Origin of the sequence: Pseudodesulfovibrio pelocollis (assembly GCF_030282845.1) — a bacterium.
In the GTDB taxonomy this organism is placed as follows: Bacteria; Desulfobacterota; Desulfovibrionia; order Desulfovibrionales; family Desulfovibrionaceae; genus Pseudodesulfovibrio; species Pseudodesulfovibrio pelocollis.
On record NZ_JASTWE010000032.1, the window covers coordinates 1 to 44,592 of the forward strand.

Annotated in this window: 48 protein-coding genes, 2 tRNA genes and 1 riboswitch; of the genes, 15 read left to right on the plus strand and 35 right to left on the minus strand. The window is 66.1% G+C overall.

Annotation, left to right across the window (positions count from 1 at the left end; all coding sequences use genetic code 11):
• Positions 1–574: 574 nt before the first annotated feature.
• From QQS14_RS11545 to QQS14_RS11565, 5 genes are all read right to left on the minus strand, one after another.
• Positions 575–1,435: an Mrp/NBP35 family ATP-binding protein gene (locus QQS14_RS11545; protein WP_285907152.1), complete on the minus strand. Its 861-nt coding sequence runs from the start codon at positions 1,433–1,435 to the stop codon at positions 575–577.
• 125 nt (positions 1,436–1,560) lie between these two features.
• A complete protein-coding gene (locus QQS14_RS11550; protein ID WP_285907153.1) occupies positions 1,561–1,764 on the minus strand; it encodes a NifB/NifX family molybdenum-iron cluster-binding protein in 204 nt (67 codons plus the stop codon).
• 311 nt (positions 1,765–2,075) lie between these two features.
• Positions 2,076–3,401, minus strand: coding sequence for a sigma-54 interaction domain-containing protein (locus tag QQS14_RS11555; protein WP_285907154.1), 1,326 nt, complete (start codon positions 3,399–3,401; stop codon positions 2,076–2,078).
• Between the two features lie 149 nt (positions 3,402–3,550).
• Positions 3,551–4,210, minus strand: a complete 660-nt coding sequence (gene hypB, locus QQS14_RS11560; protein WP_285907155.1) for a hydrogenase nickel incorporation protein HypB — start codon at positions 4,208–4,210, stop codon at positions 3,551–3,553.
• A 53-nt stretch (positions 4,211–4,263) separates the two neighbouring features.
• A complete protein-coding gene (locus QQS14_RS11565; RefSeq protein WP_285907156.1) occupies positions 4,264–4,617 on the minus strand; it encodes a hydrogenase maturation nickel metallochaperone HypA/HybF in 354 nt (117 codons plus the stop codon).
• Positions 4,618–4,825: 208 nt separating this feature from the next.
• Between QQS14_RS11565 and QQS14_RS11570 the strand changes: the two genes are divergently transcribed.
• Both QQS14_RS11570 and ribB read left to right on the plus strand, forming a co-directional pair.
• Positions 4,826–6,718 (plus strand): sensor histidine kinase, encoded by a 1,893-nt coding sequence (locus QQS14_RS11570; RefSeq protein WP_285907157.1) that lies wholly within the window; start codon positions 4,826–4,828, stop codon positions 6,716–6,718.
• 135 nt (positions 6,719–6,853) lie between these two features.
• A riboswitch (FMN riboswitch) is annotated at positions 6,854–7,002 on the plus strand.
• Between the two features lie 118 nt (positions 7,003–7,120).
• A complete protein-coding gene (ribB, locus tag QQS14_RS11575) occupies positions 7,121–7,774 on the plus strand; it encodes a 3,4-dihydroxy-2-butanone-4-phosphate synthase (RefSeq protein ID WP_285907158.1) in 654 nt (217 codons plus the stop codon).
• A gap of 86 nt (positions 7,775–7,860) precedes the next feature.
• Here ribB and QQS14_RS11580 read toward each other — a convergent pair whose 3' ends face one another.
• From QQS14_RS11580 to QQS14_RS11635, 12 genes are all read right to left on the minus strand, one after another.
• Positions 7,861–8,004, minus strand: coding sequence for a hypothetical protein (locus QQS14_RS11580; protein WP_285907159.1), 144 nt, complete (start codon positions 8,002–8,004; stop codon positions 7,861–7,863).
• A gap of 166 nt (positions 8,005–8,170) precedes the next feature.
• On the minus strand, positions 8,171–9,121 hold the full coding sequence (locus tag QQS14_RS11585) for an Lcl C-terminal domain-containing protein (protein ID WP_285907160.1): 951 nt from the start codon (positions 9,119–9,121) through the stop codon (positions 8,171–8,173).
• Between the two features lie 9 nt (positions 9,122–9,130).
• A complete protein-coding gene (locus QQS14_RS11590) occupies positions 9,131–10,288 on the minus strand; it encodes an MFS transporter (RefSeq protein WP_285907161.1) in 1,158 nt (385 codons plus the stop codon).
• A gap of 11 nt (positions 10,289–10,299) precedes the next feature.
• Positions 10,300–11,463: a glutamate 5-kinase gene (proB, locus tag QQS14_RS11595; RefSeq protein WP_285907162.1), complete on the minus strand. Its 1,164-nt coding sequence runs from the start codon at positions 11,461–11,463 to the stop codon at positions 10,300–10,302.
• A 90-nt stretch (positions 11,464–11,553) separates the two neighbouring features.
• A complete protein-coding gene (gene obgE / locus QQS14_RS11600) occupies positions 11,554–12,630 on the minus strand; it encodes a GTPase ObgE (protein ID WP_285907163.1) in 1,077 nt (358 codons plus the stop codon).
• Positions 12,631–12,739: 109 nt separating this feature from the next.
• Positions 12,740–13,009 (minus strand): 50S ribosomal protein L27, encoded by a 270-nt coding sequence (gene rpmA / locus QQS14_RS11605; protein ID WP_013515775.1) that lies wholly within the window; start codon positions 13,007–13,009, stop codon positions 12,740–12,742.
• Positions 13,010–13,028: 19 nt separating this feature from the next.
• Positions 13,029–13,340: a 50S ribosomal protein L21 gene (gene rplU, locus QQS14_RS11610; RefSeq protein WP_285907164.1), complete on the minus strand. Its 312-nt coding sequence runs from the start codon at positions 13,338–13,340 to the stop codon at positions 13,029–13,031.
• Positions 13,341–13,481: 141 nt separating this feature from the next.
• The gene (locus QQS14_RS11615) at positions 13,482–14,288 is read right to left on the minus strand and encodes a ComFC family protein (protein WP_285907165.1); all 807 of its coding nucleotides are present in this window, start codon (positions 14,286–14,288) and stop codon (positions 13,482–13,484) included.
• A gap of 6 nt (positions 14,289–14,294) precedes the next feature.
• Positions 14,295–14,900 (minus strand): flavodoxin family protein, encoded by a 606-nt coding sequence (locus QQS14_RS11620; RefSeq protein ID WP_285907166.1) that lies wholly within the window; start codon positions 14,898–14,900, stop codon positions 14,295–14,297.
• Positions 14,897–15,121 (minus strand): hypothetical protein, encoded by a 225-nt coding sequence (locus QQS14_RS11625; protein ID WP_285907167.1) that lies wholly within the window; start codon positions 15,119–15,121, stop codon positions 14,897–14,899. The genes QQS14_RS11620 and QQS14_RS11625 overlap by 4 nt, the downstream gene beginning before the upstream one ends.
• A 46-nt stretch (positions 15,122–15,167) precedes the next feature.
• Positions 15,168–15,791 carry an MBL fold metallo-hydrolase gene (locus QQS14_RS11630; RefSeq protein WP_285907168.1) on the minus strand — a complete coding sequence of 208 codons (624 nt, stop codon included), beginning with the start codon at positions 15,789–15,791 and terminating at the stop codon, positions 15,168–15,170.
• The gene (locus tag QQS14_RS11635) at positions 15,788–16,309 is read right to left on the minus strand and encodes a nitroreductase family protein (protein WP_285907169.1); all 522 of its coding nucleotides are present in this window, start codon (positions 16,307–16,309) and stop codon (positions 15,788–15,790) included. The genes QQS14_RS11630 and QQS14_RS11635 overlap by 4 nt, the downstream gene beginning before the upstream one ends.
• A 297-nt stretch (positions 16,310–16,606) precedes the next feature.
• Between QQS14_RS11635 and QQS14_RS11640 the strand changes: the two genes are divergently transcribed.
• From QQS14_RS11640 to QQS14_RS11665, 6 genes are all read left to right on the plus strand, one after another.
• Positions 16,607–17,173: an RNA polymerase sigma factor gene (locus tag QQS14_RS11640; protein WP_285907170.1), complete on the plus strand. Its 567-nt coding sequence runs from the start codon at positions 16,607–16,609 to the stop codon at positions 17,171–17,173.
• Positions 17,163–17,768 carry a glycogen-binding domain-containing protein gene (locus QQS14_RS11645; RefSeq protein WP_285907171.1) on the plus strand — a complete coding sequence of 202 codons (606 nt, stop codon included), beginning with the start codon at positions 17,163–17,165 and terminating at the stop codon, positions 17,766–17,768. The genes QQS14_RS11640 and QQS14_RS11645 overlap by 11 nt, the downstream gene beginning before the upstream one ends.
• On the plus strand, positions 17,752–18,477 hold the full coding sequence (locus QQS14_RS11650; protein WP_285907172.1) for a hypothetical protein: 726 nt from the start codon (positions 17,752–17,754) through the stop codon (positions 18,475–18,477). The genes QQS14_RS11645 and QQS14_RS11650 overlap by 17 nt, the downstream gene beginning before the upstream one ends.
• A gap of 173 nt (positions 18,478–18,650) precedes the next feature.
• Positions 18,651–19,607 carry a tetratricopeptide repeat protein gene (locus QQS14_RS11655; protein ID WP_285907173.1) on the plus strand — a complete coding sequence of 319 codons (957 nt, stop codon included), beginning with the start codon at positions 18,651–18,653 and terminating at the stop codon, positions 19,605–19,607.
• A gap of 21 nt (positions 19,608–19,628) precedes the next feature.
• Entirely contained in the window at positions 19,629–20,576 is a 948-nt protein-coding gene (locus QQS14_RS11660; protein WP_285907174.1) for a hypothetical protein, read from the plus strand.
• Between the two features lie 127 nt (positions 20,577–20,703).
• The gene (locus QQS14_RS11665) at positions 20,704–21,783 is read left to right on the plus strand and encodes an HD-GYP domain-containing protein (protein ID WP_285907175.1); all 1,080 of its coding nucleotides are present in this window, start codon (positions 20,704–20,706) and stop codon (positions 21,781–21,783) included.
• Between the two features lie 77 nt (positions 21,784–21,860).
• Here QQS14_RS11665 and QQS14_RS11670 read toward each other — a convergent pair whose 3' ends face one another.
• The 10 genes from QQS14_RS11670 to QQS14_RS11715 all read right to left on the minus strand — a co-directional run bounded on the left by QQS14_RS11670 (position 21,861) and on the right by QQS14_RS11715 (position 31,353).
• The gene (locus QQS14_RS11670; protein ID WP_285907176.1) at positions 21,861–22,715 is read right to left on the minus strand and encodes a transporter substrate-binding domain-containing protein; all 855 of its coding nucleotides are present in this window, start codon (positions 22,713–22,715) and stop codon (positions 21,861–21,863) included.
• 79 nt (positions 22,716–22,794) lie between these two features.
• Positions 22,795–23,580, minus strand: coding sequence for an acyl-[acyl-carrier-protein] thioesterase (locus QQS14_RS11675; RefSeq protein ID WP_285907177.1), 786 nt, complete (start codon positions 23,578–23,580; stop codon positions 22,795–22,797).
• Between the two features lie 53 nt (positions 23,581–23,633).
• Entirely contained in the window at positions 23,634–24,413 is a 780-nt protein-coding gene (locus tag QQS14_RS11680; protein WP_285907178.1) for a substrate-binding periplasmic protein, read from the minus strand.
• A gap of 92 nt (positions 24,414–24,505) precedes the next feature.
• Positions 24,506–25,099, minus strand: a complete 594-nt coding sequence (locus QQS14_RS11685; protein ID WP_285907179.1) for a MarC family protein — start codon at positions 25,097–25,099, stop codon at positions 24,506–24,508.
• Positions 25,100–25,201: 102 nt separating this feature from the next.
• Positions 25,202–25,963, minus strand: a complete 762-nt coding sequence (locus tag QQS14_RS11690; RefSeq protein WP_285907180.1) for a substrate-binding periplasmic protein — start codon at positions 25,961–25,963, stop codon at positions 25,202–25,204.
• A gap of 139 nt (positions 25,964–26,102) precedes the next feature.
• On the minus strand, positions 26,103–27,719 hold the full coding sequence (locus tag QQS14_RS11695; RefSeq protein WP_285907181.1) for a DNA repair protein RecN: 1,617 nt from the start codon (positions 27,717–27,719) through the stop codon (positions 26,103–26,105).
• Positions 27,720–27,879: 160 nt separating this feature from the next.
• Positions 27,880–29,004 (minus strand): alginate lyase family protein, encoded by a 1,125-nt coding sequence (locus tag QQS14_RS11700; RefSeq protein WP_285907182.1) that lies wholly within the window; start codon positions 29,002–29,004, stop codon positions 27,880–27,882.
• A 2-nt stretch (positions 29,005–29,006) separates the two neighbouring features.
• On the minus strand, positions 29,007–29,498 hold the full coding sequence (locus QQS14_RS11705; RefSeq protein WP_285907183.1) for a GNAT family N-acetyltransferase: 492 nt from the start codon (positions 29,496–29,498) through the stop codon (positions 29,007–29,009).
• Positions 29,495–30,358: an ABC transporter permease gene (locus QQS14_RS11710; protein WP_285907184.1), complete on the minus strand. Its 864-nt coding sequence runs from the start codon at positions 30,356–30,358 to the stop codon at positions 29,495–29,497. Before QQS14_RS11710 ends, QQS14_RS11705 begins: the two co-directional genes overlap by 4 nt.
• On the minus strand, positions 30,355–31,353 hold the full coding sequence (locus QQS14_RS11715) for an ABC transporter permease (RefSeq protein WP_285907185.1): 999 nt from the start codon (positions 31,351–31,353) through the stop codon (positions 30,355–30,357). The genes QQS14_RS11710 and QQS14_RS11715 overlap by 4 nt, the downstream gene beginning before the upstream one ends.
• 150 nt (positions 31,354–31,503) lie before the next feature.
• On the opposite strand from QQS14_RS11715, the gene QQS14_RS11720 reads away from it, so the two are divergent.
• A tRNA-Ala gene (locus QQS14_RS11720) sits at positions 31,504–31,579 on the plus strand.
• A 330-nt stretch (positions 31,580–31,909) separates the two neighbouring features.
• Here QQS14_RS11720 and QQS14_RS11725 read toward each other — a convergent pair.
• The 3 genes from QQS14_RS11725 to ruvA all read right to left on the minus strand — a co-directional run bounded on the left by QQS14_RS11725 (position 31,910) and on the right by ruvA (position 33,759).
• Positions 31,910–32,065 carry a rubredoxin gene (locus tag QQS14_RS11725; protein ID WP_285907186.1) on the minus strand — a complete coding sequence of 52 codons (156 nt, stop codon included), beginning with the start codon at positions 32,063–32,065 and terminating at the stop codon, positions 31,910–31,912.
• 93 nt (positions 32,066–32,158) lie between these two features.
• Positions 32,159–33,142, minus strand: a complete 984-nt coding sequence (gene ruvB / locus QQS14_RS11730) for a Holliday junction branch migration DNA helicase RuvB (protein WP_285907187.1) — start codon at positions 33,140–33,142, stop codon at positions 32,159–32,161.
• Positions 33,139–33,759, minus strand: a complete 621-nt coding sequence (gene ruvA, locus QQS14_RS11735; RefSeq protein ID WP_285907188.1) for a Holliday junction branch migration protein RuvA — start codon at positions 33,757–33,759, stop codon at positions 33,139–33,141. Before ruvA ends, ruvB begins: the two co-directional genes overlap by 4 nt.
• A gap of 208 nt (positions 33,760–33,967) precedes the next feature.
• Here ruvA and QQS14_RS11740 point away from each other — a divergent pair, with 208 nt between their 5' ends.
• Complete coding sequence (locus QQS14_RS11740) at positions 33,968–34,501, plus strand: hypothetical protein (protein ID WP_285907189.1); 534 nt, start codon at positions 33,968–33,970, stop codon at positions 34,499–34,501.
• Positions 34,502–34,579: 78 nt separating this feature from the next.
• On the opposite strand, the gene ruvC is transcribed toward QQS14_RS11740, so the two are convergent.
• Genes ruvC through QQS14_RS11755 form a run of 3 tightly spaced genes read right to left on the minus strand, consistent with a single transcriptional unit; the run spans position 34,580 to position 36,491 of the window.
• Positions 34,580–35,086: a crossover junction endodeoxyribonuclease RuvC gene (gene ruvC, locus QQS14_RS11745; protein WP_285907190.1), complete on the minus strand. Its 507-nt coding sequence runs from the start codon at positions 35,084–35,086 to the stop codon at positions 34,580–34,582.
• 6 nt (positions 35,087–35,092) lie between these two features.
• Positions 35,093–35,836 carry a YebC/PmpR family DNA-binding transcriptional regulator gene (locus tag QQS14_RS11750; RefSeq protein WP_285907191.1) on the minus strand — a complete coding sequence of 248 codons (744 nt, stop codon included), beginning with the start codon at positions 35,834–35,836 and terminating at the stop codon, positions 35,093–35,095.
• Between the two features lie 55 nt (positions 35,837–35,891).
• On the minus strand, positions 35,892–36,491 hold the full coding sequence (locus QQS14_RS11755; RefSeq protein WP_285907192.1) for an RlmE family RNA methyltransferase: 600 nt from the start codon (positions 36,489–36,491) through the stop codon (positions 35,892–35,894).
• A 20-nt stretch (positions 36,492–36,511) separates the two neighbouring features.
• Between QQS14_RS11755 and QQS14_RS11760 the strand changes: the two genes are divergently transcribed.
• The 5 genes from QQS14_RS11760 to QQS14_RS11780 all read left to right on the plus strand — a co-directional run bounded on the left by QQS14_RS11760 (position 36,512) and on the right by QQS14_RS11780 (position 42,712).
• Complete coding sequence (locus QQS14_RS11760) at positions 36,512–38,080, plus strand: glycosyltransferase family protein (RefSeq protein WP_285907193.1); 1,569 nt, start codon at positions 36,512–36,514, stop codon at positions 38,078–38,080.
• A gap of 85 nt (positions 38,081–38,165) precedes the next feature.
• Positions 38,166–38,241, plus strand: a tRNA-Ala gene (locus tag QQS14_RS11765).
• A gap of 225 nt (positions 38,242–38,466) precedes the next feature.
• Complete coding sequence (locus QQS14_RS11770; RefSeq protein ID WP_285907194.1) at positions 38,467–39,117, plus strand: CDP-alcohol phosphatidyltransferase family protein; 651 nt, start codon at positions 38,467–38,469, stop codon at positions 39,115–39,117.
• Between the two features lie 201 nt (positions 39,118–39,318).
• Positions 39,319–41,574, plus strand: coding sequence for a PAS domain S-box protein (locus QQS14_RS11775; protein WP_285907195.1), 2,256 nt, complete (start codon positions 39,319–39,321; stop codon positions 41,572–41,574).
• A gap of 1 nt (position 41,575) precedes the next feature.
• Entirely contained in the window at positions 41,576–42,712 is a 1,137-nt protein-coding gene (locus tag QQS14_RS11780) for a sensor histidine kinase (protein WP_285907196.1), read from the plus strand.
• Between the two features lie 579 nt (positions 42,713–43,291).
• On the opposite strand, the gene QQS14_RS11785 is transcribed toward QQS14_RS11780, so the two are convergent.
• Positions 43,292–43,615: a hypothetical protein gene (locus QQS14_RS11785; RefSeq protein ID WP_285907197.1), complete on the minus strand. Its 324-nt coding sequence runs from the start codon at positions 43,613–43,615 to the stop codon at positions 43,292–43,294.
• A 15-nt stretch (positions 43,616–43,630) separates the two neighbouring features.
• Positions 43,631–44,356: a DUF4198 domain-containing protein gene (locus QQS14_RS11790; RefSeq protein WP_285907198.1), complete on the minus strand. Its 726-nt coding sequence runs from the start codon at positions 44,354–44,356 to the stop codon at positions 43,631–43,633.
• Between the last annotated feature and the right edge of the window lie 236 nt (positions 44,357–44,592).

Here is a 44,592-nt window from a genome sequence, read left to right on the forward strand (position 1 = left end):
CCTTGTGCTTCGGGCGTATCCTTAGAGCCCTTGATATTGGATATGAGTAACCGTTGCCGCGCCTGTGCCTCATTTTGTATTTCTTCACCACTGATTTTGGAATCCTTTGCCAGCGGATGCCTTTTGCGCATCTTTGCGATATAGTGCTTCCATGAACAAACCAAATATTGAAAATAACCGTTGGCAAATAGTCAAAAATTGGTGCCGCAATTGGCTGGTCAGCCCCTTTATTCTGTTGCAGCAATGGGCGACCTCAAAAACGTGGATGAGGTGGGGCCAATTCACAAAGGGCGGGTGGCTTCGGCATGAATGGTTACCCAATCTCCTGAGGCATCCGTTTTTTGTGACTATGTGCGGAGTTATAGGGACCGGTATAATGGCGATCATTGTATGGAACTGTACTGCAGGTGAGAAATAGCGATTCATTTTGTGCTACATACTATCAATAATACGACGTCTCGAAGAAGCACAACGAAAAGGCTCCCAAAAATTGGGAGCCTTTTTTTCAACATTTATGGGAAACGCCTTGGGGCGAACCCGGCCTTTTTCATTATCTGCGAGACAAGACGGCGGTCTAGTCCGGGAAGGCGAGCAGGGGTTCGATGACCTGCTGCATGGCCTTGCCCGTGGCCGTGTCGCGGTGGACCTTCATGAAGGGGTAGCCCTCGTCGCCCGAGGCAGTCACCGCGGGGTCCAGGGGGATGCGGCCCAGGAAGCGGACGCCGGATTCCTTGGCCAGTTCCTCGCCGCCGCCGGTGTTGAAGATGTTGTGGACCGCGCCGCAGTCCGGGCAGGCAAAGCCGGACATGTTCTCGACGATGCCGAGGACGCGGTTGCCCAGCTCGCCCACAAAGGAGACCGAGCGGCGCACATCGTCCACGGCCACGCCCTGAGGGGTGGTGACGATGACGGCGATGGCCGTGGGGCCGAGGGTCTGGAGGGTGGAGAGGGGCTCATCGCCCGTGCCGGGGGGACAGTCCACGATGAGGAAGTCGAGGTCGCCCCACATGACGTCCTCCACGAACTGCTTGATCAGGCCCATCTTGACCGGGCCGCGCCAGATGACGGCCTGCCGGTCGTCCTCAAGCAGGAAACCCAGCGACATGACCGAGAGGTTCCGGCTCCAGGGCACGGGCTCCATGATCTGGTCGCCCATGTGGGGCTTCTGGCCCTTGAGGGAGAGCAGGCGCGGGATGCTCGGGCCGTGAACATCCACGTCGAGCAGGCCGACCTTCTTGCCCGCCAGGGACAGGGCCACGGCGATGTTGGCGGCCACGGTGGACTTGCCCACACCGCCCTTGCCGGACATGACCACGATCTTGTGCTTGATGCGGCCCAGGGTCTTCTGGAGCTTTTCGTCGACCTTGTCGCATCCCTCGGCGCCGGAACAGCTGCCGTCCGGCGCGGCAGAGGCGCACCCGCTGCATTCGCTCATGTTGATCTCCTGAAAAAAACGGCCCAGGGCCGTGTGAAGGTGGTGATGGTTCCGGGCGTCAGGCCCGGGCAAGCCCAAAGAGATACCCACAGTCTGGGAAAAGTCAAACCCGGCCCGTGCCGCCCTCAGGGGCAGCCGGGCGCGCCGGGCATGGTCATCCGCGAGAGGCTGTCGTGGTCCAGAGCGTCCACCACCTCGCGAATGCCGCCGGTGAGCCAGGGGATGACGCGCACCCCGCCCTGTTCGAGCAGGGCGCGGGTGTCGGCGCAGATGGCGCCGCACAGCAAAAGGGATACCCCGCAGGCCAATATGGCGGATGTCCTGTCCATAGGGTCCTTTGAGGGAAGGGATAGGCGGCCTGCGGGGTAAATTGTGTCGTCACGCATTTCAAACAGCTTGTACTCGTCTGCGTTTTCGCAGACAGAGGCCAGACGGTCCTTGTAGCACGCCAAACAGAGCAGCGTTCCGGTTTCATGCCGCATGAGTTGCACTTCGCCAGGACCAATCCGACATGCCCGAAGAGAGCACCAATCGTGCCATCGAAATATGTAGAATGATTTCAACTGAGTGCCAGAGCGGCAGAGGTGCGGGCGGGCGAAAAATACGTCCGCTCAGGGCTGTGTGGGCAAATTATTCGCCCTTACTCGTCCGTGTCGTCGGCCAGAAGGCGGCGCAGGGTGTCCTTGGAGATGCCCAGTTCCCGGCAGGCGGCCATTTTGCGGCCGTTGTGGCGCTCCACGGCGCGGCTCGCGGCGCGGCGCTTGATCTCCTCCATGCTGCCGTTCAATCCGTCGCCTGGCGCGGCGCGGCCGCCGGGATGCAGGTACTCGGGCAGGTGCTCCACCTGGATGAAGCCCGTGGCGCAGAGGATGAAGGCGTATTCGAGGATGTTCTCCAGCTCGCGGACATTGCCCGGAAAGTCGTGGCGCATGAGCAGGTGGAGCGCATCGCCGCTCAGGCCGCGCACGCCCTTGCCCTGAACCGCGTTGAACTCGTCCACGAAGTGGTCCACCAGCAGCGGGATGTCCTCACGCCGCTCGGCCAGGGGCGGCAGGCGCAGGGTGACCACGTTGAGGCGGTAGAAGAGGTCCTCGCGGAACGCCCCTTGGGCCACCCGGGCGGTCAGGTCGCGGTTGGTGGCCGCCACCACGCGCACGTCCGCCTTGATGGGGGCCACCCCGCCCAGGGGCTCGTAGGTCTTTTCCTGGAGGAAGCGCAGCAGCTTGACCTGGAGGTTGCCCGGCAGGTCGCCGATCTCGTCGAGGAACACGGTGCCGCCCTCGGCCAGGGCGATGCGGCCGGGCTTGTCGGCGCGGGCGTCGGTGAAGGCCCCGGCCTTGTAGCCGAAGAGTTCGGATTCGAGCAGGGTGTCGGGCAGGGCGCCGCAGTTGACGGCCACAAAGGGGCCGTGCTTGCGCGGGCTCAGGGCGTGGATGGCCCGGGCGAACAATTCCTTGCCCGTGCCCGAGGGGCCGAGGATCAGGGTCGTGGCCTGGCTGGCGCTGACCTGGGGCAGGATGCCGAAGAGCTTTTCCAGCGCCGGGCTGCGGCCCACGATGTCCTCGAACCGGTAGAGGGCCTCGACCTTGCGGCGCATGACCTGGATCTCGGTCAGGTCGCGGAAGGTCTCCACCCCGCCCACCACCTCGCCGCTGGCGTTGCGCAGGGCCGAGGCCGAGATGGAGACCGGCACGCGGGTGCCGCCGCCCCGGACGATGAAGATGGACTTGTTGATGACCCGGCCGCCCTGGCGGATGCAGTGGGCCATGGCGCACTGGCCGTCGCACAGGCTTGAGCGCAGCACGTCCCAGCATTTGCGGCCCAGGGCCTCGTCGGCCGGGATGCCGGTGATGCGCTGGGCCGACTCGTTGAAGTAGGTCACGTTCCAGTCGGCGTCCACGGTGAAGAGGCCGTCCGCGATGGAGGCGAAGACCTCCTCAAGAGGCAGGTTTCGGGGAAAGGACATGGCCCGACCATACCTCCTGGCGCGGATTCTGCCAATGGGGCGCGGCGGCCTTTCGCCGCCCGGACGCGAAACCCCCTCCGCCCGGGGGCAGAGGGGGTGGAAGTCTTGGCAATATTCAATGTCGGCAACGCCCCGACCTACCCGTCGGCCTAGAGCTTTTCGGCCCGGCGGGCGCGCAGCCAGTCGTACCAGGCGTTCATGTTTTCGCCGGTGCGGGCCGACACGGTGATGACCTCGATGTCCTTGTTCAGCTTGCGGGCGTGGCCTGCGGCCTTTTCCAGGTCGAAGTCCACATAGGGCAGGAGGTCCACCTTGTTGAGCAGCATGACCGAGGAGATGTGGAACATGAGGGGGTATTTTTCGGGCTTGTCGTCGCCCTCGGCCACGGACAGCAGCGTGACCTTGTAGTCCTCGCCCACCTCGAACTCGGCCGGGCACACGAGGTTGCCCACGTTTTCCACAAAGAGGATGTCCACCTCGTCCATGTCCAGGGCCTTGATGGCGTCGAGGACCATGCCCGAATCCAGGTGGCAGCCGCCCTCGGTGTTGATCTGCACGGCCTGGGCGCCGGTGGCGGCCACGCGCCGGGCGTCGTTGTCGGTTTGCAGGTCCCCTTCGACCACGGCCATGCGAAACTCGTCGCGCAGGTCGGTCAGGGTGCGTTCAAGCACGGAGGTCTTGCCCGCGCCGGGCGAACTCATCAGGTTCAGACACAATATTTTCTTGGCCTTGAATGTGGCGCGCAGTTCATCGGCGAGCCGGTCGTTGGCTTCGAGCACGTTGCGGATAATGGTCACTTCCTTGGACATGGGGTACCTCTTCTCGTTGCGCCGGGGCTGTGAAAAACACGCGGGCCTGGCCGCTACTCGTCGTCGATCTCGATGGAGTCGATGAGCATCTCCTTGCCTTGCAGCACGGTGTGGCCAAGCAGCGCCTCGCATTTGGGGCAGGGCATGCACCGCGAATGGTCGGGGCTGAACTCCTCGCCGCACTCGCCGCAGGCCACCCGGATGGGTACCTCGACCACTTCGAGCTTCGAGCCGTCGAATTCGCCGCCGGGCGTGAGGGCGTCCCAGGCAAAGATGAGGGATTCCGTGACCACTCCGGCCAGTGCGCCGTTCTTGATCACCACTTTCTTGAGCCGGTGGCCGTCGTGCTTGATCATCTCCTCGCGCAGGATGCCGAGGATGGATTGGACAATGGACATTTCATGCATGGAGAGATCGCTTACCCCATAAACACGATGGGGGCAAGAGGGCATGAACGCCTTGATCAAACACGACTTTTCAGGGCGGAAATAGCGACAAGTGAGTCATGGCGTCCGGTTATGTCGTTGCGCCTCCCCGGGAAACCGGGTAGGATGATCAAACGCGCAACCTTCCGGCGGCGCTGCCCATCCCCGGCCAACCCCAGCGCGAGGAACCATGCGGCTCAGACAGATCACCTTCATCAGCATCGCCATCCTCACCCTGGTCTTTCTCGCCATCGAGGTCTGGGTCGCCAGTTCAGTGGTCAAGGACGGGTTCGATTCGCTGGAGCGCGGCTTTGCCGCGGCCGAGGCCCGGCGGGTCAGAAACGGCGTCCTGCGCGAGGTCCAGGCCCTGGACACCTTTGTCTGGGACTGGGCGTCCTGGGACGACACCTACCATTTCGCCCGCACCGGCAATCCTGACTACGTCGAATCCAACCTGCCCATCGAGACCTTCAGCAACCAGTCCCTTTGCGCGGTCATCATCGCCGACGTGGAAGGGCGCGTGGTCTTTGGCCGCGCTCTGGACGCGGAGGGCGAATACGACGGCGCGCTGCTGGCCGATCTGGTGGCGGCCATGGGCCGGGGCGACCTGCCCGCCGCATCGCCCGGGGTGGAGGAGGAGGCGGGCCGGGGCGGCCTGCTGGTCCTGCCCGAGGGGGCCATGCTCATCGTGCGCCGCGACATTCTCGACTCGCAGGACAACGGCCCGCCCTCGGGGCGCATGCTCATGGCCCGTCGGCTGGACGACGCCATGCGGCAGGCCATCTCCCTGCGGCTTGAACTGCCGGTGGTCTTTCATCCCCTGGTGGACGGGCGGTCCGCCCCGGGCCTGGACGGCGGGTTGGTGGCGTCGCTGACCGTCGGGGAAGGGACTGCGGTCGTGCCCCGCGACGGCGAGACCATCGACGCCTATGCCCTGCTCCGCGATATCGGCGGCCATCCCGGGCTGGTGGTCCAGGCCGTGGGCGGCCGGGCCATTTCCAAGAAGGGCCGCGTCGTTGCCAATCTGAACTTCATGATCCTGTCCGCCGCGCTGGTGGCCTTCGGCCTGCTCGTCTTCTATCTGCTGCGGCGCAAGGTGCTCTCGCGGGTGGAGAGCCTCAACAGCCAGGTCCGGGCCCTGGACATGACCGGCGCGGGCGGGGTCCACATTGATGGGCGCGACGAGATCGCCGAGCTGGCCCGCGACATCAACGCCATGTTGGCCCATATCGCCGAGAGCCGGCAGGCGCTCCAGGCGGCTCATGACGACCTGGAAAGGCGCGTGGCCGAGCGGACCGTGGAGCTTGAGGAAGCCAACCGGGAGCTGAAGTGGCTCGATCAGGCCAAGTCGCACTTTCTCTCGTCCACGTCCCATGAGCTGCGCACTCCGCTCACGTCCATCCTCGGCTTTGTCAAGCTCATGGAGCGGACCTTCAAGGAGTCCTTCGGGCCGAGCCTTGAGGCGTGCGACGAGCCGCCGGAGCGCATCGCCAAGCACCTCCAGAATTTCAAAATCGTCAGGACCGAGGCCGAGCGCCTGAGCCGCCTGATCAACGACCTGCTCGACTTCAGCAAGATCACGGCGGGCCGCATGGACTGGCAGGAAAGCGACGTGCGGGCCGACGAGCTGGTGCGCGACGCCGTGGCCGCCATCTCGGGCCAGCTGGACGGGAATCCTGACCTTGCGCTGGTGGAGGACGTGCCCCCGGACCTGCCCCTGCTGCGCGTGAGCCGCGACCGGATTCTCCAGGTACTGATCAATCTGCTCGGCAACGCCGTCAAGCACACCGAGCGCGGGCACATCCGGGTCTCGGTCCGGGCCGTGGCCGACGCTGTGGAGTTTTCCGTGGCAGACACGGGCATTGGCATCCACCCCGATGACCGGGAGCGCATCTTCGAGGTGTTTTTCCAGTCAAGCCAGGCGCATCCCCCGTCATCGCGGCCCGTGGGCACCGGGCTCGGGCTGGCCATCTGCAAGGAGATCATCGAGCATTACGGCGGCTCCATCCGGGCCGAATCCGAGCCCGGCCAGGGCAGCGTCTTCACCTTCAGCCTGCCGCACTCCCTGGTGGTGCCGCTGTGAGAGCGGCGGTGCGCCGCGATCAGCTCCGGGCTTGATACCAACCCCGATCCGAGCCTGACATCAACTTCGATACGGGCTTGACATCAACCCCGATACGGGCTTGACATCAACCCCGATCCGGGCTTTGCTGGCCCCGCTTGTTCTCAGGGCGGGGTGAAAGTCCCCACCGGCGGTGATCCGGCCTTGGCCGGAAAGCCCGCGAGCGCTCCCCCGGGTGGGGGAGGTCAGCAGACCCGGTGCGACTCCGGGGCCGACGGTAACAGTCCGGATGAAAGAGAATGAGGCAGTCCGCTCCGTGCCCGGGTGCTTGCGCCTGGGCCGCGCCTGCTCCCGCGCGCTTGCGCCGGGAGGCTGTCTAGTCATGCGCCCTGATTCACCCTGACTCTTGCAAGGAGTTGCACGATGAATCAGTCCCTGCTCACCCGGTTCGGCACACCCGCCGAACGTGTCGAAAACGCCCTGGCCGCCCTGCGCGACGGCCAAGGCATCCTGGTCGTGGACAACGAGGACCGGGAAAACGAAGGCGACCTCATCTTCGCCGCCCAGACCCTGACCGCGGCACAGATGGCCCTGCTCATCCGCGAATGCAGCGGCATCGTCTGCCTGTGCCTGACCGAGGGAAAGGCGCGGGCGCTGAACCTGCCCATGATGGTGGAGAGAAACGGCAGCCGCCATCAGACCGCCTTCACGGTGTCCATCGAGGCCGCGCCCGGCGTGACCACCGGGGTCTCGGCCTCGGACCGCACGGCCACGATCCTGGCCGCGGTGGCCGACGGGGCGGTGCCGTCCGACCTGGTCAGCCCCGGCCACGTCTTCCCGCTGCGCGCCCGGCCCGGCGGGGTGCTGGAGCGGGCCGGTCATACCGAGGCCACAGTGGACCTGACACGGCTGGCCGGGCTCGCCCCCTGCGGCGTGCTCTGCGAGTTGACCAATGCTGACGGCACCATGGCCCGCCTGCCAGAGATCGTGTCTTTTGCCGACCGCCACGGCTTCCCTGTCTGCGCCGTGGAAGACATCATCGCCTACCGCCGCGCCCGGGAGCGGGCAGCCGCCTGACGGCATACAGCCCGGCCATGAACGTGAAGCGGGCCGCCCATCCTGTGAGGATGGGCGGCCCGCATGATTGTGGTCGCGGAGTCGGTTCAGGCCAGCACGAGTCGGTAGAGCACCCTCTCGTAACAGGAGCACACGGCGCGGGCCGGGGCGTGGCCCATGCCCAGGCAGCGCAGGCGACAGTAGACGTGCAGCGGATTGAATTTGTGTTGCAGATGCGCACGCAGCGACATGGTTTACCTTCCTTGCTTGCCGCTCTTATCGGCAAGATCCGGGCAGAGGATTAGCCGGGGCCGAAAAAAACGGGTATGACGCGCCGTTTGCCCAGACAAACTGATTCCGCTTATTCCATCGGGGCCTTGGAGTCAAGCCTTTGGGGCGGGCCAGCGGGGCGGGGCATCAGGCCGGGCCGGACACGGCCCAGACATGAAACCCCTGGTCGCCCTTGTGGGCCACACCCACGGCTCCCTTGTGCAGGTAGAGGCACATGGCCCAGTCGCGCTCAAAGGCGCTGCTGGTGGACGACCAGTACGCCTCGGCCGGGTGGTCGAAGGGATGGCCCTCGGGCAGGGCCGGGCTGTGGCGCGAGGCGTCCACCAGGGATTCCAGTTCGCGGATGGTGGGCAGCCGCCAGGTGGCGGTGCCGCCCGGTCGCTCCCGGTCCAGGCGGTTGATCGTGGCAAAGGCCTCTTCCCAGCCAGTGGGACCGTGGGCCAGGTCGGCGCTTGCGGTCCAGGTCAGGCCGGTCAGGGCGTCGAGCACCACCGGGCCTTGCCGGACGAGGCGCGGCCTGGGCCAGGGGGCGTTGACCGAATCGCCCGCGCCGGTCACGGGCAGCACCGGGCTTGCGCCGCGCACGGGCCAGACCAGCTCATATCCGGTGCGGCTGCCCCAGAACATGCGGCCGCCCGAGAACTGGACATGCCAGACCTGGGCCGGGTGCATGGCCGACACGGTCGAGGTCCAGTACCAGCCGCCGAAGACGTTGACAAAGGGATGGCCCGCTGGCAGGGCCGGGCCGGTCTGGTCAAAGCAGATGAGGCTGAAAAGCTCGCGCCGGTCCGGCAGGCGCCAGTCATTGTGCCCGGCGTGAGCGCTTTGGTTCATGGTCTTGATGAAATCGTGTCCTTCCTGCCAGGAGAGTGGAAAGCTCGCAGCATTGGCATCGCGCAGCCAAATCAGGCCGGTCAGGCGGTCCGTGACCACGTCGTCGGACAGGGCGAACCGTTCCGGTCCGGGCGCGGCATGGGCGAAGAACTCGGCGTCCTGTCCGGTTCCGTGGCATGGGATGGTCGCGCCGGTGGCGTCGGCGCAGAAGGTTTGTCCGGTGGGCAGCGGCGGGTGGGGCATGGCCCCAGGTTACTCCTGAACCCAGAAAATCGCCAGGAGCAGGATGACGGCCGCGCAGACCAGCCCGCCCGCGAACACGCCGGTCATGCCGAAGAGGGCGTAGAGCCCGCCCATGACCAGGGGGGCCAGGGTCTGGGCCAGACGCAGCAGCAGGCCGTTGGCGGCCATGAACGCGCCGCGCTGCTCCATGGGCGCGATGGTGGCCAGCATGGTCATGATGGTGGGAATGTTCAGCCCCTGGGCGAGGCCGAAACAGATCACAGGCGGGATGACGTGCCACAGGCCCGGCGCGTTGGGGGTCAGGATCATGGCCAGGGCGTAGAGCACGGCCGAGGCCATGAGCAGTCTGCGCTGGCCGAACCGCTCCGCCAGCGGGCCGAGCAGGAACGAGGCCGCGCCCGAAAAGCCCGAGGCCACCAGGAAGACCATGCCGATGGTCATGGCCGTGGCCTGATGGGACTGGCGAAGGAGCACCGGCAGATAGGTGACGATGGGGCCGTAGAGGACCATGAAGGTCATCAGGGTGGTGGCGAACAGGGCGAGCACCTGCCGGGTGCGGATGCGCTCCCATGCCCCGGCGAGGTAGTCCCTGAAGCTGCCCTTGCTCCGGGGTTCGGGCGCGTCGAGATGGCGCAGCACCACCAGTCCGAGGGGAATGGCCATCAGGGGCAGGATGAAGGGATACTGCCAGCCGAGCATGGCCAGCACCCCGCCCAGAGCCGGGAAGCCCGCCGTGCCCATGGACAGGACCGAGGCATTGTAACCCATGGCCCGACCCCGCTCCGGCCCCTGGTAGAGGTCGCCGATGATGGTGCCGTAGAGCACGCCCAGCGGGGCCGCGCCCACGCCCTGGAGCAGACGCAGCACCAGAAGTTGTTCGATGGTTTGGGCGAAGAAGCAGGCAAAGCCGAAGATGCCGAAGAGAAACAGGGAGGGAACCAGCACGGCCTTGCGCCCCAGCCTGTCGGCCAGGATGCCCACCAGCGGGGCCAGGAGCGCGCCCGGCAGGGTGAAGGCCGCGATGACCAGCCCGATGCGGGACGGGGTGATGCCCAGGCCGTCGATCATGTCCGGCAGGGCCGGGATGATGCTTGAGACGCCCAGAATCGCCATCAGCGTGACGCCGAAGACGAGCTGGAGGTTCTTGTCGAGATAGAGGCGGCGCAAAACAGTCCCGGTCAGATGGCGGCGTCGAGCAGCATGTTGTCGCGGTGCACGGCCTCGTCAAAGGTCACGGGGCCGATGGTGCGGGCCAGCTCATCGGTGCGCAGGCCCTTGATCCGGTCCAGTTCGTTGGAGGAGAAATTGGTCAGGCCCACGCCCAGCCGGTCGCCGTCCAGGGTCTCGATGAATACCAGGGCCCCGCGCTCGAAGCATCCCCGCACCGAGCGGATGCCGATGGGCAGCAGGGATTTGCCCTTGCCCACCAGGGCCCCGGCCGCGCCACGGTCCACCACGATGGCCCCGGACGGGTCGTCGTGGTAGGCGAGCCAGAATTTCTTGCTGGACACGGTCCGGTCCTCGGGCAGGACCAGGGTGCCGCACTCCTGGCCGTCGAGCACGGCCGCGAGGTCGAACTCGCCCCGGCCCGAGACGATGACCGTGGGCACGCCCAGCTGGGCCGCGCGTCGGGCCGCGCGCAGCTTGGAGTACATGCCTCCCGTGCCCACGCTGGTCTTGCCGTCGCACATGGCCTCGATGTCGAGGGCGGCAATGGCCTCGATGCAGGGCATGGGCCGGGCGTCCGGGTTGGTCTCGGGGTTCCTGTCAAAGACGCCGTCCGCGCTGGTCAGGTTGATGAACAGATCAGCCCCGACCAGCCCGAGACACATGGCCCCGAGCGTGTCGTTGTCGCCGAACTCCAGTTCCTTGACCGACACGGTGTCGTTCTCGTTGACAATGGGAACCACGCCCCATTCCAGGAGGCGCTCCATGGTGTTGCGGGCATTGAGGAAGCGCTCGCGGTTCTTGAGACCGCTGCGGGTGAGCAGCACCTGGGCCGTGATCTTGCCGTGGACGGCAAAGGCCTCGTCGTAGTCGTGCATCAGGCGGCCCTGGCCGATGGCCGAGGCGGCCTGACGCGAGGGCAGATCGCCGAAGGTCTTGCCATTTTTTCTGGGGGCGCGCTCGCGGATGCGCTGGCGGCCAGCCGCCACCGCGCCCGACGAGACCAGGACCACGTCAAGCCCCCGGTCGCGCAGGGCGGAAATCTGTGTCGCGAGGCGGCTGATGGCCTGCGGATTCAGGCCGTCGCCGGTGGTCAGCACGGCGCTGCCCACCTTGATCACCACCCGCCTGACATGGGCGAGCAGCGCTTTTCTGTCCACGGGTGTCTGCGTCATGGGGCGCACGGTACAGCATCTTCCCGGCGGGTGGCAAGGGCCGATGGCCCCGAGATGAGACCCGGTGTCGCCATGGCGCGGCCCCACCGGTCAGGCGGGCCGGACGTCTTCGCCCGATCCGGCGTCGGCAGTAGGGGGGGTGGCCGTTTCCAGTGCGCGCAGGGTGCGCCACATCTCGTCCAGGAGCACCTCCACCCCTTCCCCGGTCAGGGCGGAGATGAGGAAGATGCGCTGGCCCGAGGCCGCCACCTTGTCGCTCAGGTCGGCCAGTTCGTCCGGGCTCAGGGTGTCGATCTTGTTGATGACCCGGATCTGGGTCCGGTCTGCCAGCTCCGGGCTGTATTCGCGCAGTTCCTGGTTGAGCATGTCGTAGCCGTCGGTCGGGTCGTCGCGGTTCAGGTCCTCGGCTGCCAGGATGTGGACCAGGAAGCGGGTGCGCTCCACATGGCGCAGGAAGGTGATGCCCAGGCCGAGGCCCGCGCTGGCTCCCTCGATGAGGCCCGGGATGTCGGCGATGACCATGCGCTCGAAGGCGTCGTTTTCCACCACGCCGAGATTGGGGTGCAGGGTCGTGAAGGGGTAGGCCGCGATCTTGGGCCGGGCGGCCGAGACCTGGGAGATGAAGGTGGACTTGCCAGCGTTGGGCAGGCCGAGCAGACCCACATCGGCCAGGATCTTCAGCTCCAGGCGCAGCCGTTTTTCCTCGCCGGGCCAGCCGGGCTCGGCATAGCGCGGGGTGCGGTTGACCGAGGACTTGAAGTGGAGATTGCCCCGGCCGCCGTCCCCGCCCTTGCAGATGACCACCTCGGTGCCGTCCTCCACCAGATCGGCGATGAGCCGCTCGTCGGTGGTGCCGTCCTCGTTCTCAGTGATCTCGTAGATCAGGGTGCCCACGGGCAGGTCCACATAGAGGGGCGGCGCGGCCTTGCCGTAGCGGTCTCGGCCCATGCCGCCCTGGCCGTTCTTGGCGAAATAGTGGCGGTGCAGGCGGAAGTCGTAGAGGGTCATGAGCCGGTTGGTGCCGCGGAAGATCACGTCGCCGCCCCGGCCGCCGTCGCCGCCGTCCGGGCCGCCCTTGGGCACGTTGGCCTCGCGGTGCAGGCTGGCACAGCCCTTGCCGCCATTGCCCGACCGCACGAGGATGGTCGCTTCGTCAACAAATCGCATGGAACCTCCCTGCCGCGCCGGGCCATCGCCCGCTTCCTTGCGACAACGCAAAAAACGGGCAGGGGGCGCCCATGACGTCCCCTGCCCGGATGAGTCGGTTTCCCCTGAGCTACGCTTCGGCGGGGACCACGAGCACGCGGGTCTTGACCACCCGCTGGCGCGTGTATTTCTCGAACTTGACCACGCCGTCCACCAGGGCGAACAGGGTGTAGTCCCTTCCCATGCCCACGCCGTCGCCGGGGTGGAACTTGGTGCCGAGCTGACGCACGAGGATGTTGCCGGCCAGGACTTCCTGTCCGCCAAAGCGCTTCACGCCGCGTCTTTGTCCGGCGCTGTCGCGACCGTTTCTGGAACTGCCACCAGCTTTTTTATGAGCCATGGTATCCTCCCCTCAGGCACTAGGCCGTGATGGATTTGACTTTGATTTGGGTGTAGTCTTGGCGGTGACCCTGGGTCTTGCGGGCGTCCTTCTTGGGGCGCTTGTGAAAGACCACGATCTTCTTGCCGCGAATGTGCCCGAGGACTTCGCACTCGACCTTGGCGCCCTGAACGAACGGTGCGCCGAGTTTGGTCTCGCCGTCCTTGTCGAGCAGGAGGACAGAGTCGATGCTCAGTTTGTCACCGGCTTCGGCCTTGAGCAGATCCACATTGAGTTCAAGACCTTCTTCAACGCGGTACTGTTTCCCGCCGGTCTCGATGATAGCAAACATAGTTGGAACCTCCAATTCGTAAGAGGAGGCAAGCTAGCCGCAACAGGGCAGGTAAGTCAAGCCCTGCGCGCCGGTTTTTTGCGATTTTCTCGCATCGGCGCGATTCGGGCAGGAGTGCCAGCGCGATTCGGTACCGTGCTGTCAGCGCGGCTCGCGCCCGGCGCGGGCCAGTACCAGCGCGTCCAGCCCGGCGGCCCCGGCGCGGCGCAGGGTGCGGGCGTACTCGGTCAGGGTCGCGCCCGTGGTGTACACGTCGTCCACCAGGAGGGTGGTCCGGCCGCGCACTTGTCCGGCGTCTGCGGCAAAGGCGTCGCGGATGTTCTCGCGGCGCTGGTCCTTGTCCAGGCTCATCTGGGGCGCGGTATGGCGCACCCGGGCCAGGGCGTCGGCCGCCACGGGCCTGTCCAGGCTGTCCCCCAGGCCGCGCGCCAGTTCAAGACTCTGGTTGTAGCCGCGCTCCCGGAGCCGCCGGGGGTGGAGCGGCACGGGCACGATGATGTCCGGCAGCGCCACGGTGCGAACCGCGTCAGTTGCGCCGCGCCGGAACGCTTCCGAGGCGAGCGTGACCAGCAACCGGGTGCGGTGCAGGCCGCCGTGGAATTTGAAGTCGATGATCAGGTCGCGCAGCGGGCCGGAATACGCCCCGTGGAAAAAGAGCCGGTCCCACGGCGGCGGGTCAAGGCGACACTCGGCGCAGATGATGGCCGGTCCCCGGGATTCGTGGCCGCTCTCGTCCAGTCTTTCTTCCGACGCATGATCCGGCCCGTCGCCGAACATGTCGCCACAGCGGGCGCAGCATCCCGCAAGGCGGGGGCGCAGCGCCTCGGCGCAGGCCGGGCACAGCGGGCTGCCCGGGTGGTCTATGAGGGCCGAGCAGACCGGGCAGCGCGCTGCGGCCACGCCCAGGGTCTGCGCGAGGCGGGCCAGTCGAGCGGTGAGGCCGCGCATCGCGCCCTAGGGGGCCTCTTCCCAGGCACGGCGGCCCAGGGCGGTGATGGCGTTGCGGTCGGCCCGGTTTGTCAGGTCGTCCGGCCCGTCCACCCCGCGAAAGGTCAGGGGGTCGTCCAGGGTCATGGCGAAGTTGTGCAGAAAGTAGCGCAGCGTGACCGCAGCTCCCTCGAAGAGCTTGTCGCCCCGGGGGCGACCGGCCGCGAACACGGCCCGGGCGGTGCGCTGGGGCAGGTCGGTCAGCCAGGGCGCGCCGTCTGCCCGGGCGGCCCAGAACTGTTGGCCCCGGTCGATCCAGGTCTTGAACATGGAGGGCAGATGATAGAAATAGATGGGCGAGGCAAAGAGCACGGCCCTGGCCGTGAGCAGCGGCTCGAAGAGGTCCCAGGCCGCATCGCCCGGGCCGAGCACGCACAGGTCGCGGCCGCGCCGCTCGCCCGGTTCGTCGCAGTAGCCGCAGGCCAGGCAGGGGCGCACCTCGTGCTCGCGCACATTGATGATGTCCGCCTGCCCGCCCGCCTCGCGCACGCCGTCCGCCAGCCAGGCTGCGGCGCGGTCGGTGTTGCCGCCCCGGCGGTGGCTGCATGCGAAGATGACGGCCCTGTCGGTCATGATTCGTTTCCTGTGTCGGCGGTTTCATCCTGGCCGGAATACACCGGCTTGACGCGGGTCATGCGCGTCAGCGCGTGGTCGCCGCGTTCCTCGATCTCAAGGGTCCAGTCCGGGTGGCTGTGCATCTCGTGGCGCACCTGGGCCACCCCCTTGGGGGCGACCAGGGCCTCGACCCGGTCTGTCCTGGCGAAGCGGAGGTACCAACCTACCTCCAGTCCCACGCCTCAGCATTTGTCACGGATGTCGATGCTGACCATGTCGCTCATGCTAGAATCCCGCGAAGAAAGGGTTGTGGTTCATCTCGTCGCCCACCGTGGTCTCCGGGCCGTGGCCCGACAGGAGCAGGGTCTCGGGCGGCAGGGTGAAGATGCGCTCCGTGACCGAACGCTTGAGCGTGTCGAGGTCGCCGCCCTCGAAATCGGTCCTGCCGATGGAGCGGTAGAAGATGAGGTCGCCCACAAAGGCGGCCCGGGCCTCGGGAAAGTAATAGGTCAGGCTGCCTATGGAGTGGCCCGGGGTGGCCAGCACGGTGCAGGCCAGCCCGGCGAACACGGCCTCGCCCGGTTCGATGGTCTGCGCCTCGTAGCGGTCAACCGGCGGCAGGCCGAAGAGGCCGCCCAGGCCCAGCTCGGTTTCGAGCAGGTAGGCGTCGTCGACCCCGTGCAGCACGGGCGCGCCCGTGGCCTGGGCCAGGGCCTTGTTGCCGTAGGTGTGGTCAAAGTGCAGGTGGGTGTTGAGGATATGGGTCAGGGTCAGCCCCTTGTCCTTGAGATAGGCCAGCACCGGGGCCGGGTCGCCGCCCGGGTCCACGGCCACGGCCTCGGCACCGTTGGCCAGGACGAAACAGTTGGTCTGCAGGGGGCCGAGGGCAAAGCTCTTGATTTCCGTCATATCTCCTCCAGGAGCAGTTCCGAGAGTGGTTTGCGGGTTGAGGCACCCTTCTGGTCCGGGTGGCCCAGGGAGATGACCGCCTGGAGTTCGTGGATCTCGGGATCAAGCCCGAGGGCGGCCAGGGAGGCACCCTGATCGTTGACGATCTGGCCGATCCAGACTGCGCCGAGGCCCAGGGCGTGGGCGGCCAAAAGCATGTTCTGGATGCAGGCTCCGGCCCCTTGGTGGTCCTTCATCTCGCTGTACATGGCGCTTTTTTCGAGGGTCACGGCGATGCAGGCGGCCGAGGCGCGGATGATGTGCGCGTACTTGGTGCACTCGGCCAAAGGATCGCGCCGGGGGTCGTCGCCGGTGATCACCAGGAATCGCCAGGGCTGGTTGTTCAGGCCGCTGGGTGCCCAGCGGCCGGCTTCGAGGATGGTCAGGATGTCCTCCCGGGCAACGGATTGTCCGGTGAACTTGCGGATGCTGCGCCGCTCAAGCAGGGCGCGTATCACGGGGTTGTCTGTCCGGCTCATATGCGTGTACTCCTTGACAGGCTGTTGAAAAATGGCAATCTGCGTCGTTGCTTCAAAAAGTTCAAATCCTCGCGTACAGGAAGTACGCTTCGGCCTTGAACTTTTTTCGCGCCTAGCATCTCGCCATTTTTGAACAGCCTGCTGGGTCTGACTATTTCAACGGCCAGTTGACTCACCGTGTTTAGCCTACCAGGGCGCAACGGGCAAGGGGGGCATGTGACCCTTTGCCGCCGAGGCGCGTATATGTCTTGTGCAGATGAGTCGAACACCGCCCGCTCCGGGCGGACGGGAAGATGAATGGACGAAAGCCGCGAAGCAGAGATCATAAGCGACGTGCTCCAGGGCGACGTGCAGGCCTTCGAGGCCCTGGTGCGCGCCTATCAGGGGCCGGTCTATGCGCTCATGCTCAGATACGTGGGCGATGTCGATGTGGCAGCCGACCTCGCCCAGGAGGCCTTTACCAGGGCCTATGCGCGGCTTGAGACCTTTTCGACGGGGAAGCGCTTCTTCCCCTGGCTCTATTCCCTGGCCCTGAACGTGTCGCGCGACTGGATGCGGCGCAACGGCCGGGACAGACATGTGTTCATGGACGACGCGGCCGGGATGGTACGCGTCGAGGACCGGCCAGACGAAAGGCAGGCCATGGACGACCAAGTGGACGGGGCCAAGGCCTTTGACCATGTCATGGGCCTTGCCCCCAAATATCGAGAGGCGCTGCTCCTCAGGTTCCGGTACGATTTCTCCATGCAGGAGATCGCTGGCGCCCTGGGGATCACCACGAGCGGCGCCAAGATGCGCGTCAGCCGGGGACTGGAGATGGTCCGCGAGCGGTTCACGGAGGTGAACGATGGTCATGAACGGTAGCAGTGGTCGAAAGGATGCCGGGCGCGACAACGCGGCCCTTGACGCCCTGATCAGGGACGCCGTGCGGCGCGCGCCCGAGCCGGTCCCGCCCGATGGTTTTTCCGCACGGGTCATGGCCGGGCTCGCCCCCAGGCGGCTGTCGGCCATGGCGCGGCTGCGGCTGTGGCTGACCCGGCCCCGGTCCGTGACCTTCACGCCCTTGCGGCTTGTCCCGGCCATGGCGGCGGCCGTGGTGCTGTTGGCCGTGGGGTTCCTGGCCCTGGAGCGCGTCAACGCGCCCGTGGCGATGGATTCATCCGGACAGGGGACGCTGCCGGTCCGGTTCGTGCTGCACGACGCGGACGCCTCGGCCCGGGCCGTGTCGGTCATCGGCGGTTTCAACGGATGGCAGGCCGGAGCCTCGACCATGCGCCACGACCCGGCCGCCGGGGTCTGGGTGCTCGAGACCCGGCTCCCTCCGGGCGATCACGAATACATGTTTCTCGTGGACGGCAGGCCCGTGGCCGACCCGCAAGCGCGGCTGACGCGCGACGACGGCTTCGGCAACGTCAACGCCATACTCATCGTCAATGGTCGCCATGAACATATGCTGTAATCCCCGTCTTGTTTCGGCCCTTGTCCTGGCCCTGTTCCTGTGCGTCCCTGCCCAATCCGCCAAAGGGGCAGACAGCCAGTGCGCCGTGTCGCGGGAACTGGCCGAGCGGGTTCGCGAAAGCGCGGCAGACCAGGCCGAGGCCATCCTCTCGCGGCTGGCCCTGGCATGCGACGAGGGATTTCCCCTGGCTCCCTTTGAGGGCAAGGTGGCCGAGGGGTTGGCCAAGAGAGTACCCCCGTCCGTCATCGTCACCACTCTGGACAGAAAACTCGACGCCTTCGGCCACGCAGCCGCCATGCTGCGCCAGTGCGGGCTCGCGGCGCGGCCGGACGCCCTGGCCGTCCTTGGCGCGGGAATCTTCGACGGTGTCCCGGACGCGACCCTGAACGGGTACGTCTGCGCGTACGCCGACCAGGAGCCCGGGCCGTTCCTGTGGGGGCTTGAAATGCTCTGCTTCCTGAGCCGGGCCGGATTCGACGACGCGCTGACACGCTCGGTGCTCGACGCCGGGTTCGAGGCCGGGTCGCTGACCCGGGACTGGCGCTATTTCGTCCGCGTGGTGCTGGCCGCCCGGCAGCGCGGGGTTTCGGATGGGGCCGTGGCCGAGGCGGCCCGGGCCGTGCTTCGGGACCATGGCTCGCCCTCGGACGTCTCCACCCGCCTGGGCTTTACCGATAGGGATCTGACCGGTCGCTCGTCCGGCAGCTGAGCGGTCGCCCGTTGCCTGATTCATCCTGCCTCTGATATGCTGGGAAAACGTGTTGCGCGCAGGGCTTTTCCCTGCCCGCGCCCGTTTTGTCGCGAGGTGTTGTGACCTGTCCGGCCGCAGCGTCGTATATTCTTGCAGACCGGTCGAGACGAAAAACCCATGGGAGTCCTTACGTGAGAAATGTCGTGCTGGGAGTGCTGGCGGCATCGGTTCTGATGTTTGCCGGGTGCGCCAAGGTCGTTGGTCCGTACTATCTGGAACAGGGAAAATATCAGGAAGGGATAGACCTGCTGGGCAAGCGGCTCCAGGAGAACCCTTCGGACGCGGACTCGGCGTACTATGTCGCCCGCTACCATCTGGCGCTGAACAGGCCCGGGGAGGCGATGCCGTACATGACCAGGGCCGTGGAACTGGCCCCGGACAAGGCGGATTACCGGTTCTGGCTGGGAGTCACCCGCTGGGCACTCCTTGACTACGAAGGCGAGCGGGAGGCCTATCTGGAGGCGGTCCGCATCAATCCGCGACACATCTCGGCCAATCTCTATCTCGGGCACGGCTGTATCGACCGGGGAGAGTGGGATGAGGCCCTTGCCCGGTACGACACGGTCATCGCCCTCGACAAATTCAACCCCGAGGCGCTGTACAATCGCAGCACCGCCCTCGGGCGGCTTGGAAGGGCAAAGGACGAAGCGGCGGCGCTGAAGACGTTCCTGGAGTTCTATCCCGACGGGATGCTGGCCCTTGAGGCCACCGAACGACTCAATCTGCACGGGGACTTCACCTACCGCAACTTCATCCTCGGAAGTCGCAACGTCACGCTGAGGAGCATGGCGTTCAAACCAGGGACCGATGAACTGGACATGGACAGCAAGGAATCGTTGCGCGTGGTGGCGGCCATGATGGACGCCAACCGAAAGCTCGCCCTCCATGTGGTCGGCTATGTCCAGGGAGACCCGGAACTGGCGAAGGCCCGCGCCCGCAGTGTGCGCGCCGCCCTCCTCGCCGGGCGTCCGTTTCTCGATCCCGCAAGGCTGCCTTTGAGTTGGTTTGGATCGGCCGAGACCGTGGAGGTGGGCGAAACGGCCCACACCCTCCCGGAATCGGTGCAATTCATTACCGTAGTCCGGTAAGACAACGAAAAGGAAGACAGTATGCGTTCAATATTCAAGAACTTGGTTTTCTGGTTCATGGCTGTCGTTCTGGTGGTCGTGCTCGGCGCGGCTTTGGCCATGGCCCAGGAGGAAGGGGCCACCTCCGGCGACGGAGTGACCGCCACCGAGACCGGCATCGGCGACACGGGCACTGGCGAGACCGACACCGGCGACGCAGGCACTGGCGACGAGACTTCGGCCTTTGCCAACCCGGCCCAGGCCGCTCATGCCGAGGCCCTGGCCGAGGCTGCCGCCGCTGCTTCTGCCGAGTCCACGGCCGAGGCCGTGGCCGAGGCCGAAGCCGCCGTGGCCGAGGCCGAAAGCGCGGTGGCCGCTGCCACCGAGGCCGTTGCCGCCGCCGAAGCGGCCGAGGACGAGGCTGCCGTGGCCGAGGCGCAGGCGAGCCTGGCCGAGGCCCAGGCCAGCCTGGACGCGGCGCGGACCGCAGCCGATGATGCCGTGGCTGATGCGTCTTCCGTGGATGTGGGGGCCATTGCCTCCATGCGCGAGGCGGGCATGGGCTGGGGCGAGATAGCCCATGAGCTGGGTGTTCATCCCGGCACCCTTGGCCTGGGCCACAGGAATCGCGAGCAGGCGCAGGTATCCAGCCAGGGCGTGGGACTCGCCCGCGCCTCGGTGGCTTCGGCCGCTGGCCTTGGCCTGGGCAAGGCCACGGGCCGTGACGTCAAGAGCGGCGTCTCCAAGACCCCTGGCGTGGCCGCTGGCAAGGGGAGCAACGCCGTTGGTCTGAGCCGGGCCTCGTCCAAGGCCAAGACCGGAGCCAAGGGTTCGGCCTCGGCCAACAGTGCGGCCGCTTCCGGCGGCCGGGGCAACTCCGCCAGCAGCGGCAAGGGCGCAGGCGCCACCGGTGCCGCCGGCGCGTCTGGCGCCGCCGGAAAGGGCGGCGGGAACAGCGGGGGCAAGGGCGGAGGCAAGGGAAAGAACTGATGCCGCCTCTGGCACGATATTGAAACAGGGAGCGTCTGCGGGCGCTCCCTTTTTTCTCTCCCCACCTTCCAAGGGGCGGAAAACATCGCTATGGTCTGGAAAACAGCCCGCAACCACCGGACACGCCATGCCCCAGCCAGACACATCCCACTCCCCGCCACCGGGCGCGCCCCTGTCCGAGACCTATCTTCAGATCAGCCCGAACATCCTTGAGATATTCCCGAGGTTCCGGCCGCCTGTGGACCTCTATCTGCACGATGAGGCCGTGGGCCGGGTGGGGCTGTTCCACCGCGCGGGCAAACGGCTGGGTACCGAGGCCCAGGCCCGGGTGGGGCAACTGGCTGGCGAGGGCCGCCTCTTCCTGCTGCGCGAGGATTATCTGGTCTATGCCCGGCATCTGAGCCGCAAGCTCGGGCTGGTGCTGGTGGAGGACGGCCTCAATCCCCGCGAGGTGGCCGAGATCTTCTTCCTCGCCCTGCGCGACACCGTGGCCGGTTTCCTGGACCAGCCCCGGCGCGAGGAGCTGGACCGGCTGCGCGACAATATCGCCATCCTGGCCGAATACCTCTGGGCCGACCCCTGCCGGGTGGAATTTCTGACCCGCACCCTGCACAAGGAGCACGACCCGGCCGTGCACGCGGTGAACACCCTGTTCATCGGCCTTGGCCTGTTCGTCATGCTCTCCACTTCAGGATCAGGCGGGCCAAGGGGATCAGGCGCGCCCGGCGGGCAAGGCTGGTCGGGCGAGGCGTCGCGCGCCACCCTGCCCACCCTGGCCCTGGGGCTGGCCCTGCACGATCTGGGCATGACCAGCGTGCCCCGGTTCATCACCGACAAGGAGCGCTACCTGTTGCGCCGCGACCGCGAATCCATCGAGCGGCACATCGAGGCCGGGCTGCGCAAGCTCGACCGGCTCAAGGTGCACGATACGGTGGTCCGCCAGTGCCTTGCGGAGCACCACGAGCGGCTCGACGGCTCGGGCTATCCGCGCGGGCTGCGTGGCGAGGCCATTTCGCTGCCCGGGCGGCTGTGCGCGGTGGCCGACTCCTTTTCCGCCATGATCGGCAGGCGGCCCCATCGCGACGCCGGGGCCGTGGCCGGGGCGGTGACCACCCTGGTCCACGAGTCCAGGCGCTACGACAGGCGGCTGACCGGCCTGCTGGCCGTGCTCGTGGGCAGCGGCGTGCCCGGTTGTGTCATGAGGTGATTCAGGGGTCGGCCGCAAGGTCGGTCAATGGAGCGCGTAACTGGCTGAAGGACAGGGAGCGGTGCCAGGAAGGGCGCTCACTCCACCCGGCGGTGGCGTTGGCTCAGGAGTCGCACGGCGAGGGCCAGGACCAACACCAGCAGGCCGATGAGCATGCCGCGCACGATCCAGGGTGATCGTTCCGGGGCGTCCATGAACCATTTCCCGTGAATCCGGGCGATCCGCTTCTGGTCCATGCGCTCCCAGCCGTGGATGACGAGGTTGAGGATGTCATGGCGTCCCTCGACCACGGCCGCCCGCAGGGGCTTGCGGTAGAGCAGGTCGGCCCGGTCAAAGTCGTCGCGGCTGTCATGCATGGCGAGGCAGGCGCTGGCCGTGGGGGTGTCTGCGGCAAAGGCCGGATACTCGCCCCGCGCGGCCGCCCCGATCATGGAGAGGTTCTCATCAAAGAGGATCAGGGGCGTGCCGGGCCGGTTGGCGCGCATGAAGTATTCCTCGTATCCGCCCCTGACCACGCCCACGGGCCGGGCCTTGGCCGCGTCCCTGCCCTTGCGCACATGGATGTGGGTCGAAAGCTCGATGATGTCCGGGCCGAAGTCGAAGATCCGGTCGCGGTCGGCCGAGTGGACCAGCCCGCCGTGGACGTCCGCCCGGCCGTCGAGGACCATGTCCAGCGATTCCTGCCAGGTGCCGAGCTTGAAGACGATCTCCATGTCGTTCTCGCTGCCAAAGGCGCGCCAGAGATCGACCAGGTACCCGGCGGGTTCGCCCTCGGAATCGAAGAAGCAGAACGGTGGGTAATAGGCGTCGTGGGCCACCAGGAGAATGGGGCGGTCATAGGGCGTCTCCGCCTCCCCCCTTCGGCTGTCGCCCGCAGCCGGGCTCGCGCAGAGCACGGTCAGCAGGCAGAGTGTCGCGACAATCCTTGGCATGGAGGAATGGTAGGCACAAATGGCGCTGATGGCAATGATTACCAGATTTCTGTGAGGGCGGCGACGGTCCGCCCACGGGTCAGGCGCGCGGCCGCCACCAGGAGCGCATGCGCACGATCTCGCGGTTGTCGGCCACCCGGGTCAGGCTGTGGAGCAGGGTGGGCGCGCCGTTGTCCGGGGCGTCCTCGGCGCAGGCCGAGACATAGGTGTCCCCGGCAAAGGATTCGCTGCGGAACTGGATGTCGATGCCCGCGCAGCGATGGGCCGCCTCCCAGGCCTCGGGCACGGCCTCCAGGCAGAATTCCGCATAGCGCACGTTGTTGACGTGGCCGTTGATGTCCAGGTCGGCCCGGCGGGCGGTGACGGCAGCCTCGTGGTCCCCGGACCGCAGCCGGGTCACGGCCTTGGCCGGAAAGGCGAGGGCGCGGTCCATCTCGGGGATGAACCGCTCGTGGAGCACCTCGGACGGCGGATCGGGCCGGTGGGTGCGGGCGTTCATGGTCACCCAGGCCGAGGTGGCCCGGCCCAGGATAGCGTCCGGCTCACCTTGCTTCCGGCCCGGGTCGAGGATCAGGAAGTCGCGGGTGGCCACCAGCCGTTCGTTGCCCGAGGGCCAGGTGCGCACCGCAAGGGAGTCGCCATAGCCGGGCATACGTTCCATCATCACGTGCAGCCGGGCCAGCAGCCAGTAGTGGCCGCTGGTTTCCAGGTCGTGGTAGCCGAAACCCAGGGCGTCGGCGTGGCGCGAGGCAATGTCCTGAAGCTGGTTGCAGATGGCGGTGATGGGGATGCGGCCGTTCTGGCGCGGCTCGTAGGAGCGCACGTCGTAGCCGTGGTCGAGGACGAGGGAGGATTCGGGCGTCATGGGGAATGCTCGCGGCCACGCGTTGGCGGGCGGGTTTTGTCGTGTTTGGCGAATCAGAGATAGCCGAGGATGATTTCGCGGATGACGCCCTGGTCCATGGCCTCGTCCTGGACCGCGGCGAACCGCTCCAGGAGGGCCGGGGCGTCGGGGTGGCTTGCGCGCAGGCCGAAGTGGAAGCTCGACGGTTCGCCCACGGGCAGCTCCCGGATGCGCATCCTGTCCTTGAGCCCGGCCTCGCGCAGGGTGTGCAGCGCGGCCAGGCTGTTGCCCACAAAAATGTCCGCCTCGCCCGAGGCGACCATGTTCAGGGCCGTGGCTAGGGAGTCCACGAAGGTGATGGGGTGGTCCTGGGGAAAGGTCCGGGCCGCCCAGCCGTTGCCCGCGTAGTCCACCTGCCTGAAGGGGCGCAGCCCGTCGAGGTCCGTGATGGCGTTGATCTCGGCCAGCCGGGGGTTGTCCACGGCGCAGAAGATGGAGGGCAGGCTCTCCACCACGGGCATGTCGGCGAACAGGGCGAATTTCCGCCGCGTGGCCGTGGGGTTGGTGCACAGAACATCGGCCTCGCCGCGCTCCACCATGGCCTGGGCCAGGGGCCAGTCCAGGCCGCGATGCGTCAGGGTCATGCCCATGCGCGCTCCCAGCAGCTCGTCCATGCAGTCCACAAGGATGCCGGTCATGGCCCCGTCGCGCTCCATGGAGAACGGGGGAAAGTTCCGGTCCCAGCAGCAGATCAGGTCCTGCCGGGAGGCGAGAACCAGGGCCGGGTTCAGGGCGATGGCGGCGGCGGTGGTGCCGAACAGGGTCAGGGCGTGTCTGCGGGTGAGCTTGGTCATGGCGTACCTGTCTTGGGTGTGTCGATTTGCGGCACTATAGGGTGTGGCGCGCACCATTGCAACCTGTCCGGGCGACAGTGTTTTGCGCGAGGTCAGGCCATGAAGTTCCTGACCCCGGTGAAGACGATCTGGGCGGCCATGGCCGAGAGGACCAGCCCGGTGATGCGCATGAGCACGGCCAGCCCCATGGGGCCGATGAGCCGGTGGATGGCCGTGGCCGAGAAGAGGAGCCCGGCCACGGTCAGGCAGGCGCAGACCAGGGCGGCCGCGCCCACGGCCTGCTCGGCGGGCCCGCCCAGCTCCGCGCCGAGGATGAGCAGGGTGCCGATGGTGGCCGGGCCCACGGTGATGGGCATGGCCAGGGGTACCACGGCCATGTCCGTGTTCTCTTCCGGCTCGGGCCGCGACCGCTTGCCCGAGACCAGGGACACCGCAGAAAGAAAGAGCAGGCTGCCCGCACCCACCCGGAAGCCGTCCATGGTGATGCCCAGGGTGGCGAAGATGGGGTTGCCCGCATAGTACAGGACCAGGGCGATGATCAGCACGGCCACTGACGTGCGCAGCGCCACCTTGCGCCGTTCCGCCTTCTCCATGCCCTCGGTCAGGGACAGGAAGACCGTGAGCACGAAAAACGGCGTCAGCAGGAAAAACAGCTTGATGAAGAGCGAGACGAAAAGACTGCCCATGGATACCTCGCGTCGCGCGTTGCCGGAAGGATGTGCGGTCCCGGGGCGCACCGTGCGACCCGTCCGTCCGCAGGCGAGTGTATCCGTCTGCGGCCCGCTTGGCTAGTGGGCGAAGTTGCGTTCCATGATGGCGTCGTACACGCCGTTGGCCTTGAGGGTGTCCAGGGCCTGCTGCCACTGCTCCACCATCTCGTCGGGCACGTCGAGGGAGAAGGCGAGCCAGGCGCTCGACTCGTTGAACAGGTATTCGGTGCGCTCGAAGTCCTCGGGGTCGAGGCCCGCGTGCCCGACCATGTAGCGGTAGGTCCTCTCGCCCATGAGCACGAGGTCCACGCGCCCCTCGATCAGCTTGTGGTAGCTCGAATCATAGGTGGGGCCGATGTCGAGATTGGTGAAGCCTTTGGCCGCCATGGCCTTATGGGTGTAGCCGTCCTTGCGCGCGGCGATGCGGGGTACGGCCTTGGCGTCTTCCAGGCTTTTGATCTCAAGGGGGCTGCCCTTGCGCTTGAAAAAGTAGTCCCCCTCGCCGAACACCGGGCCGACCCACTTGAAGAGCGGCTCGCGCTCCGGGATGCGGACAATGGCGAAGAGTGCGTGCCCAGGTTCGGTCTTGGCCTTTTCAAAGGCCCGCAGCCAGGGCACTTCCTTGAGTTGGCTGTCGTCGCCCACGAGGCGCTGGATCTCGCGGACCACCTCGGGCACCACGCCCCAGAGCCTGTCGCCGTCCGCGTATACCAGCGGCGGGTAGACGATGGCCTGCATCTCGACCTGGCCCGCTGCCGCGACACCGGGCAGGGCCAGCCAGAGGCAGAGCAGCAGGGCGGCAGGATGTCGGCCGATACAACGGTGCTGGACTGGACGCATTATCGCCAAAGTGTCCCCTGTGAAAGAATGCGTTACAAGAGTGTCGATACTACTGTAGCCGGGTGAGGGTGTCCAGAGAAATCGCTGGGCGGCATGATCGGAGAGCGACTTGCGGCAGGTCGTCGCCCCCATGAGCGGGTCAGCGGCAGAGCTTTTCGGCCAGGGCGTCGCCCTGTTCGCCGCCGCCGGCCATGCGCGAGAGTTCGGCCCTGATGCCCTCGCCTTCGAGGCGGTCGCAGCGGGTGAAAGTGGCCCCGTCCACCACCTCTTTCTGGATGAGAAAGTGCCGGTCCGCCCTGCCGGCCAGCTGGGGCCAGTGGGTGATGAGCAGGGTCTGCTGCCTGTCGGCCAGGGCACGCAGCCGGGCTCCCACGGCGTTGAGGGTCAGGCCGCCGATGCCCGCGTCAACCTCGTCGAAGATGAGGGTGGGCAGGGCGTCGTGGTCGTCTGCGCTGTCGCCGCCCATGGTCACCAGGGCGAGCAGGAAGCGCGACAGTTCGCCGCCTGAGGCGATCTTGTCCAGGGGCTGGGCGGGCTGGCCCGGGTTGGGCACCCACATGAGCCTGCCGCGCAGGTCGTTGCAGCCGGGGTACAACTCGCGGGTGTCGAACTCGAAGTGGACCTTGACGTGCTCGGAAAAGCCGAGGTCCTTGAGTTCCTCCACAATGCGCGCGCACAGGGACTGGCCCGCCTTCTGCCGCGCCCGGCCCAGGGTGGTCAGGACGGCCTTGAGGGATTTGGCGGCCGCGTCCTCCTCGGCCTTGAGCGCCTTGAGGTCCAGGGCGCAGACGTCGAGGAAGGAAAGACTATCATCGATCTCGTTCTTCAGGTCCACGATCTCGTCCAGGCCGCGCTTGAGCTTGCGCTTGAGCCGGGCCAGCTCGAACAGGCGCGCCTCGATGTCGTCGAGGCCCATGTGGTCGTCGTCCAGGTCCTGGCCCTCGGGGCCTCGCCGCAGCCGCGAGTCGAGATCGTGCAGCATCATGCGCAGCTCCTCGATGGCTTCGCGGTCGTCCTCGAAGCCGGGGAAGAGCCGGGCGATGATCTCCATCTCGCGGGTGAGCAGGGTCATGGAATCGAGCAGGCCCACCTCGCCGTGCAGGATGTTCAGGGCGTTTTGCAGACACTCGCCCGCCCGCTCGCGGTCCCTGAGGATTTTCTTGCGCTCCTCCAGATCGTCCTCTTCACCGGGCCGGGGTTTGACCCTGTCGATCTCCTTCTTCTGGAACTCCAGGAATTCCCGTTGCTTCGCGACTTCCTCGTAGCGGGCCACGAGCCGGGCCTTGCGTTCGAGCACGTCGTTGAGCACGGCCAGGGCGTCGTTGCGCGCGGTGAGCAGCGATGGGTCGGGCAGGAACGAGTCGAGCACCTCGGCCTGATAGGCCGGGGAGAGCAGCTTCTGCTGGCCGTGCTGGCTGGTGTGGATGACCAAGGCGTGGCGCATGTCGCGGATGGTGGGCTGGGAGGAGAGCTGGTCGTTGATGTAGACCCGGCTGCGCCCGGTCTCGGCCGAAAGCTCGCGCCGGATGACTGTCTCGCCCTCGGGCAGGACGAAGAGCGCCTCCACCGAGGCCTTTTCCTTGCCCGGCCGCACCAGGGAGGCATCCATGCGCTCGCCCAGCAGAAAATCCACGGCGCGCATGACAAAGGACTTGCCCGCGCCGGTCTCGCCGGTCAGGGCGTTGAGCCCGGGCGAGAACTCAAGCTCCATGTCCTCGATGAGCGCGAGGTCCCTGATGCGTAGCAATTCGAGCATGATGCAATGCCTCCGGCGAGTCCCGGCCCGTGCCGACGCGGGCGGGCGTGTTTCAACAGTCTGAGGGTCTTTGCCAGCGGGTCCTGCCGTTTCTGGCGACATGATACCACGGATTTGCCAAAAGTCCCGGACAAAAACCGGGTCAACGGTTCCGGTGATGTCAGTGGGCCAGCCGCGCCCGGGCGTGGTCGGCGGTCGGTCCCGCCAGATCGCAGTATGCGGGTTCCTTGTACACCAAGGCGGCCCGGTGGAAAAGGGGGGTGTCGTCGGGCGGACGCAGCCGGTCGGCGCAGTCCGCATCAGCGGGTGCCGTGTCCCGTGGCCCGGCGGCCAGGGCGTCCAGCCCCCCGCGTAGGCCGGTGGCGTGCCAGAGGTCGACGCCCGCTCCCTCGGCCACGGCGGCCAGGATGAGCATGGCCCGCAATTCCGTGCCGGTCCGGGGCTGTGCCGCCATGCGCTGGCGCAAGCTTTCGGCCGTGGCCCGGGCCAGATCGTCGTCGCCGGTGAAGCGGGCAAAGGCGGCCACCTGGGCGGTGTGCCACAGGCCGAGGCTGCCCCGGTCCGCCGCTGCCAGCCGTCCGGGCTCGCTGTGGCGCAGCCAGTGGAGATACTCTGTGAACCAGCCCCGGACAGCCCGGTCCACCGCCGCGCTCCAGGCCGGTGAGGTGGCGAGCATACAGGCGGCCTCGGCTGCCGCGATCATGTCCCGGGTCTCGATGATGCCGGTGGGGCTGCCCTGGCCCCCCTCGGGCCGGGTGCGGCCATGGTCCAGGTTCGGCCGGGCGCGGGTCAGGGAGTCGCAGCACCACGCCCAGAGCAGGGCCGTGCCCTTGCCCGCGTAGTCTGTCTCGCCGGTCAGCCTCCAGGCCAGGGCCAGGGTCAGGGCGTGATCAGCCATGCGGCGCATGCGCAGGCGGTCATAGGTGTCGGCGCATGGGTCGGTTGTGTCGGCGAAGGCGGGGTCGAGGGACCAGTAGTCGTGCAGATCGCCGCCGGGCGGCGGGCCGGGCTTGAGGACCACGGATTCGGCCGGGGCGGCCATGGCAGCGTCCGCGTCGCGGATCAGGGCGCGCAGGGCCGGGGTCAGCACCGGGTCCCTCGCCGCGAGCCGGGCCATGGTTCCATTCAGGACATCGGTCGAGAAAACGAGGGTCGCCGGAGTTTCCACCAGCGCCGGGTCCTCGGCCAGCGCCGGGCCGGGCGCGAGCCAAGGGGCGGCCAGGAACGCGAGCGGAAGGACAAGCCCCGCCAGCCGTCCAATCGCGGCCCTTTTCCGCCCCTCCATCCTCATCCCTTGAGTCTGGTGACCATCTTGAGCATGGTGTATACCTTGACCGGCCCGCCGGGCACGTCGCGCGAGTCGAAGCTCGACGCCCGGCGAAAGCGCATCCTGGCGAAGAATTCCAGGGCCGGAGCGTTGGCCTCGTAGCAGTAGAGGGTGATGGTGGGAAAGCCCATGGCCCGGTACTCGGATTCTATCCAGTGGATCAGGGCGCGGCCCGCCCCCTGGCCCTGATAGGCGGGGTCCACCCACAGCTCGGTGATGGTGTGGTCCGTGTACATGACAAAGCCGACCACGCGGCCCATGATCTCGGCCACTCCGGCCCGGCTCAGGCCGATGCGCACCGTGCGCGAGGCCGTGTTGGCGTCGTACCATTCGCGCACGTACTGCTCGGGCATGAAGGTGGCGTAGCTCTTGGCAAAGGCGTCGCGCATGATCTGTTCCATGGCGAAGACATCGTCCTGGGTCGCGGCGCGGGTGTGTGGGGTGATGCTCATTGTTTCAGCCTCGGATCGAGCAAATCCCGCAGGGATTCGCCAAGCAGGTTGTAGCCCAGGACCGTGACGAGGATGGCCAGCCCGGGAAAGACCGACAGCCACCACGCGATGCCCAGCACCTCTTTGCCCTCAAGGAGCATGTTGCCCCAGGAGGCGTCGGGCGGCTGGACGCCCAGGCCGAGAAAGGAGAGGGAGGATTCCGTCAGGATCGCCCCGGCCACGCCCAGGGTGGCCGAGACCAGCACCGGAGCCAGGGCGTTGGGCAGGATGTGCCGGAAGATGATGCGGCCCGACCCGGCCCCGGCGGCGCGCGCGGCCAGCACGTAGTCGCGCTCGCGAATGGTCAGGGTCTCGGCGCGCACCAGTCGGGCCACGCCCATCCAGCCTGTCAGGCCGATGACCACCATGATGTTGGTCAGGCTCGGCTCCAGAAAGGCGATGACCGCCAAAATCAGGAAGAACGACGGGAAGCAGAGCATGACATCCACCCCGCGCATGATGATCTCGTCGACCAGCCGTCCGAAATAGCCGGCCATTAGCCCGAGGACCAGCCCGATGGAGGTGGCGATGCCCACGGCCACGAAGCCCACCCACAGCGAGACGCGCCCGCCGAAGAGGATGCGCGAGAACACGTCGCGGCCCAGGGCGTCGGTGCCCATCAGGTGCTCGGCGCTGGGAGCCCTGAGCAGGGCGTCCACGTTGATCAGATTCGGATCAAAGGGTGCCAGCCACGGGGCGAGCAGGGCACCGACGGACATCAGTCCCACGATGAACCCGCCCACGGCCAGCAGGGCGTGGCGCGACCAGGGCGAGGGCCGCTTCAGGGCGCGTCGCCGCGTCGTGCGGGAAAACCACGTCATCGTTCGCGCCCTCCGCCCAGGCGCACGCGCGGGTCGGCCAGGCCGTAGCCCACGTCGGCCAGCAGGTTGCCCGCCAGGGTCAGCACCGCGCCGAGCACCAGGCTGCCCATGATCAACGGATAGTCGCGGGACATGACCGCCTGATAGAAGAGCTGGCCCAGCCCGGGCAGGGCGAAGATGGACTCGATGATCACCGAGCCGCCGATGAGCGCGGGCACGGACAGGCCGAGGATGGTGATGACCGGCATGAGGGCGTTTCGCAGCGCGTGCTTGAAGAGCACCACCCGGCTGGGCAGCCCCTTGGCCCGGGCGGTCATGATGTAGTCCTGGCGCAGCACCTCGAGCATGGAGGAGCGCATGAAGCGGGACATGCCCGCCCAGGAGCCGGAGGTGTAGATGAACACCGGCAGGATCAGGTGCCTGATCACATCCCAGACCTTCTGCGGCCCGGTCATGTGCTCGTGGCCCAGGGAGGTGAGCCCGGAGATGGGCAGGATGGGCCAGGAGATGCCCAGCCAGAGCATGAGCAGCAGCGCCAGCCAGAAGCCGGGCATGGCAAAGCCGATGAAGACCACCACCGTGGACGCCCGGTCAAAGGTGCCGCCCCGCCACCAGGCCGAGGCCACGCCAATGGGCACGGCGATGAGCAGGGTCAGGATCAGCGAGGCCACGTTCATGCCGAAGGTCAGCGGCAGCCGCTCCTTGATCTTGTCCCACACGGGCCGGTGGTCGCCGGACATGGACTGGCCGAAGTCGAGCCGCACCAGCCGCGAGAGCCAGCTTGCGTACTGGATGTGCAGGGGCCGGTCCAGGCCGTAGAGCTTTTCGAGCTGGGCGCGGGCCTCCATGCCCGCCTCGGGATTGAGGGTGGTCTGCAAATCCGTGGGCGAGCCGGGCGCGAGGTGGATGACCCAGAAGCTGACAACCGTGATGCCCAGAAAGACCACGGCCACCCAGACGAGTTTCAAGAGAATTTTTTTGAATATCTGGGCCATTGGTCGTCCTTGTTCTCCGTGATGCCTCCCCTGTTTACTGCAAGACCGTGGCCGAATCAATGAACACCGCCCACAAAATTCCACACCCCCGCCGCATTCCCTGTTGACATCTCCCGGCCTCTTGGCTAATTATCCTCCACCCAACGACGTGGGGCTGTAGCTCAGTTGGGAGAGCGCTTGAATGGCATTCAAGAGGTCGTGGGTTCGATTCCCTCCAGCTCCACCATACGAAAGTTAAGGGTTTCAAGTAAATACTTGGAACCCTTTTTTCGTGCCTGATGGCGGATTTCAGGAATATGTCCGCTATGTGTCCGCCAACATACCGGAGAGCAAAAAGAAAGCCCCCGTACTTGGCGGGGGCTGTTCGGAAATTTTGTCGGGATGTTGCCGGGATACAACTCCTCAGCCAAAGGTCTGTTGTTGGGTGTTGCCTGAAAACTCTGCCGATTCGATGAAACGGGGTTGTGTTGGGCGTTACCTGGAAACGTTCCTTTGCTCTTGGTTTCACCATACGCCATTTTTGGCGTGGTGCAAGTGTTTTCCGTCCGCGCTCGGGTTAGAGTTTCTCGAAGTATTCCTTTTCCGCGCCGCACTGGGGGCAGACCCAGTCGTCGGGCAGGTCCTCGAACCGGGTGCCGATGGCCACGTTGTTGTCCGGATCACCCTCGGCCGGGTCGTAGATGTAGCCGCAGGGACATTCCCATCTTTCCATGATCATATCCTCCGAATAGGTTTGTTGCCCTGAGCATACCACAAAGTGCGGGGGGTTCAAGGCCGCTCGGGTCGATTTTCGGCCCGGGGCAGATCAGAGCAGTTCGAGGCGGTCGTCCATGCGCACCTTGAGGTGGCGGTAGGCCTTGGCCGTGGCCACCCGGCCACGCGGGGTGCGCTTGAGAAAGCCGCACTGGATCAGGTAGGGCTCGTAGATGTCCTCGATGGTCCGCACCTCTTCGGCGCAGGCGGCGGCGATGGTCTTGAGGCCCACCGGCCCGCCGCTGAAGTTCTCCACCATGAGGGAGAGGATCTTGCGGTCCATGGCGTCGAGGCCGTGCTGATCCACCTCCAGCCGGTCCAGCGATGATTCGGCGATCTCGCGGGTGACCGTGCCGTCGCCGTGGACCAGGGCGTAGTCGCGCACGCGGCGCAGCAGCCGGTTGGCGATGCGCGGGGTGCCCCGGGCGCGCCGTCCGATGGCCAGCGCGCCGTCGGGCTCCACGTGCACCCCGATGATGGCTGCCGCGCGTTCCACGATGCAGCCCAGCTCCTCGGGCGAGTAGAACTCGATCCGGAAGATGCAGCCGAAACGGTCGCGCAGGGGCGAGGTGAGCAGTCCGAGCCGGGTGGTGGCCCCCACCAGGGTGAAGGGCTCCAGGTCGAGCTTGACCGTGCGCGCGCCAGGGCCGGACCCGATGATCAGGTCGATCTGGAAATCCTCCATGGCCGGGTAGAGCACTTCTTCCACAGTGGCTGGCATGCGGTGGATCTCGTCGATGAAGAGGATGTCGCCCCGGTCGAGGTTGGTCAGGATGGCGGCCAGATCGCCCGAGCGTTCCATGACCGGGCCCGAGGTGGTGACCATGTTCACGCCCAGCTCGCTGGCCATGATCCGCGCCAGGGTGGTCTTGCCCAGGCCGGGGTTGCCGTAGAAGAGCGTGTGGTCGAGCGGCCGCGAGCGCTCGGTGGCGGCGCGGATGAAGACATCGAGGTTGGCCCGCAGTTCGTCCTGGCCGATGAAGTCGGACAGGCGGCGCGGCCGGACGCTCTCCTCTGGGAGTGTGCTCTTGCTCATGAGCGGGCCGCAGCGATGCGCCTCAGCGCCGTGCGAATGGCCGAGGCGGCGTCGAGATCGGGTTCAGCGTCGTAGATTTCCAGCAGCATGGGTCTCACCTCGTCCTCCTGATACCCCAGCCCCTTGAGACCGGCAAGGGCGTCGAGGTATTCGCCGCGGCCTCCCTCGGCCCGGGGCGCGTCGCCCTTGGCCGGGGCATGGGGCGGGGCGAGTTTGTCCACCTTGTCCTTGAGATGCCAGAGTATCTGCTTGGCCGATTTCGGCCCGATGCCCGGCACCGTGGCCAGGGTGTCGGCGTCCTCGCGCCAGGCTATCTCTCGCAGGTGTCCGGCGTCGAACATGGAGAGGATGGCCAGGGCCTTCTTGGGGCCGAGCTTGTCGATGGAGATGAGGGTGCGGAAGAGGTCGAGGTCGTCGCTTTCGAGGAAGCCGAAAAGGTCGATGGCCTTTTCCCCAACCTGGGTGTGGACATGCAGCGCGGCCTCGCCGCTCCGGCCGGGCAGCCGGGCCAGCACCGACGTGGGCGCGGCCACCTCGTAGCCCACCCCGCCGGGCGTGAGCAGCACCAGTCCCTTTTCACTCACGGACAGCACCGTTCCCTTGAGATATCCGATCATGCGGCTCCTCCGTGCCCATGGTGTACCCCATCGCGGCGAGACATTCAAAGGGAATGCGCACCCCTGCGGCGATGCGGCCAGCCCCGCATTTGCGGTGACTTTTTCGGCGGGATTGGTGTATATGTATGAAGGATATACTTCCGCAAAACAAGGAGCGGTCATGCGACACTGCGCAACAGCACCCCCGGTCGGACGGTTTCTTCTTTCCATGTCTCTGGCATTGGCGGTCTTGCTGGCCACGACCTGTCCCGCCCTGGCCCAGGACACCACGCCCCTGACCACGGATGATCTTGTTTCCCTGGTGGGCGAGGTCGTGGTGGAGGAGGCGGCCCAGGCGGATGAGCGGGTCAGGAAGGCCCGAGAGATGTACGACGAGGTCATGCGACGCGGCACCAGGCAGCAGCAGACCGAGGCGGGCAGGGAGCTTGATCGGGCCAGGGAGCGCTCGGGGATCGCGGCGCGCAATCTCGACGAGGCGCGCGTCAAGGCCATCGCCGAAAAGAGCGGTCGTTCGCCCGCCGAAATCCGGGCCATGCGCGACTCCGGCATGGGCTGGGGAGCCATCGCCAACGAGACCGGCGTCCACCCCTCGGTAAACGCAAAGGGCAAGGCAAAGGGCAAGGGGGCCGACGCCGCCAAGGGCCGGGGAGCAGGCAAGGGCAGGGCAGCGTCCGGGAATGCCGTGGATCTCCCGCCGGAAGCCACGGGCAAGGGCAAGGCAAAGGGCAAGGGCAGCCAGTAGCAGCCCGCCCGCGTTGGGACAAAAAAGTTCACCCGGCGCTGCCGGGCGAACCTTTTTCAAGTTTCGGAGATGGTGCGGTCAGCCACCGATCAGCCTGCGCATGCGCCGCTCGTTCAGGTGGCAGATGGCCACGGCCAAGGCGTCCGAGGCGTCCTCGGGCCAGTCGGGCTTCTTGATGCCCAGACAGCGGGCGACCATGAAGGCCACCTGATCCTTGGGCGCGCCGCCCACGCCCACGAGGTTCTTCTTGACCTTGCTCGGCTCGTATTCGGCCACGCTCAGGCCGTGGGTGGCGCAGGCGGCCATGGCCGCGCCCCGGGCCTGGCCCAGCTTCAGCGCCGAGGACGGGTTTTTGGACACGAAGACGTTCTCGATGGCCGCCTCGGCCGGATCGTGGGCCGTGATCAGTTCGGCCAGCCGGGTGTAGATGACCCCCAGGCGCGTGCCCATGTCCTTGCCCGCAGGGGTGCGGATGACGCCGGTGGTCACCAGTTCGGCCTGGCCCGATGATTCGCGGACGATGCCGTAGCCCGTCACCCGCGAGCCGGGGTCGAGCCCAATGACCACCACGCTGCCCTGGCTCACGCCCGCCTACTCGTCCTCGAAGAGTTCGTCAGGGAAGTCGGCGTTGAGGTAGACCTTCTGGACGTCGTCGTTATCCTCAAGGGCGTCGAAAAGGTTCATGGTCTTGCGGCCGGTGGACACGTCCACAGGGATGAGCGTCTCTGGCACGCGGCCCACCTCGGCGGACTCGTAGGCCATCCCGGCGTCGGTGAACGCCTGCTGCACGGTCATGAAGTCGCCGGGCGCGGTGTGCACGATCAGGGAATCGCCGTCGTCCATGATGTCTTCGGCTCCGGCTTCCAGGCCCACTTCCATGAGCTGGTCCTCGGTGTACTTTTCCTTGTCGAAGATGATGACGCCCTTTTTGCTGAACATGTAGGACACGGCTCCGGCCTCGGCCATGCTGCCGCCATGCTTGCTGAAGATGTGCCTGATTTCGGCCACGGTGCGGTTGCGGTTGTCGGTGGCCGCGTCCACGAGCATGGCCACGCCGCCCGGGCCGTAGCCCTCGTACACCACCTCGATGTAGTCGCCGCCCGCCAGCTCGCCGGTGCCCTTCTTGATGGCGTTTTCGATCCTGTCCTTGGGCAGGTTGACCTGCTTGGCCTTCTGGATGGCCAGCCTCAGACCCGAGTTGTCCTCGGGGTTGCCGCCGCCCGCCTTGGCGGCCAGGATGATGTCCTTGGCGGCCTTGGTAAAGAATTTCGCCTTCTTGGCGTCCTGGCGACCCTTGCGATGCTGGATGTTCGCCCATTTGCTGTGTCCGGCCATATGTCCTCCTCAAAGGATGTGCAAAGAAAGGTTGGGTTCAAAATGGTCGATTATTCTACCCGTCTGTCCCGACAAAGCCAAGCGCCACGATGAAGAGTTCCTTGCTCTCGGAACGCGAGCTGTACGGCTTGAAATATTTCACTTTCTCAAAGTGCGGCCGGAGCGAGTCGGCATACGCCTTTGTCTCGCCTCCGTCGAAAATCTTGACCGCGAAGTGGCCGCCGCGCTTGAGCCGTCTGGCCGCCACCTCGAAGGCGCGCTCGCACAGTTCCAGGCTGTTGGCCTGATCCGCGAACTTGATTCCGGTTGTCTTGGGGGCCATGTCGCTGATAACAAGGTCAAAGGGCGCCAGCGGCTCCATGGCCGCCAGCAGTTCCGGCGCGTCCGAAAACACGTCGGCCTGGAGGAAGACGATGTTGTCTGCAAAGGTGTGCTTGGTGGCTTGGATGTCCACGGCCAGCACGCGCCCCTGCGGACCCACGCGCTCGCTCGCATACTGCGACCACGAGCCCGGGGCCGCGCCCAGGTCGAGCACGGTCAGGCCCTTCCTGAAGAGGCCGAACCGCTTGTCCATCTCCTTGAGCTTGTAGACGGAGCGGGCCGCGTAGTTTTCCTTCTTGGCCCGCTTGAAGTATTTGTCCTGGTATTGTTTCATGGCACCGCTCCTTGCCCGGCGTGGAGCGATTGGTAGCCGAATACGCCGGAAAAGCCAAGCGCAGCATGGTCCACCGCCCCGTCAGAATCCGCATCGTCAACGAACTGGGCAATGCCCAGACCCTGCCCGATGGCCCGGACCAGTTCGAGGTGCTGCCCGGCGGGCAGGACGCCGTGTTCCTCGGCCTGGGGCCTGACCCGGCCGCCACGGCCGTGCTGTTCGCGCGCTTTCCGTCCGCGGCCTTCATCGAGTGCCCGGCCCTGGCCGAGCAGATCGAGGGCTGGGCCGACGCTGTCCCGGCTGGGTTCGTCCCCCTTGCGCCCGAGGCGTTCACCCCGGAGCGCGCGGCAGCGGCCACCATCATCCGCTACCGCCCGGTCCTCAAGGCGTTCCCTTCCTTTTTCGCCCCCCTGGCCGCCCGGGCCGCGCTGGCCAAGGCCCGCGTCGCGCCGCACCGCGCCCATGGCGGACGCAGGACCGTCTGGCTGCCCACGGCCGAGAGCGACCTGATGACCCGGGAAGTGGCCCTGGCCTTCGAGTCGCGCGGGTTTCGCGTGGTCATGGTGGAGCGCGAGGGGTTGGAGCGCTCGCCCGGCACCGAGCTGCCCCGGCTGCTGGCCCAAGGCACGCCAGACCTCTTCCTCAGCGTCAATTTCCGGGGGCTGGAGCCCTTTGGCCTGGGCTTCTCGCTGCTGCGCGAGGCCGGGGTCAGGGTGGCGGTCTGGCTGGTGGACAACCCCTGCAATCTGCTCACCGGGGTCAAGTCCGGCTACTGGCGGCAGGCGCGGCTTTTCGTGACGGATCACAGCTTCATCGGCCCGCTGGTGGGGGCCGGGGCGCGCTGGGTGACGCACCTGCCCCTGGCCACCAGCCCGGAGCTGTTCGCCGAGCCCGGCCCGGTGCCTGACTGCGCCCACGGCCTTGCCGACAGGCTCGTCTTCGTGGGCCGCTCGGCCTTTCCGCACAAGGAGCGCTTCTTTGCCGGGCTGACCCCGGACCCGGCCCTGCTGGCCGAGGCCGAGGCCATGCTCGATCACGGCCAGCGGCCCGATCATCACTGGTGGCGCGAGCGCGTGCCCGCGCCCCTGTGGCCGGGCAACGAGGTGCGCCGCGCGGGCGCAGGGGCCGAGGCCGCCGGATATTTCTGGCGCACCCGCTGTCTGGCCGAGGCCGGGCCGCAGGCCGTCATCTTCGGCGACGAGGGCTGGCGGGACGCCCCGTCCGTGACCGCAGAGCTGCGCCCGCCGCTGGACTATTACGCGGCCCTGCCCGCCGTGTACCGCGCGGCCGGGGCCAGCCTCAACGTCACGGGCATGCAGCTTCCGGCCGGACTGACCCAGCGCCATTTCGACGTCTGGTGCGCGGGCGGCCTGCTCCTGACCGACGCCAATCCGGGCCTGTCCATCTTTCCGGCCGAGCTGACCGGGCCGATCACCTTTGCCGGGCCAAAGGACATCGAGCCCCTGTTCGCGAGCCTGCGCGCCGACCCGGCCACCCCGGCCCTGCGCCGGGCCTGGCGCGATCTCATCCTGCGCGAACACACCTACGCCCACCGCGTGGACACCATGGTCACCACCCTTGGTCTGTGACCGCGCCCCGGCGCACAATCTTCCCCACCCCCTCGTCAAAACACTTGTCCCCGCCCCGAAAAAGCGCTAACAACCCTCAACCCAAGGGGACGTAGCTCAGCTGGGAGAGCACTGCCTTCGCAAGGCAGGGGTCGAGAGTTCAAATCTCTTCGTCTCCACCAGGAAAAACAAGAGGTTGCAGCACACAATGCGCAACCTCTTTTTTGGTGGTAATACTGGACGGTAATACAAGGCTGGCTTCTCGGGCCACTCCACCACACCAACTCTTGACAAAAATTCCGGCATGACGGACATTTCTGGCAATCGTCACGGTCCTGTCACGGGAATCCGCCTGCTGCCGGGTGTGGGGGCGGCGGAGACCGGGGCCAAAACCTGCGACGCGAGCCATGGATTATTTCAACTTCGAGGAACGGGCCAGCCAGCGCGACTTCGCGGGCATCCGTGATCGGATATTCTCGCCGGTCACCAATCTGCTGGTGCGGCTCGGGGTTCGGCCCAATCAGGTTTCGGCGGCCGGGGTCGGCTTTCTGGTGCTGGCCGGGCTGACGCCGCCCTCGCTGGCCTGGCTGGCCATTCTGGCCATGGCCATGTACGTGCTGTGCGACGGCCTGGACGGGCCCCTGGCCCGCAGGACCGGCACGCCCCATCCCGGCGGATTGCTGGTGGACATCGTGGCCGACCAACTCGGGGTGGTCATCCTGCCTGCTGCGGCCATCTACCACTTTGGCGCGTGGGGACCGGCCATGGTCCTTTTCGCCGCCGCCTACGTGGCCTTCATCGGGCTGGTGGTCTACGCCAATGAACTGCGCGTGGAACTGCGGCGGTTCATCCGCTCCAAGTACGCCTTCTTCCTGCTCTACCTCGCCTCCCTCTATTTCGACAGGGATCTGGTCTCGCATTTTTGCGCGCTGTTCGCCCTGTATTATTCGGTGGAAACCTTCGAGACCCTGCGCCGCATCTACGCCTTCCACGCCGCCCGGCAGGCCGCATCGCCCGGGGACGCGCCGCCGCCGCAAAAACGCCGCGACATCCCCTGACCGCGCCCCGGCCCGCTGCCTCGACCAATTGCCCGACCAATTGCTGCGCCCGCTGCGTCAATTCCCGACCTCTGGAGTCTGCAATCAATTTGCCTTGACACGGCGACTGGTTCTGTTCCATTTTTTGGTCTACAATCCGCAAATTTATCTGTCGGATGGCTTTGCCAGAGGGGTTGAAGGGATACGATGTTCGGGCTCATCATGAAAATCAGGGAAAACCTGATCGCCAAGATCATTGTCGCCACCGGCGGCATAATGCTGGTGGGGACGCTGATCCTCATCCACCTGAGCATCGGCTTCGTCAACACCCACACCCTCTCAGAGCACGTCATCACCGCCGACATGGTCAGCAGGACCATCAAGCTCGGCCTGCACAGCGCCATGCTGCGCAACTCGCGCGACGAGATCGACCATATCATCCGCAAGGTCGCCGAGATCAATCCCATCACCTCCATCAGGGTGGTCAACAAGGAAGGCGAGATCAAGTTCTCGAACGATCCCGAGGAAAAGGACACCGTGCTCGGCCAGGACCGCCCCCTGTGCCAGGCCTGCCACGCCTCGCATCCGCCCAAGGCGGCTCTCACACGGGAGGAGCGTGTCCGCGAATTCCGCTCCAGCGAGGGCGGCCACCTTTTTAGCGTGCAGACGCCCATCGAGAACTCGCACGAGTGTTCGGGCGGGCCGTGCCATTTTCATCCGCCGGACAAAACCATCCTCGGGACCATGGAGCTCGTCTTCTCCTTCGACAACACGGATATGATGGTCGCGGACTACCGAACCGGCCTCATCGTCCTTGGGACCATCTTCTTCATCATCACCTCGGGCGGCATCTTCCTCGGACTGCGCCAGATCATCACCAAGCCCCTCTCGCAGCTGACCAAAAGCTCGCGCGACATCGCCGAGGGGCGCACCTCCAGGGCGGACCTGCCCATCTCCATGCGCCAGGACGAGCTGGGCGAGCTGGCCCGCTCGCACACGGCCATGGTCAGGGCGCTGCACGCCAAGCAGCAGGCCCTCAATGCCAAGATGCTCGAATACGAGCTGCTCTTCGACAACGTCCCCTGCGTGGTCACGGTCCAGGATCGGGACTACAAGCTGCTCGAATACAACAAGGAAACCCGCGAGCGCTTCAGCCCGTTCCCCGGGGCCTACTGCTATCAGGCATACAAGGGGATCAACGAGCGGTGCGAGGACTGTCCGGTGGAGAAGACCTTCGAGAACGGCTTGGCCCACTGTAGCGAGGAGAGCCGCCGTAATCCCGACGGCACCTACTCCCATTGGATCGTCCATACCGCGCCCATCCGCGACGAGCATGGCCGAGTGACCAAGGCCATGGAAATGTGCCTGGACATCACCGAGCGCAAGAAGCTCGAAGAGCGCCTCAAGGAGTCGGAGAAGAAGTACCACACCATCTTCAACAACGTGCCCAACTCCATCTTCGTGGTGGACAACACCACCCTGGCCATCATCGACTGCAACTCCACGGCATCGTCGGTCTATGGCTACGCGCCCGAGGAACTCATCGGCCGCCCCTTCCTCACGGTCATTCATCCCGACGAGACCGAGCGCATCCAGGCGCAGTTGCGCGTCTTCACCTCCATCAACCAGGTCAAGTCCATGCGCAGAGACGGCTCCGCCTTTTTCGTGGACATCATGCAGGCCCTTTCGGCCCACGGCAGCGATGAATACCTGCTCATCAGCACCACGGACGTCACCGAGCGGCTGGAGGCCGAGCAGCTGCTCTTCCACGCGGGCAAGATGGCCACTCTGGGCGAGATGGCCACGGGCGTGGCCCACGAGTTGAACCAGCCGCTCACGGTCATCAAGTCGGCCAGCAATTTCTTCATCAAGAAGGTCAACGCGGGCGAGACAATCCCGCCCGAGACCGTCGCCACCCTGGCCCGCGAGGTGGACAGCTACGTGGACCGGGCCACCAGGATCATCAACCACATGCGTGAGTTCGGCCGCAAGGCGGACCGGAACCTGGAGCGGGTCAACGTCAACGACTGCGTCAACCGCGCCTTCACCCTGCTCAACAAGCAGTTCGACGCCCACGGCATCACCGTGGATTGGGAGCTGGCCGACGACCCGACCCCGGTCATGGCCTCGCCGGAGCAGCTGGAGCAGGTGGTGGTCAATCTGCTGGTCAATGCCCGGGACGTGCTTGAGGAGAAGACAGGAGCCGCCGATTCTGATACGCCACGGATAACCGTGCGGACCGGGCGCGACAAGGACTCGGTCTTCATCCAGGTGGAGGACAACGGCGGCGGTGTCCCCGAGGCCATCCTCAGCAAGATATTCGACCCGTTCTTCACCACCAAGCGGGTCGGCAAGGGAACCGGGCTCGGGCTGTCCATCAGCTATGGCCTGGTCAAGAATATCGGCGGAGCCATTCACGCGGAAAACGGTGAGGCCGGGGCACGGTTCACCATAACACTTCCAGTCGCGGACAGTTGAGATGCAGAAAACAGTATTGCTCGTTGATGACGAAGAGGGAATCCGCACCGTTCTCGGTCTGGCCATCGCCGACTCCGGGTACGAGGTGGTCACGGCCGCTACCGGCGCGCAGGCGCTCGAGGTGCTGGCCGCGCGCGAAATCCCCCTGATCGTGACCGACATAAGGATGCCGGGCATGGACGGGCTTGAGCTGCTCAAGCGCGTCAAGAGAGACTGGCCCGACAGCGAGGTGATCATGATCACCGGCCATGGCGACATGGGCGTGGCCATCGAGAGCCTGCGCCTTGGCGCGGGCGACTTCATCACCAAACCCCTGCACGAGAACGCCCTCGAAATCTCGCTCAGGCGCGCCGAAGAGAAGATCGCCATCCGCGACCAATTGCGCGAATACACCGAAAACCTCGAACACCTCGTGCTCGAGAAGAGCAAGGAGCTGGTGGAGGCCGAGCGCATGGCCGCCGTGGGCCAGACCGTGGCCTCCATGTCCCACGCCATCAAGAACGTGGCCGGAGGGCTCGAAGGCGGCATGTTCGTCATCGAAAAGGGCCTGGAGCTTGAAAACCGCGAATACCTGCGCCAGGGGTGGGAGATGGTGCGCCGCGACGTGGAGCGCATCCGCAATCTCTCCATGGAACTGCTCGACTACGCCAAGCCCGTGACCATCAATCCCGTGGACGCGGACCCCAACAGCCCGGCCAAACAAGTGCACGACCTGATGGCCACCCAGGCCGAGAACTGTAGCGTCGAGCTGGTCCTCGACCTGGCCGGGGCGCTCCCCTCCATGCGCATCGACCCCAACGCCATCCACCAATGTCTGACCAACCTCGTGTCCAACGCCATCGACGCCTGCCAGGACCGCCTGGAAGGCGAGAAAAAAGTGGTCATCCGCACCCGCGACGGCGGCGGCATGGCCGTGCGCTACGAGGTGGAAGACACGGGCCACGGCATCGCGCCCGAGATTCTGACCCGGATCTTCAACTCCTTCTTCACCACCAAGGGCAGCCGGGGCACAGGCATCGGCCTGATGGCCACCAAGAAGCTGGTCAAGGAAATGGGCGGGTCCATCATGGCCAATTCCCGCGTGGGCCAGGGCGCCATCTTTACCATCACCATCCCCACCGCCCACCTCACCACCTAGGCAGGGGGCGGGAAAGCGTCCGATTGCTTCGTTGCTTCGAGAGGATCAAACCCTCGCGTAGGAGGACTACGCTTCGGTCTTGATCCTCTCTCTCGCCTCGCACTCGAACGCTTTCCCGCCCCCTGCGGGGGCTCGCTTCGAAGGTGGGTTGAATGGAACGCGGAGGAAGACAACGCTTCGGCCTTGAACTTTTTTCGCGCCTAGCAGCTCACCATTTTTGAACAGCCTGATGGTCCTGACTTTTTCAACGGCCACCTAGGCTGGTGGCGGGAAAGCGTCCGATTGCTTCGTTGCTTCGAGAGGATCAAACCCTTGCGTAGGAAGACTACGCTTCGGTCTTGATCCTCTCTCGCGCCTCGCACTCGAACACTTTCCCGCCCCCAGCGGGGGGCTGGTTCACTAGTGGATTGAATGAAATGCGAAGCAGACTGCGCTTCTGTCTTGATCCTCTCGCGCCTCGCACCGTCTGGGCGGGATTGGCGAAAGGGGAGGGCGAGGCATCACACGACCCTGGCTGCTCGATGAAGCAAAAGGGCGCGCTGGTGAGCGCGCCCTTGGGTGTTGGCATATGCGTTCAGGTTATTGAACGATGTTGCTGCCTTGGATTTGAATCTGGTGGCCCGGCCCGGCGTCGAAGAGCACCGTGTAGGCACCAGCGGGTTTCTCGAAAGTGAACTCGCTGTCGTCGTTCATGGCACCGCGCGCGATGGTGGTGTCGCTGGCATCGCGGACAAAGACCCGGACTCCGGCGGCGGACGAGCCGTCCGAGAAGCCGCCTTCGCAGGTCACGGTGTTGTCGCCGTTGTCAAAGCAGCTGCAAATGGCGGCGTGGGCCATGGCGCTGGCCGGGACCAGCAAGGAGGCGGCGAGGAGCATGGCGGGCAGGATGCGCTGTCTGGTCATGGCTTCTCCGTAGGATTACCTGGTGGTGAAGCTCAGGGAGAAGGCGTACCAGACGCGGCGGGTGTCGTCGAGACGGTGCTCGTACTTGCCGAGGATGAGCTGGCGGCCCGCTGGTCCGACCTTGACGTTGACGGGCTTTTGGTCAGTGATCTTGTGCATCTCGGGATGCTCGACCGTGGAGTCGGAGGTCACGGAAACAGCAGCCCCCGTGGCGGGGATGGGCTTGCCCTCGTAGAAGAGCATCACGGGCAGGGTGTCGCCTTCCTTGAGGGTGGTGGGGTCCTTGAGGGGAACGATTTCGGCGCGCTGGCCAACAGGCTGCGCCATGAACGGCTGCCAGGAGACGATCTCCTTGGCGAGCTTCCAGGAGCGGCCTTCGTCCATGATGGTGCCGCGCACTTCGCGCGGGTCCAGAAAGTTGCGCCAGCCGTCTTCCTCGGTGTTGTACCAGTACTTGTTGTCGAAATCGACGCAGAGCATGGCAAAGTCGTCATTGAGCCACGCATAGGCTTCTCCCTTGTGCTCCATGGGCTCCAGCGCCACCTCCCAATGATTGGCGGTAATGCCGGTCAGGCTCGTGATGCGGGAAAGGGGGTAGGGATCTGTGCTGCCCGGGTGGCCGTAGAGCAGCCATGCCCGGTCACCCCTCTTTTCCAGCCACATGTCATGGGCCTGAGCCGTGGTGGCGGCAAACAGGACAAGCAGGCCCATCAGGCCGAGAACAATGCGAAAAGTCTTCATGGTAACTCCTTTCTTGTGGTGAATTTGAAAATCGTTTTCAACAACAATTGCGCACTACACTGGCATTCCCGCCTGTGTCAACCCTGGAGGGCAAAGTGTCAGGATCAAGGAAGGATGAATACGGATCAGGGTCTCGCTGGTCGATGCGCCGCTGAAGGAGTCGGGGTCAATGCGTTGCCGCCGCTAGGCACCCCCTGTCGCCATGGCACTCGGCACGCCCTAGTATCTCATCTTTT

Excerpts from the sequence above, each read along its gene's own strand:
- QQS14_RS11545 (WP_285907152.1), bottom strand. The coding sequence starts at position 1,435 with ATGAGCGAATGCAGCGGGTGCGCCTCTGCCGCGCCGGACGGCAGCTGT.
- QQS14_RS11550 (WP_285907153.1), bottom strand. The coding sequence starts at position 1,764 with ATGGACAGGACATCCGCCATATTGGCCTGCGGGGTATCCCTTTTGCTG.
- QQS14_RS11555 (WP_285907154.1), bottom strand. The coding sequence starts at position 3,401 with ATGTCCTTTCCCCGAAACCTGCCTCTTGAGGAGGTCTTCGCCTCCATC.
- hypB (WP_285907155.1), bottom strand. The coding sequence starts at position 4,210 with ATGTCCAAGGAAGTGACCATTATCCGCAACGTGCTCGAAGCCAACGAC.
- QQS14_RS11565 (WP_285907156.1), bottom strand. The coding sequence starts at position 4,617 with ATGCATGAAATGTCCATTGTCCAATCCATCCTCGGCATCCTGCGCGAG.
- QQS14_RS11570 (WP_285907157.1), top strand. The coding sequence starts at position 4,826 with ATGCGGCTCAGACAGATCACCTTCATCAGCATCGCCATCCTCACCCTG.
- ribB (WP_285907158.1), top strand. The coding sequence starts at position 7,121 with ATGAATCAGTCCCTGCTCACCCGGTTCGGCACACCCGCCGAACGTGTC.
- QQS14_RS11580 (WP_285907159.1), bottom strand. The coding sequence starts at position 8,004 with ATGTCGCTGCGTGCGCATCTGCAACACAAATTCAATCCGCTGCACGTC.
- QQS14_RS11585 (WP_285907160.1), bottom strand. The coding sequence starts at position 9,121 with ATGCCCCACCCGCCGCTGCCCACCGGACAAACCTTCTGCGCCGACGCC.
- proB (WP_285907162.1), bottom strand. The coding sequence starts at position 11,463 with ATGACGCAGACACCCGTGGACAGAAAAGCGCTGCTCGCCCATGTCAGG.
- obgE (WP_285907163.1), bottom strand. The coding sequence starts at position 12,630 with ATGCGATTTGTTGACGAAGCGACCATCCTCGTGCGGTCGGGCAATGGC.
- rpmA (WP_013515775.1), bottom strand. The coding sequence starts at position 13,009 with ATGGCTCATAAAAAAGCTGGTGGCAGTTCCAGAAACGGTCGCGACAGC.
- rplU (WP_285907164.1), bottom strand. The coding sequence starts at position 13,340 with ATGTTTGCTATCATCGAGACCGGCGGGAAACAGTACCGCGTTGAAGAA.
- QQS14_RS11615 (WP_285907165.1), bottom strand. The coding sequence starts at position 14,288 with ATGCGCGGCCTCACCGCTCGACTGGCCCGCCTCGCGCAGACCCTGGGC.
- QQS14_RS11620 (WP_285907166.1), bottom strand. The coding sequence starts at position 14,900 with ATGACCGACAGGGCCGTCATCTTCGCATGCAGCCACCGCCGGGGCGGC.
- QQS14_RS11630 (WP_285907168.1), bottom strand. The coding sequence starts at position 15,791 with ATGACGGAAATCAAGAGCTTTGCCCTCGGCCCCCTGCAGACCAACTGT.
- QQS14_RS11635 (WP_285907169.1), bottom strand. The coding sequence starts at position 16,309 with ATGAGCCGGACAGACAACCCCGTGATACGCGCCCTGCTTGAGCGGCGC.
- QQS14_RS11640 (WP_285907170.1), top strand. The coding sequence starts at position 16,607 with ATGGACGAAAGCCGCGAAGCAGAGATCATAAGCGACGTGCTCCAGGGC.
- QQS14_RS11645 (WP_285907171.1), top strand. The coding sequence starts at position 17,163 with ATGAACGGTAGCAGTGGTCGAAAGGATGCCGGGCGCGACAACGCGGCC.
- QQS14_RS11650 (WP_285907172.1), top strand. The coding sequence starts at position 17,752 with ATGAACATATGCTGTAATCCCCGTCTTGTTTCGGCCCTTGTCCTGGCC.
- QQS14_RS11660 (WP_285907174.1), top strand. The coding sequence starts at position 19,629 with ATGCGTTCAATATTCAAGAACTTGGTTTTCTGGTTCATGGCTGTCGTT.
- QQS14_RS11665 (WP_285907175.1), top strand. The coding sequence starts at position 20,704 with ATGCCCCAGCCAGACACATCCCACTCCCCGCCACCGGGCGCGCCCCTG.
- QQS14_RS11670 (WP_285907176.1), bottom strand. The coding sequence starts at position 22,715 with ATGCCAAGGATTGTCGCGACACTCTGCCTGCTGACCGTGCTCTGCGCG.
- QQS14_RS11675 (WP_285907177.1), bottom strand. The coding sequence starts at position 23,580 with ATGACGCCCGAATCCTCCCTCGTCCTCGACCACGGCTACGACGTGCGC.
- QQS14_RS11680 (WP_285907178.1), bottom strand. The coding sequence starts at position 24,413 with ATGACCAAGCTCACCCGCAGACACGCCCTGACCCTGTTCGGCACCACC.
- QQS14_RS11685 (WP_285907179.1), bottom strand. The coding sequence starts at position 25,099 with ATGGGCAGTCTTTTCGTCTCGCTCTTCATCAAGCTGTTTTTCCTGCTG.
- QQS14_RS11690 (WP_285907180.1), bottom strand. The coding sequence starts at position 25,963 with ATGCGTCCAGTCCAGCACCGTTGTATCGGCCGACATCCTGCCGCCCTG.
- QQS14_RS11695 (WP_285907181.1), bottom strand. The coding sequence starts at position 27,719 with ATGCTCGAATTGCTACGCATCAGGGACCTCGCGCTCATCGAGGACATG.
- QQS14_RS11700 (WP_285907182.1), bottom strand. The coding sequence starts at position 29,004 with ATGGAGGGGCGGAAAAGGGCCGCGATTGGACGGCTGGCGGGGCTTGTC.
- QQS14_RS11705 (WP_285907183.1), bottom strand. The coding sequence starts at position 29,498 with ATGAGCATCACCCCACACACCCGCGCCGCGACCCAGGACGATGTCTTC.
- QQS14_RS11710 (WP_285907184.1), bottom strand. The coding sequence starts at position 30,358 with ATGACGTGGTTTTCCCGCACGACGCGGCGACGCGCCCTGAAGCGGCCC.
- QQS14_RS11715 (WP_285907185.1), bottom strand. The coding sequence starts at position 31,353 with ATGGCCCAGATATTCAAAAAAATTCTCTTGAAACTCGTCTGGGTGGCC.
- QQS14_RS11725 (WP_285907186.1), bottom strand. The coding sequence starts at position 32,065 with ATGGAAAGATGGGAATGTCCCTGCGGCTACATCTACGACCCGGCCGAG.
- ruvB (WP_285907187.1), bottom strand. The coding sequence starts at position 33,142 with ATGAGCAAGAGCACACTCCCAGAGGAGAGCGTCCGGCCGCGCCGCCTG.
- ruvA (WP_285907188.1), bottom strand. The coding sequence starts at position 33,759 with ATGATCGGATATCTCAAGGGAACGGTGCTGTCCGTGAGTGAAAAGGGA.
- QQS14_RS11740 (WP_285907189.1), top strand. The coding sequence starts at position 33,968 with ATGTCTCTGGCATTGGCGGTCTTGCTGGCCACGACCTGTCCCGCCCTG.
- QQS14_RS11750 (WP_285907191.1), bottom strand. The coding sequence starts at position 35,836 with ATGGCCGGACACAGCAAATGGGCGAACATCCAGCATCGCAAGGGTCGC.
- QQS14_RS11755 (WP_285907192.1), bottom strand. The coding sequence starts at position 36,491 with ATGAAACAATACCAGGACAAATACTTCAAGCGGGCCAAGAAGGAAAAC.
- QQS14_RS11770 (WP_285907194.1), top strand. The coding sequence starts at position 38,467 with ATGGATTATTTCAACTTCGAGGAACGGGCCAGCCAGCGCGACTTCGCG.
- QQS14_RS11775 (WP_285907195.1), top strand. The coding sequence starts at position 39,319 with ATGAAAATCAGGGAAAACCTGATCGCCAAGATCATTGTCGCCACCGGC.
- QQS14_RS11780 (WP_285907196.1), top strand. The coding sequence starts at position 41,576 with ATGCAGAAAACAGTATTGCTCGTTGATGACGAAGAGGGAATCCGCACC.
- QQS14_RS11785 (WP_285907197.1), bottom strand. The coding sequence starts at position 43,615 with ATGACCAGACAGCGCATCCTGCCCGCCATGCTCCTCGCCGCCTCCTTG.
- QQS14_RS11790 (WP_285907198.1), bottom strand. The coding sequence starts at position 44,356 with ATGAAGACTTTTCGCATTGTTCTCGGCCTGATGGGCCTGCTTGTCCTG.